The organism is Kribbella sp. NBC_01484, assembly GCF_036227145.1.
Lineage (GTDB): Bacteria > Actinomycetota > Actinomycetes > Propionibacteriales > Kribbellaceae > Kribbella.
The window spans coordinates 802,087-857,302 of record NZ_CP109437.1 but is presented as its reverse complement, the minus strand read 5'-3'; the positions used below and the strand labels follow the sequence as shown (position 1 = coordinate 857,302).

Below are 55,216 nucleotides of genomic sequence, written 5' to 3'. Positions count from 1 at the left end.
CAGCGGGCCCGGGCGGAAGTGCGGCGACTCCGCGCCGCGCTGGACGGACTCGCAAGCAGCCCAGTCCTCGCGATTCGTGACGTCCCAGAAGTCGACGGCGTACGACGGATCCGTCACCTCGGCGGGGAAGTACCAGGAGCACTCGATCGCGGTCAGTCCCGGCGCGCGCGGTTCGAGGCGGTGCGTCATCACGTAGTCCGGGTGCAGCGAGATCAGCAGGTTGGGGAACAGCCCGAGGTAGTTCACCCGCCGCGGGTCCACGCCCGGCAACGGGATCCCGCGCGACCGCCCGTCGAGCGACATCGTCTCGGCATCCGGGCGCAGGTCCATCAGCCCACCGATCCACGCGCCGGGCAGGTTCCAGTTGTCGCCCGAGGTCGGCGGCGAGACCTTGCACAGCTCCGGGTGAATCAGCGGACAGTGGTAGCACTCGTGGTAGTTCTCGGCGATCGTCTTCCAGTTCGACGCCACGTCGTACTCGTGCCGCGCCTTCAGGACCAGGCTTTCCGGCGCGTACGGCGCGACCAGGTCGGTGATCCCGCCGAGATGCTCGGCGAACGACGCCGCCGTACCGGTCGCATTGACGAACAGCCAGCCGTGCCACGCCTCGGCGGGCAACTCGACCAAGTTGTACGGCGTGGGGTCGAAGTCCTCGCCCATCCGGGGTGCCGCCTTCACCGCGCCGTCGAGCTCGTACGACCAGCCGTGATACGGGCAGACCAAGGCGCGCCGGTCGCTGGTCTCGTCCCGCTGGAGCAGTTCGTGCCCGCGATGCCTGCAGGTGTTGGCGAACGCGCGCGGCCGATCCCCGAACGTCAACACCACGGCGATGTCGCCGACGGTCACCTGGCGATGCGTCGTGCCGGCCGACAACTCGTCGAGTCGGCCGAGACACGTCCAGCTTCCGGCGAAGAAGTGCCGGCGTTCCCACGCCAGTACGGCGGGATCGGTGTACGCCTCGCGCGGCAGCATGACCGACTCGCCATGCGGCCGCAGCGAGGCCTCCAGGGCGCGAGCATCAACGGGAGCGTTCGCCATCTGCCAACTATCAGGCGTGTACTGCGACCAAGTCGAGGCCTACTGCCAGGAGGTCACGTACCGACCCAGGACGTAGTCCCAGCCGGTGTCGTAGCCAGCGCGAGCGCGGACGCCGTCGGGACGGCGCTCCCAGCCGCTGTGCACGAGTTCGACCTCGGTGTCGTCGCCGACCGGCGAGAACGTGACGGTCACTTGCCCTGCCTGCCGCGGATCGCTGCCCGGGTGCCAGGTGAAACTGACCGACTTCGGCGGATCCCAGTCCGACACCGTGCCCCAGGTTGCGATCTCGCCGTCGTCGCCGTACTCGACGATCCGCCCACCCACGGCTCCCTCGACCCGCACCTCGCGCGCCTGGTCGTCCCCGACCGAGTGCGACGGCAACGGCCACCATGCGGATATCTCCGCCGTGAACGCCTCGAATGCCCGCTCCGCACCCACTGGCACGACAACCTTCTTCACCAACGGCGCAAGCCCCTGCTCCACAGTCATCCCCGCTCCTCCTTGGTACGGCGCCCAGCCGTGGGCGGCTCGTCCGCACGGATCTCGGTCCGCCGGATGTGGTCGGCGTACGCATCCAGTGCGTCACCCCAGAACTGGTCGAGCCACTCGCGCAGTTCGTCGAGCCCGGCGCGGTCGACGCGGTAGATGTTCCGCGTCCCGCGCGACTCGTGGTCGACCAGTCCGACGGCTCCCAGCACCTTCAGATGCTGGGAGATCGCCGGCCTGCTGACGGGCACCCGCTCGGCCAACGCAGTGACCGAGCTGGGCCCGCCCCGCCGCAAAGTCTCCAGAATCACCCGCCGCGTCGGATCTCCCAATGCGTCCAGCACCGGGCCCGCCGCCTCCAGCAATCCGTAAGTTCCCACGAACGGTAAGCTGCCACTAACCAAGTCCGGAGTCAAGCCCTCAGTTGAACGGATCGAGGGTGAGGTTGGCCTGCTGAGGGTTGCCGTCGTGGACGAGGGACTCGTGGTTGCCGACGTCGTCGAAGGCGAACGCGTACGCGTTGCCGTCAGCCATCTGTGCGTGGATCTTGCGGGCGTAGTGGTTGGTGACCGTGTCCTGGTAGAAGTTGCTGCTGTTCGGATCGGGCTGGTTCGGGTTCACGAGCAGGGTGGAGCGGTTGTAGCCGGCGCACAGGGTGCGCGAGATCGGCCCGCGGACCTGGTCGTTGGGTGCGTCGAGCAACTTGAAGCAGCCGAAGATGCTGGCCGCGTCCGGCTTCTGGAACGAGGTGACGACGGCTCCCGAGCTGTTGGTGAAATTCAGGACGTTGCCGGAGACGCGACCGAAGTACTTGGTGTTCGGCTGGTCGCCGAAGGGAGTGACCGTGAGGGTCTCGTTGCTGTACTTCGTCCAGACCCGGTTCACGTAGTCGTCCATCACGTTCGCCGGGAGCGCACCCGTGTCCACGCCGTACGTCGGCGAGAGCGCGCGCAGTACCGAACCATCCGGTGCCGTCTGGATCAGGTTGGCCCAGCCGCCCGGCTGACCGCGCAGCGCGTTGTAGAAGTTGTTGTAGCCGCCGGCAACGAGGTGACCGGTAGTCTTCGTGCTCCCGTCAGCGAGCCGCACTCCGACGGCGTACGGGGCGGAGAACATGTCGACCTGAGTGCTGTTGATCCACAGTCCCGAGTCGTTGAGCGTGTACTCCGACCAGTTGAACAGGATGTTGTGGTTCGGATCGGTCGGATTCTGTACGGCGGGTTGGACCAAGCCGCCTGTGGTCAGCTTGAAGACCAGCTTCTGTCCGTAGGAGAAGTACACGCGGCCGGAGAACTTCGGCATCCGGATCGTGACCGACTGCCCATTGGCAGGCCCGGCGATGGACGCGTCCGGGGCGGGAGTCGGCGGGTTGCCGCCGGCCGGCCAGGTGTGGAAGTTGCCTGCGGCATCGGCCCACCCTTGCTGTCCGGTGGCCAGGTTGGTGCCCAGGTTGTAGACGTAGAGCGCGTCGCCGCGGCCGGAGTTGTTGGTGATCTGCAAGGGAATGGTCGCCGGCACAGCCGCCTCTGCCGACCGGTCGACGCTTGCGGTGATGACGCCGGCAACGCTCGCCGCAACCGCGACGATCGCCAGTACGCGAATTCTGATCCGCACAGTTCCTCCTCAGGTCAGTCCCGTACGAGAAGGCGACGCGCCGGCCGACCTGCCGCACCCACCAGGCGGCAGCAGGATCCGAACCGGCGCTCAGGTCCGAACGGCGAGGGACGGTAGACCGCCGAACGACCGAGAGAGCGCTCTCATCGTTCCGCAACCCGGCCCCCCACTGTCAACACCCCACACCTGTCGGCTTTCCGACAGGCGTGGGGTGCGCGCAGCGGTGGTCAGGCCGGCGCGTCTCCGCGCGGGGCGCCCTCGCCGACGAGGCCGTCGATCGACTCGCGGATGAGGTCGGCGTGGCCGGTATGCCGCGCGTACTCCTCGATCATGTCGACCAGGATGAAGCGCAGGCTCGGTGCCCGCCCGTCCCGCGAGACCCGCTTGGCGAGCTGATCCACGCCGCCGGTGGTCAGCGCTTCGGCGACTGCACTGCGCGAGCGCTCGACGGACGCCTGCCAGAGCGCCACGAGTTGCTCGGGGGAGTCGTCCGCTGCGCTTTCCCAGTCCCAGCCGGGGTTCGCGTCCCAGTCGACGGCGTCCCACGGCGCGCCGAGCTCGCGGTCGTGCAGTCGCCCGGTGAAGTAGTCGTCCTCCACGAGCGCCAGATGCTTGAGCAGACCGCCCAGTGTCACGGTCGACGGCGGGTGCTGCCTGGTGAGACCGGCCGCGTCGAGACCACCACACTTCCAGGCGAAGGTACGGCGGTTGCGCTCGAGTGCACCGAGCAGAGTGTCGACTTCGGTGCCGGCGATTGGCGGTTCCTCGAGAGGCTTGGTGTCCATGCGGAGCACGCTATCGGCGGTTCCGGACGGTCGACCGCCGGAATGCCGAGCCCTGCCCTTCTCTCTCAACCCCTCGACCCCTCTCAGCCGCTCGCTCTCCCTCAGCCGCTCGCTCTCCCTCAGCCGCTCGCTCTCCCTCAGCCGCTCGGTCTCGCGGCCTCGGTCAGCCGGTCTGGGTCGGGGGCCAGCGTCGGGTGGAGTGGGGGTCTTCCAGGGCGACGAATTCGGGCGCGGTGAGTGGTCGGACGGAGGCTTCGATGGATTCCATCGCGGTGAGTTCGGCTTCGGTGACGTGGAGGTCGCGGAGTTTGCGGGCGGTGATGAAGACGCGTCGCTCGAACGAGCCGACGGTGCCGTTGTAGGCCTCGACAGCGGCGGTCAGCGAGCGACCGACCCGGCCGAGGTGATCGCCCATGGTGCCAAGACGTTCGTACAGCTCGCGGCCGAGCTCGAAGACCTGCTGGGCGGACTCGGTCAGCGCCGACTGGTTCCACGCGTACGCCGCCGCGCGCAGGGTGGCGATCAGCGTCGTCGGCGTCGCCAGGATCACCCGGCGCTCAGCGGCGTACTCGAGCAGGGACGGCTCGACGTCGAGCGCCGCGGACAGGAACGACTCGCCCGGCACGAACAGGATGACGAACTCCGGTGAAGGCGACAGTCTCGTCCAGTACGCCTTCGCCGACAGTTGATCGACGTGGATCCGCAGATGCCGGGCGTGGGCCCGCAATCGGTCCTCGCGGAAGTCGGCGTCGTCCGACTCGGTCGCCTCCAGGAATGCTGCCAGCGGCACCTTCGAGTCGACGACGAGATTCTTGCCCTCGGCAAGCCTCACGACAAGGTCCGGCCGCAGCAGCCCGTCCTCGCCGACCGTCGTCGTCTGCTCGGTGAAGTCGCAGTGCGCGACCATCCCGGCCAGCTCGACAGTCCGGCGCAGATGCAGCTCACCCCAACGCCCGCGCACCTGAGGCTTGCGCAGCGCGGTCGACAGCGACGCCGTCTCGCGCCGCAGCGCCTCGCCGCTGATCCGCACTTCGTTGACTTGTTGGTGGAGTTGGCTCTGCCAGGCCGCGCGACCTTGCTCGAGCTGATTCAGCTGTGCGTGCAGGCGATCCAGCGCGTCCTTCACCACCGCCTGTCCGGACATCTGCTGTCCGACCGCGGTCCGCTCGCCGGTCAGCTCCACCACTCGATCCTCGGCCGCATCCCGCTCAGCCGTCACCCGAGCCAGCTGAGCCCCGTCGCGCCCGCGCACCCAGAGCACACCGAACACCGCCCCGAGCAGCAACCCCACCACGAGGAAAAGCAGCACCAACAACACCGTCGTACCGGTCATGTCACAGATAGTGCCGAACTCCACCGACAGTTTCGGCGCATCACGCCGGAGGGCCGGGAAAGTGCCGGAAGAATGCCGCCTCGGTGCCGGGTGTGGACGGGGTTCGATCGGCAAGCTGAAAGTCAGCAGTCCATGGCTGGGAACGAGTAGCCCTGGGCCTTGAGGAGGGGCAGGACCCTGTCCAGGGCGGCGACCGTCTCCGAGCGGTCTCCGCCGCCGTCGTGAAGGAGGATGATGTTGTGGTTCTGCGCGTGAGTCAGGATGTTGTGCACGATCGCCCGGGTGCCGGGGCGGGCCCAGTCGCGGGGGTCGACGTCCCACAGGACCTGGACCATGCCGGCGGCCTTGATGTCGGCGCGGACCTTCGGGTTCGAGGCGCCGTACGGCGGGCGGAAGCAGGTCGACCGCGGTCCGTCGAAGATCTCGTGGTGCCGCCTGGCCGGCGAGATCGCGGTCAGCTGCGGGTGCGTGATCGAGTGGCTGCCGATCGTGTTGCCGGCGGCAAGCACCTGCTCGCGCAGACCCGGGTGCGCGGTCTGGATACCGCCGAGCTCGAAGAAGGTCGCGTGGGCGCCGTGCTTCGCCAGCGTCTGGAGGACCTTCGGTGTCCACAGCGGGTCCGGACCGTCGTCGAAGCTCAGGAACAGGACCCTTTTGTTGCCTGTGGCAAGCGCTGCGGTCGGGTTCGGGGCGGGCCGGTGCGGCGTCGACGGCGGAGCGTTGACGCTGGGGGTCTCGGTCGGTGTCGCGGACGGGGAGATGGGCGAGGTCTGCGTGGTCGCGGCGGCCGGCTTCGGCGGCCGCGAATGTCCGAGCGCCAGGACCAGCAGCGATCCGACGACGACGGTCAGCGCCACCCCGGTCGCGACGAACGCGGCGAACTTTCGGGACATGATGCTCCCTTGCAGATCGGGCGGATGTTCCCCAGTCGCTCCCGCTCAGGAGCCTTACATGGAAGGAGACGCCCTACTGTCCGCTCCGGTTGGCGCCGTCATGTTGCGGTGAGGTCTCAGCCACCGTCGCAGTCTCCGCCGGGCTCTTCGCCGCGCGCTCTGCCGTGGTCTCTGCAGCGCTCTCCGCCGGGCTCCCTGGCGCGCTTTCCGCCGCGCCTTCCGCCGGGCTCCGCGTCGCTCTTTCGGCCGCGCCGAGGTCGGCGGGCGTGATGGTGGTGGCCTGCGGGGTCGCGACCGTCGCGGGTGTGCCGCGGTGGTAGAAGCGGCCTTCGAGGGACTTGATACTGGCGACCAGGACGAAGCTCATGCTGACCAGCAACGCCCACGCGCCGAACTTGGCCGGGTGGACGAGGTGCCAGACGTTGACCTGGTCGGGGTAGTTCCACGCGTCCAGGAAGGTGCCGAAGTTCTCCGCGATCCACAGGAAGAAGCCGATCAGTCCGAACGCCACCGCGAGCGGCATGCGATGTCGCCGTACGCCGACCGTGTAGAAGACCCACGTACGGCGGAGCGCGATCAGGAGGCCGAGTGCGATCGGGATGCGCAGGTCGGGCAGCCAATGGTGGGTGAAGAAGTTCGTGTAGATCAGCACGGCGAGGATCGTGGTCAGCACTGGGCGGTAGCCGCTCACCCGCAGGTCGAACCGTCGCCAGGCCTGGCAGAGGTAGCTGCCGACCGCGGCATACATGAAGCCGGCGAACAGCGGCACCCCGGCGAACTTGGTGACCGCGTCGCCCGGGTACTGCCATGACCCGATCTGCACCTTGAACAGTTCCAGCCCGAGGCCGATCAGGTGGAACGCGAAGATCACCGCGACCTCGCGCCATGTCTCCAGCCCGACCACCCAGAAGAGGAGTGTCAGACCGAGGCAGTAGAGCAGCAGAGCGTCGTAGCGGGCAATCGGGAGATCGACGTACTTCGAGATCGCGAGGCCGGCGAACAGGCACGCGGGGAACAGGCACGACACCAGTTCGAGCCACCCGAACCGCAGGAATTGGAGGCAACCGAACACGAAGCGTGAGAGGACTCGGCCGGTGATCTTCCAACTGGTCACAGAGTGGAGACGTCGCTTGCCCTCGACTGGTTGGGACGGATAGATGATTCGGCAAGCGATGGGGAGGTGCCGCGATGGATCCCAAGGTGGTTTACGAGACAGACCGGCTCGTCGTGCGGGACTGGGTGGACACCGATGAAGACCGGGTGTTCGACATCTACCGCCGCTGGGAGGTGTCGCGCTGGCTCGGCGCCGAGCCGCGAGTGATGGCCGATCGCGGCGCCGCCGCGAAGGTGATCGAACGCTGGAATGCGCGCAACCAGGACCCGACGTACGGCGTCTGGGCCGTGGAGGAACGGTCGACGGGCACGGTCGCGGGGACCGTCCTCCTCGTGCCACTGCCCCAGCCGTCCGACGGGACCGCAAGCAAGGGCGAGATCGAAGTCGGCTGGCACTTTCACCCGGACGCGTGGGGCCGGGGCCTGGCGACGGAGGCGGCGCGCGGCGCGATCGCACACGGCTTCAAGGCCGGACTCGGCGAGATCTACGCGGTGGTCCGCCCGGACAACGCCGCCTCGCTCGCCGTCTGCCGCCGCCTCGGCATGCGCTCGATCGGCCGCACCAACCGCTGGTACGGCGCCGAACTGGAGGCCTTCCTGCTCTGAAAGCCTCCGGATTGGGGTGCGAGGGCCCCGGCCGCGTAACCTTGACGCCCGTGGCACTCACCATTGGAATCGTCGGGCTCCCCAACGCGGGCAAGTCCACCCTGTTCAACGCGCTGACCAAGAACAACGTGCTCGCCGCGAACTACCCGTTCGCGACCATCGAGCCGAATGTCGGTGTGGTCGGCGTGCCGGACGCACGGCTGGGCAAGCTGGCCGAGCTCTACAACTCCGCGAAGGTGATCCCCGCCACCGTGCAGTTCGTCGACATCGCCGGGATCGTCCGCGGCGCGTCCGAGGGTGAGGGGCTAGGCAACAAGTTCCTCAGCCACATCCGCGAATCGGACGCGATCTGCCAGGTCACCCGGGTGTTCCGCGACGACGATGTGACCCACGTCGACGGCAAGGTCTCGCCGGCCGACGACATCTCCACGATCCAGACCGAGCTGATCCTGGCCGACCTGCAGACCGTCGAGAAGGCGATCCCGCGGCTGGAGAAGGAAGCCCGGCTGAAGAAGGAGAGCGCCGTCGTACTGGAGGCGGTGCGGGCCGCGCAGAAGCACCTCGAGGCCGGTACGCCGATCATCGCGACCGACGTGGATCGCGACGCGATCCGCGAACTCATGCTGATGACGGCCAAGCCGTACCTGTTCGTCTTCAACTGCGACGCCGACGAACTCACCGACGAGCCGCTCAAGCAGCAGATGCGGGATCTGGTCGCGCCGGCCGAGGCGATCTTCCTGGACGCGAAGTTCGAGGCCGAGCTGGTCGAGCTCGGCGACGAGGACGAGGCACGCGAGATGCTCGCCGAGATGGGCATCGACGAGCCCGGCCTCGACGTACTGGCCCGGGTCGGCTTCGACACCCTCGGCCTGCAGACCTACCTCACCGCCGGTCCGAAGGAATCCCGCGCCTGGACGATCAAGCGCGGCGCCACCGCCCCCGAGGCCGCCGGCGTCATCCACACCGACTTCCAGCGCGGCTTCATCAAGGCCGAGATCGTCTCCTACGCTGACCTGATGGACGCCGGCACCATGACCGCCGCCCGCTCCGCCGGCAAGGTCCGCATGGAGGGCAAGGACTACGTGATGCAAGACGGGGACGTCGTCGAGTTCCGCTTCAACGTCTGACGGGAAGAAGCGACGATGCTTGACGCGCTGCCCTGTACCGAAGGTCAGATCCGCGTCCGCACTCTCGAGTATGGCGATGCCGCCCTCTTCGCTCGGGGATCCAGCGATGAGTCAGTCAAGCGGAACGGGCACCTACCGCTCTCCGACTACACGGAGGACGTCGTTCGGGAGCAGATTGACGGTGACATCGCGGACGGGCTCGCTGACGGTTCTTTGGCTGTGCTCGCAATCGCCGACGCCGGCTCTGACGAATTCCTCGGCAGCATCGTCCTGTTCAACGTGAGGGCGGACAGTGCGGAGGTCGGATTCTGGTTGGCTCCTTGGGGCAGGGGGAGAGGCGCGGCCCGGGACGCTCTTTCGGCGGCCGCGCGCATTGCGGCTCACCAGGGGCTGACCTTCCTGGAAGCCAGGACCGCCCCAGACAATCAAGCGTCGCGACGGACCCTGCTCAGCGCCGGCTACCGTCAGGTGGGCGAGCCCCAGACCGTGACCGCACCGTCCGGAGCGGCGTTCACCGCCCTGACGTTCGAACGCTCGGTGGCGGAGTTCCGCTGCAACGTCTGAACCTTTCCCGAACGCTTACCGCCTTGCGCGGCGGCTTTGAGTGGCGGCCACCAGATAATGGCATCCCTGCTGCGCATTAGCGGCTATAATGGCCAGCGTGCTTGCCCTTACCGGCGATTGGAGAGGTAATAGCCATGGCGCCATCGGCTGTGCCGGTGCGAACGCGCCTCGCCGCCCAGCGGATCGGCGCGCACCTGACCGCGTGGCGCAAACTTCAGAGCCTCACAGCCGAGCAGGTCGCGGACCGGGCCGGCATCTCGCGGACCACCCTGCGTCACCTCGAGCGCGGTGAGACGACCGTCGGTCTCGAGGCGTTCCTCAACGTCGCCCGGGTGCTCGGCACTCTGGATCGGCTCGTCGATGCGCTCGACCCGTATGAGACCGACCTGGGTCGCGCCCGCGCCGATCAGGTTCTGCCGAAGCGGGTTCGGCGATGAGTGATGCTGTACTGGTGTCGGTCGAGCTGGCCGGTCGACCCGTCGACGCCGGCGTCGCGTACTTCAGCCGCCGTCATAACGTGCTGTCGACGACGCTCCGCTACGCCGAGCTGTACCTCGCACGGCCGGATGCGTATGCCATCGACCCCGCGGCCCCGCTGGCACAGGGCAATCACGTCTTCGCCGGTCTGCCGGGGTCGTTCAGCGAGACCGCTGGGGGACGAATCTGATCGCCAAGCTGATGCGGCTTAGAGCGCTTCGAGAACGGTCGGCGCATCGGGTACATGAGCGCGATGACGTTGGTCCAGGGCCGGGACGGTAGCCCGGGCGACTACCTCGAGGTGGCCGAGACTTTGACCGAGTTCGGGTCGCGGGTCAGCGTCGATCTACGGCAGCTATGGCGGCGGATCGCTTTCTCGGTCGCTATCCATAACACGGACGACCATCTGCGCAACCATGGCTTTCTCCGGGACGGGGCCTCAGGCTGGCGGTTGGCGCCGGCGTTCGACATCAACCCGAACCCGGATGCCGGAGCCCAGCGACTGACCGGGATTGGCGGCGCCCACGGTCGTGGCGACGAGCTGACTGGGCTGATGGCCTACGCGGAGTCCTTCCGATTGACGGCGGAGGAATCCCGGCAGGTCCTGCACGAGGTCCTGGCCGGTGTTGCAGGGTGGCAAGAAGTTGCTCTCAGCAACGGTGTGCCGGCGACAGAACTGCCGCGATTCGAGGAGGCCATGGAAGGTCTCCGATCCGCGATGGCCGAACTGGCCGACTGAAAGTCCATGTCATGCAAGAAGGCGCTGCAGTGACTCGGGAACCGCCATGGCGGGGATTTCCGCTTGCTTGTCCGAGATTGCGCGGCGGAGGAGTTGTGCGTTGACTGCCGTTCCGGCCATGGCGGCGATGGTTGCGTCGATCCGGGTGTGTTGCTGCCGGGCGGCCATGGTGGCGAGTTGCACCTCGATGGGGACGGTCGGGACGGGGTGTCCGTGGCATTCCAGAGTTTCGCGCTCTCGCCAGACCAGCGGTGCTCGGGTCTCGATCATCAGCAGGGCGACGGCGGGCGCGTCGATGTGGGCCAGTTCGACTTTGACGCCGTCGATGATCCATCGGCCGAAGGTCCAGCGTTCGCCGGCGTCACCGAAGTGAAGCGCGGGCTCTGCTGCTGTGCTGATCCAGACATGTGGATCATCAAGCTGCGGCGCGGCGGGTGTCGGTAGGAGGGCCGCCGCCCGGGTGATGTCGCCGGCTGTGCTGACGGCGATGTCGATGTCACCCGGAACGATCGCAGCACCGCGGAGGGCTGTGGCTGCGCTGCCGAGGAGCATCCACTCGATGCGGCCACCGTTCAGTTGCTCGGCGACGGCGGCCAACACCATGGTCCATGAGGCGCTCATGCCTGTTGAAGCTAGTTGTCGCCATGGACAGTTGGGCGAGTCGCCGGAGTATGGAGGACGGAGATCGCGTTTGAGGCGTCGCGGACTAGATCTGTTAGTTCTGGTGGGGCTAGCACTTGGGCGTTGCCGGCTTGGGCGAGCACGGCGGCGCAGGCTTCGTGGGGGTTTTCCAGGTCGGTGTGGATGATCCACCAGCCGTCGGTTTCCGGGTGCATCGGGGCGGTGGGGCGGAAGCGGCGTACGGCGTGGTCGCGGACGCGGAGGACGATGGGGTACGACGGGCGGGTGGCGCGGAACTCGCGTTGGGAGGCGGCCCAGTGGCCGGCGAGGTCGAAGTCGGGTGGTCTGGTGAAGGTGTCGTCGGTGAGAGTTGCCGAGGTCAGGCGGCCTAGGCGGTAGGTGCGGAGTTGGCCGTCGGTGCGGGCGGCGACCAGGTACCAGGTGCGAGCTTTGGCGACGAGGCCGAGGGGCGCGACGGTGAAGGGGTCGGTCCAGTCGGCGTAGGTGATCGTGATGCGGCGTTCCTCCCAGACCGCCTCGCGGCACAGGTCGAGCCAGCGCGGCACCTCGCGCCGGTCGTCCCAGCCGGCGTGATCGATCAGCAGTCGCTGGCGGGCGAACTCGGCCTCCCGTCGCGTGCCCTCGGGCAACGAGGCGATCAGCTTCGACACCGCCTGATCGCTCGACGCGTCGAGACCCAGATCGGCCAGCACATGGGCGGTCGCACCGACGAAGACCGACATCACCTCGGACGGCGTGAGCCCGGTGAGCCGGCTTCGGTAGTCGGGGAGCAGTGCCCACCCACCACCGCGGCCGCGGATCGAGTAGACGGGAACGCCGGCCAAGCTGAGCGCGTCGAGGTCGCGCTGCACGGTCCGCGGCGAGACTTCCAAAGACTGCGCGAGCCGGTCCACTGTCGACTGACCGCGGGTCTGCAGGTGCAGCAGCAGTCGGAGGAGCCGTTCGGCGCGCATGGTTCGACTATGTCAGGAAAACAAGCCATCAACTGACGTGTTTTCTCTCTACGGTCGGCGCATGACTGTTGTCGAGGTCGACCAACTGTCCATGTCCTACAAAGCCCCGGTCCGCAAAGGCGGCCTCCGCGCGGCGCTGGGTTCCCTGGTACGGCGTGAGTATCGCGAAGTCCAGGCACTCGACCAGGTGTCGTTCACGATCGAGCCAGGTGAGGTCGTCGGGTTCATCGGTCCGAACGGAGCCGGCAAGACCACCACGATGAAGATCCTGTCGGGCATCCTGCATCCGACCGGCGGCCGGGTTCGCGTCCTCGAGTCCGTCCCGTGGCAGCGTCGTTCAGCCTTCCTGAAGCGGATCGCATTCGTCCGTGGCAGTCAGCCGGTCGGCGGTTCCCAGGAACTGACCGCGATGGACTCGCTCGAGTACCAGCGCCTCCTCTACGACATCCCGCACCCGGACTTCCGCCGTACGCTCGGCGACCTGGAAGAACTCCTGAAACTCGGGCCCCTGCTCGAGCGGCAGTTGCGCGCGCTGAGCCTCGGTGAGCGGATGCGGATCGGGCTCGCGATGGCGCTGGTCTACCGGCCCGAGGTGCTGTTCCTCGACGAACCGACCATCGGGCTCGACGTCACCGCGGCGAGTCAGATCCGCGAGTTCGTCGCCGGCTACGTGCGGCAGACGCGCGCCACGGTGTTGCTGACCAGCCACTACATGGCCGATGTCGCGTCGTTGTGCCCGCGCCTGATCCTGATCGATCGAGGCCGGGTCGAGTACGACGGTCCACTCGCGGAGCTGTCCGCGCGACTGTCGCCGTACAAGCTGATCCGGATCGCGGCGCGCGGTGACGGCGACCCGGACGAGTTCGGCGAAGTGGTCGAGTCATCGGAGGGCCAATGGGTGCTCCGGGTCCCACGGGATGAGGTCGCGCAGACGACTTCTCGACTGCTCCAAGCTCTCGACGTCGTGGATCTGTCGATCGAGGAACCACCGCTGGAGAAGGTCATCGACCGGGCCTATCGGGAAGGCCTGCGATGAGAACCGGGCACTTGCTCGGGTTCCGCATCCGTCAACAGGTGCTGGATTGGTCCGGCGCCTGGTGGTTCCTGCTGACTCTCGTCGTCCAAGCGGTCGTCGCGCCGTTGATCGGGCTGTTCGTCTGGTCGGCGGTGTACCCGGACGATCCGGGGATCGCGCGGTACTACGTCGCCATCATCCCCGTCACGCTGATGACCGAGTCGTTCGAGCAGCACACCTTCTCCGAACGGATCTACGACGGGACACTCAGCCACGAACTCCTCCGCCCGCAGCCGGTCGTGATCGGCGTACTCGGCGAGAATCTCGCCATCCGTGCCTGGCTCACCCTGCTCGGTGCGCCCATCGTGCTGTTGACCGGGATCTCGCTCCAGGCCGGCTTCGACTGGCGGTCGGTGCTGCAGAGCGTCCCGTGCGTGGCACTCGCCGCGGTGCTTGTCTTCTTGTGGACATTCCTCTTGTCGACGACCGCGTTCTGGACCGATCGCGTCCATGCGGTCGTGGGCTTCGGCAGTCAGTTGATCTTCCTGTTCGGTGGTACTGCGGCGCCGATCGACCTCCTGCCCGACCTCTGGCGCCGGATCGCCCAGGCGTCGCCGTTCTACGGCATGAACGGTCTCCCGGCCGAGATCGCGGCTGGTACGCCGTACGACGGATCGCTGACGGCCGCCCTCGGATATCAGCTCTTCTGGGTGGTGGTGTTGATCGTCGTTGTCTCGGCGGTCTGGCGAGCCGGCGTACGGCGGTACACGGCGGTGGGATCGTGAAGCTGCTTCGCCTGCTGGGTGCGGGCTTCTCCATGTCGTTGCGGCGCAGCGTCGCGTTCCGGATCAACCTGGTCTTCGACGTGTTGCTGGCGTTCACCGGTCTCGGTACGGCGATCGCCGCCGTACTGATCGTGTTCACCCGGGCCGACAGTCTGGCGGGCTGGTCGAAGGCGGAGTTCCTGGTGCTGATCGGGACGTATCAGTTGATCACCGGGTTGCGGGGGACGTTCATCGATCCGAATCTGTCCTGGTTCCCGGAGACCGGGATCCGCAACGGCCGGCTCGACGGGTATTTGTTGCAGCCGGCATCCACTTTGTTCCTGGCGAGTCTGTCGCTGTCGTCGCCGTTGGCGTTGATCCAGTTCCTGCTGGGGCTCGGGGTGCTCGGGTGGGGAATCGGTGCGGCCGAGGTGTCGCCCAGCCCGGGCGGTGTGGTGAGCTGGGTTGTGCTGGTCGTGGCGGCACTGGTCGTGACGTGGGCGCTCGGCGTGCTGCTGGCCTGCTTGGCGTTCTGGGCGCCGAAGTTGCAGCTCGACGTGTTCTACCACTCCGCTTGGCAGCTCGGGCGGTATCCGATGGATGTGTTCGCCCGACCGATCCGCGTGCTGCTGACGTATGTGTTCCCGATGGCGCTGATCGCGTCGATTCCAACCGCCACCTTGCTGGGCGGTCCTCAACTTGGTGTGCTGATAGGCGGGGTAGCGGCGGCCGCAGGTGCTGCTGCACTGGCCGCGCTGGCCTGGCGCGCGGGCCTCCGCCGCTACACCGGTGCCACCTCATAGGTGTGCAGATCGACAGGAGGTAGAGGGTTCGCAGCGGTTCCCCGGCCACTGGACAGGCGGGACGGAGCATATGCGTAGACCTCTATGTCCTGTCGAACGGCACAACCTGTCGACGTGGTGCTTCGGAATTCGGTCGCCGGGAAGTGGATGTTGGGGTTAGCGTCGCGGGATGGTTGATGCGTTGTTCGGGGTGCCTCGGTTGGTGGCGGTGTATGACGCGCTGGATCCGGATCGCGGCGATCTGGAGCATTACGCCGCGATGGTGACGGAGTTCGGCGCGCGGCAGGTGCTGGATGTCGGCTGCGGGACGGGTGAGCTGGCTTGTCTCCTGGCCAAGGACGGCATCGAGGTGGTCGGGGTCGATCCCGCGGCGGCGTCACTGGAGGTTGCTCGGGGCAAGGAGTTCGCCGATCGGGTGCGCTGGATTCACGGCGACGCGACGAGGTTGCCGCCGTTGCAGGTCGATCTCGCGGTGATGACGGGGAACGTGGCGCAGGTGTTCCTGACCGATGAGGAGTGGTCGGCGACGGTGAGCGGCGTCCGGGACGCACTTCGGCCCGGCGGGCGGTTCGTGTTCGAGACCCGCGATCCGGCGCGGCGGGGGTGGGAGGAGTGGACGCGCGAGAACACGTACCAGCAGAAGTCGGTCGCTGGCGGCGAGACGGTGGAGAGTTGGTCCGACCTGATCGGCGTGGAGTTGCCGTTCGTGTCCTTCCGGGGCACGTACGTCTTCGGGTCGGATGGCGCCGTACTCACGTCGGACTCGACGCTGCGATTCCGCGAACGGGGTGAGCTGGAGAAGTCGTTGGCCGGGTTCAGCATCGACGAGGTGCGGGAGGCTCCGGATCGGCCGGGCAAGGAGTTCGTGTTCGTGGCTACGCGGCAGTGAGGAGCGCGGTCAAGGTGTGGTGGGCGGTGCGGGACATGACCGGGTTGGTCTCGACGTAGTACCAGAGGCAGTTGACAGCCTGGGCGAAGGCCCACCCCATGCCGCGATGCCACTCGTCGTCGTCACTGCCGAGCGCGGCACGGAAGGTCGAGCGGGCCCGCGCGTCCAGGAGGTTCCAGGCGGCCTGGAGATCGATCGCCGGGTCCGCGACGGTGAGCGTGCCCACGTCGATGACGCCGGCTAGGCGGCCGTCCGCGACCAGGAGGTTGCCCGGCATCAGGTCGCGATGCGCCCAGGCATCCGGCTCGGTGCGCGGGGTGGTGCGCAGCTCGGCCCACAGGCGGGCGAGCGCGTCGACGTCGATCATCCCGCGATTGCGCTCGAGTCCGTCGGCGACAGCCTCGTCCTGCGATGTCAGTAGGCCGCCCCGCCATGGGCCGGTGAACACGCGGCCCTCGGTCGGCGCCGCTCGCAGCGCCAGCACGAACCGGGCCAGATCCTCGGCGAAAGCGGTCGATCCGGCGACATCCGCGTCGTACGCGATGGTCCCGTCCAGCCACCTGTAGACGGCCCAGGGCAGCGGGTACCCATCACCGGGCTCGCCGATCGCGATCGGTTCCGGCGTCGGGTACGGCGACATGGCGCGGAGCCGGCGTGCGGCGTCGGCCTCGTCCTCGAGCTCCTTGCGCGTCGCAGCCTGGTCGCCGGGCATGATCGGCAGCCGCGCGACCAGTTCGTCGCCGATCCGGAACAACGCGTTGACGGTGCCGTGCGAACGAACGGCGCGGATCGCGAGAGCGCTCCACTCCGGGAACTGCTCGCGGATCAGCCCTTCCACCAGCTCGGTCGGCACGTCCAGCTGCCCAGCATGCATCGCCACGCCCTGCAGTATCCGTGAGCCCTCAAACTGCCGCACGTCAATTAGCCTGCGGTCAGATGAGGGGAGTCGGGGTGATCCGTGCTGATCCGATGCCGTGATGCTGAGCCGAAGTGGCGGGTCGGTGCCTGCGTTGCTTCCTCGAGGCACGCTGCCATTCGTCAGGGGAGAACTCGGAGAGCAGGTACTCGCGGGTGATCGCCGGCAGACCGCGGTCGCGGACGAGCGCGGCGATGGGCGCGCACGACCTCCAGCCGCTGGCGGCGAGCCGGTCGACCTCGGAGGCGACGAAGGCGTTCATCCTGCGCCACGCTAGTGAGCCCCGCCGACAGTCCTCAGTGGGTGGCGAGGGGGCGGGTTCGGTCGGTGGCCAGGCGGATGGCGAAGACAGCAAGGGCGGTGCCGGTAACGTACCGATGGATGTACATCCAGGTCGGGCGGCGGGCGAGGAACACGGCGATCGTGCCGGCGGTGATGACGAAGACCGCGTTCATCACGACTCCGACCGTGAGCTGGGTCAGGCCGAGGACCAGACTCTGCGCGCCGAGGTGACCGCGGCTCGGGTCGAGGAACTGGGGGAGCAGCGAGATGTAGAGGATCGCGATCTTCGGGTTCAGCAGGCAGGTGAGCAGGCCCATACCGAACAGCTTCCGCGGACGGTCAGGCTCGAGCTCCTGGGTCGCGAAGACGGAGCTCCCGCCGGGGCGCAGCGCGTTCCAGGCGAGCCAGAGCAGGTAGGCGGCGCCGGCGAGCTTCAGAGTCAGGTAGATCTCCGGGACCAGCGCGAACAGCGTCGCCAGACCGACACTTGCCGCCAGGAGGTACACCAGGAAGCCGATCCCCACGCCCGCCAGTGAGATCAGCCCGGCCCGGCGACCCTGGGCGATCGACCGCGACACCAGATAGATCATGTTCGGCCCCGGGACGATCACTAGACCCAGCTCGACCAGCGCGATCCCGAGCATCGCCTCACCACTGACCAGCACCCTCGTCCCCTTTCCTCGATTCCGTCACGAACCTAACAGCGGGCGGCGACCGTCCGAGGGGGTTTTCCCCAGGCTGAGATACCTTGCCCGGATGAGCGACCAGACGTGCATGCGTTGCGGTGAGCAGGTGGAGTCCAGCCGCGAGGATTACGAGGTGTTCGAGCGCATGCACTGGGACTGCTTCCACTACGCGTATGAGCACGATCTCAACGGCGAGGTGGCCGAATCCGAGGACTGTGGCCAGCCTGGCTGTCCGTCCGGTGAGCCTGGGTGACGGTATTCCAGTCGCGGTCTGTCCTTACACTCAACTAGCGTGGTGTCCGTACGCCTGACGGTTTGTGAAGGAGACGGTATGAGCGACAAGTCCAGCGAGCCGGCGGACGATCTGCAGAAGAAGTTCCGTGAAGCACTCGAGAAGAAGAACGCCCACCACAACGCGCACCCGGGATCGGGGACGCGGCGTGAGGGCGTCGGCGAGGCGCACAACGACAAGCAGAAGCGCCAATTCCGGCGCAAGTCCGGCAGCTGATCCGCCAACTGTCCATCCATCCGCCTGAGCCCTGGGTTACCGCCCAGGGCTCGATCTTTTCCACCCCGACCTCCACCCAGCGGCCACCCACTCCCAGCCGCGGACCCCACCTGCCGGCCCGCCACTTCCCGGGACCTTGAACCCCATCTGGGGACCTGGGACAAGGTATTTCCTGTCCGAAGGTCCCAGATCCTGTCCGAGCTCCCGGGACCGGGCTCGCTGAGGCAGCCGACGGTTCCTGTCCTGGCCCGCCAGTTCCCGGGGGCCTCGGACCCCGTCTGGGGACCTGGGACAAGGTATTTCCTGTGCGAAGGTCCCAGATCCTGTCCGCGCTCCCGGTACCGGGCTCGCTGAGGCAGCCGACGGTTCCTGTCCTGGCCGCCCACTTGCCGGGGGCTCGGACCTCGTCTGGGGACCTGGGACAAGGTATTTCCTGTGCGAGGTCCCGAGATCCTGTCCGCGCTCCCGACTCCCCGCCGCGGCCGAGGCGGGGGAGCTGGTGGGAACCGTCGTGCTGGTGGTCAGCCTCGGTCGGGTGTGGGGTCGGGGTGGTGAGCGGTGAGCAGGCCGGCCAGCCGGCCGATCTCGGGCTCCCAGCCCATCAGGTGGTTTGCGGCGTCTTCGGCGGTCGCGAAGCCGGTGTGGGTGAGCAGCATCCGGGTGCCGCCCTCGGCCTCGGACAGTTCGACGTCGACCCGGGTCGGCTCGTCGTCGGTGCCGTCCCACTTCCAGCTGAACGCGAGCCGGTACGGCGGCTCGACCTCGAGATACGTGCCGCGGACGACATGCGGCCCCATCTCGACCACGTAGTCCCCGCCGACCCGGACGTCGGCGCTGACCTTCAGCTCCCAGGCCGGGTTCGGGCAGTACCACCGGGTGAGCAGGTCGGCCCGCGTCCAGGCGTCGTACACCTGCCCGATGGTTGCCGGCAGCACCCTGTCGATCCGCACCTCAGTGTCCATGCCCGTCCCCTCGCAACAGTTCTTCCAACCGTTCCACCGTGCTGTTCCAGTACGCCGACATGTCCCCGAGCCACTGCTCGACCTCCGCGAACGCCTCCGGGCGGATCGTGCACACCATGGTCCGGCCGACCTTCCGCCGGGTCACCAGCCCGGCGTCGACCAGTACGCCCACGTGTTTGGTCATCGCCGGCAGCGTGATCCGGTGCGGCCCGGCCAACTCGCCCATGGTCGCGTCGCCCCGGCTCAGCCGGCTCACGATCGCCAGCCGGGTCGGGTCCGCGAGCGCGCCGAAGGTCGTTGTCAGCACCCGCAACACTTCACCAAATGGTGAAGTGTCTGTCAAGACCGCCGGCGAACGTAGGCTGGCCGGTATGAGGCAGCCGTTCACCGAAACGAGTGGGATCGCCCGGCACTGGGGCTTCGAGGACCTCGCGGAGAATGGACCGCTGCAGTACCTCACGCTCTTCACCGGTGTCCCGGTCTGGCTGGTCACCGGGTACGCCGAGACCCGCGAGCTGCTCGCCCACCCAGACGTGGTCCGGTCACCGATGGACGGCCCGCACCGGGACACGGTCGAGGACGAGCTGATCAACCGCACCGAGCGGCACATGCTCGGCGCCAACCCGCCCGACCACACCCGCCTGCGCAAGCTGGTCACGGCCGCCTTCACCCGCCGCCGGATCGAGGCGCTCGAGCCGCGGATCCGCGAGATCGCCGCCGGACTGCTGGACGAGATGGCCGCCGCGGGCAGCCCCGTCGACCTGGTGAACGCCTACAGCTACCCGCTGCCGATCACCGTGATCTGCGAGCTGATCGGCATCCCGCCGGTCCGCCGGGAGGACTTCCGCCGCTGGTCCTCGGTGTTCGTGAACGCGACCATGCACACCGCCGAGGAGTACGTCGAGGCGACCACGCTGATGCTCGGCTTCGTCCACGAGCTGATCGAGCAGAAGCGCACCGCCCCGGCCGACGACCTGCTGTCCGGTCTGATCGCGGCCCGCGACGGCGGCGACCGGCTCAGCGAGGACGAGCTGACCTCGATGATCTTCCTGCTGCTGGCCGCCGGCCACGAGACCACCGTCAGCCTGATCACGAACGGCGTCCTCGCGCTCCTTCGGCATCCGGACCAGCTCGCCCTGCTGCGGGCCGAGCCGGATCGCCTCCCGGCCACCGTCGAGGAACTCCTGCGGTACGACGGCCCACTCCAGGCGGCGATCCCGTACATCGCCCAGGCGCCGATCGACATCGCCGGCTCCCGGATCGGGGCCGGTGAGGTGATCGTCTTCGCGTTGCTGCCGGCCAACCGGGACGCGCGCAAGATCGACCGGCCGAACGAGCTGGATATCACCCGCACGGAGAACGCCCACCTCGCGTTCGGACACGGGATCCACCACTGCCTCGGTGCGCCGCTGGCCCGGCTGGAAGGCCGGATCGCGCTCGGCATGCTGTTCGAGCGGTTCCCCGAGCTGCGGCTGGCCGAACCCGACCGCGATCCGGACCGCACCCCGGGCCTGCTGATGAACGCGATCCGGGAACTGCCCGTACTGCTCTGACCACAGCCCGGCGTGCGGGCTGAACGTCCGATGAACCCCTGCTGAATCACAATGGTGGGATTGCGGCCCTGTTGGCGCGGGATGGCATCCTTGGCCGAGTGACAGACCTGATGGAGATCGCGCGACACCTGCTAGGCGTTGCGATGGCCTCGCACTGGTTGCTGCTCATCCTGTTCGCGGCCGCCGCGATCGACGCCGTCTTCCCGGTGGTGCCGAGTGAGGGCATGGTCGTCACCGCGGGCATGGCCGCGGCCGCCGGCCACCAGAACCTGCTGCTCGTGATCACGGTCGCGATGGTCGGTTCCGTCATCGGCGAGTCCACCTGCTACTTCATGGGCCGCGGCTCCGGCCCGGCGCTGCACCGCTGGATGAAGCGGCAGGAGCGCCGGCAGCAGATGTACGACAAGGTGTCGGCCGCGCTGCACTCCCGCGGCGGGCTGATCCTGATGACCGTGCGCTACATCCCCGGCGCGCGGATGGTCGCGACGTTGACCGCGGGCGCGACCCGGTACTCGTTCAAGAAGTTCATCGTCTTCACGTTCTTCGGTGTCACGGTCGCCTACACGTACGTCGCCCTGCTCGGCTACCTGGGTGGCGACGCGTTCGCGCACGACTCTCTGAAGGCGCTGGCGTTCAGCCTCAGCCTGGCGGCGCTGATCGGTCTGCTGGTCGAGACATCCCGCCGGATCGCGGTGAAGCGCCGCGCGGCCAAGGTCACGAGCGCCTAACGATCCACCCCCGGGTTTCCACCCGGCTGCGTGTCCCGGACCGACCTGAGCAGGTCCGCATGCGTCAGTAGTCACGTGGTGAGGCCTGGGGCGAACCTCTTGGGCGCCGCGCTCGTACTGGCGGCGCTGCTGGCCGGATGCGCCGACGTACCTCTGGAAGGCGCTCCAAGCCCGAGCAGTACGCCGACCAAGCCGACACCGACCCGCAGCCCGACTCACGGGCCGGGTCCGACGAACAGCCTGAGCACACCGCCACCGGTCACGCCGACACCACCGCCGGGGCCGCACCTGGCGGCCGCGGCCCCGGTCACCCGTTCGTTTCCTGGCCGGCTGCCGAGTGGCAAGCCACCCCTGTTCGTCGTCGTCTCGTTCGACGGCGCGGGTGATCTCGCGCTCTGGGCGCGCTGGCGGGCCGTGGCCAAGCGGGTCAACGCCCGGATGACGTTCTTCCTCTCCGGCCCCTACCTGTACCCCGGAGACCATCGCGCCGACTACAAGCCGCCGTACCATCGGCCCGGCGCCTCAGACATCGGCTGGGGCGACGCGAGCAACGTGCTGGCGCGGACGACGGTGCTGCGGCAGGCGATCGCCGAAGGCCACGAGATCGGCACGCACGCGAACGGTCACTTCTGCGGCACGACCGGTATCGGCCGCTGGACGACGGCGCAGTGGACCGCGGAGTTGAGCGCGTTCGACCAGATGGTGCGGACCGGTCCGACCCTGGCCGCGGGCAAGGCGGTCGCACCGCCCTTCGACCCGGCGACGGTGAAGGGGATGCGGACGCCGTGCCTCGAGGGCAATCGACCGGCGTACCGGCAGGCGATGGTCCAGCGGGGCATGCTGTACGACGCCTCCGCGCCCGGGTACATCGCCTGGCCGAAGAAGGTCAACGGCCTGTGGAACTTCCCGCTGCAGTCGGTCACCCTGGCCGGCACCACCAAGCCCACGCTGACGATGGACTACAACCTGTGGTTCAGCCAGACCGGTGCGCGGGTGGCTCCGGTCGCACAGGCGCCCGCACTGAAGGCGCAGGTACTCGCGACCTACCGGCAGGCGCTCGCGAAGTCCCGCGCCAATGGCAACCCGCCGCTGTTCCTCGGCAACCACTTCAACAGCTGGAACAACAGCGTGTACTCGGACGCGCTGACCACCTTCGTCGAGGAGACCTGCACCCAGCCCGACGTCCGCTGCGTCAGCAATATGGAGCTCGTCAGCTGGCTCGCCAAGTACGGCGAACCATCCGGGCGGAACCGCCCGACCTAGAGCCGTAGGTACCCGTACGCGCTCTGCCAGGTGCCGCCGTCCTTGATCCGGCCGACCACGAGACGTTGCAGCGTGGTGTCCTGCGGCAGCTCGTCCAGGTGGTCGGTGCCGTGGGTGCGGAAGGTGAAGAAGATCGCGCCGTCCTGGCTGTCGGTCGGTTCGCCGTACGGCGTGAAGCGGCGGCCGAACCGGACCATGTTCGAGTCCTGCGGCAGGTTGTCGAGCAGGTACGGATCGATCAGCCAGGACCACAGGTTCGCGGTCTTCACCGGGTACTCGGGGAAGTACCGCGGGAAGAACTCGCGGGCCTGCGCGAAGCTGTCGTCGACCGCCTCGGGGGTCAGCGGACCGGTCTCCGGGATGTGGACACCGATGATCCATTCACCCGGCTCGGTCCCCGGCACCGGCTTGTCCGCCGGGACCTGGTGCAGCAGGAACTGCAGCCGGCCGAGCGCGTAGATCTGGCCGGTCCACGCGATCGTCAGCCACCAGTGCGTCTCCAGGGAGTACTCGCCGTGCGTCCGGCGACTCACCTTCAGTTGCTGACCGAGGTCCGCAAGCGAGGCCCAGCTGATCTCGTCCGGGATCCCGCGCTCGGAGTGGAACCGGCGGATGTCGGGAACGGTGTCCAGGAACGCCTGCACCGAGTTGCGCGGATCCTCGGGCATCCGCAGCTCCGGCTCACTGCCGAACTTCCCGATCTCGGCCCGGATCTGATCGGCCAGGTCCTTGACGATCGCGGGATCCGCGGCGAACGCCTCGGCCGCGTCCCGGTCGGCATCGTCGAAACCCAGCAGGCGGTATTCATCGGCAGTCGTCACTCGTCAACCGTAGCCGATTCGGACGCGCCAGAGACTTACGATCTACCTCGTGGGCTACCAGCGCTTTTCGCCGCCCGAGCACCTGCGCGACCTGGTCGAGCATGTCTGGCTCGTAGAGTCTCCGCCGCTGCCGTCACTGCGCCGGGACATCCTCATCCCGAACGGGCGCCCCGGCCTGGCCGTCGCACTCGCCGACCCGGGGACGCGGCACGATTCGGTGACGAGGACCGAGTGGCCGAACGCGGCGTCGGTGTTCGGGATCATGACCCGCCCGCAGGTGATCGGCCAGACCGGTGCGTCCAGCTACGCCGGCGTGGAGTTCAAGCCGTGGGGGATCGCAGCGCTTGGTCTCTCCACCCTGCTCGTCGACGAGGTGCTGCAGTTCGCCGACTGGGTCGGTGAGGGTACGACGGCCGCACTCGTCGACGACCTGCGCGCGGAACCGTTCGGCCAGTCCCGCGCGGACCGGCTGGCCGCCTTCCTGTCGCCGCGACTGGATCCGGCCCGGGCTGTGCCGGTGGTCGCGGCCGCGGTACGCGTGATCGACGACGCGTTCGGCGGTACGGCGGTCGCCGAGGTGGCCGAGCAGACGGGGACGTCGTACAGCACGCTCTATCGGTTGTTCCGGCTGAGCCTGGGGATCGGGCCGAAGCAGTACGCCGAGATCATCCGCTACTACCACTTCGTCGGCGGGCTGCTCGGTGGTCCCGCGGATGCTCAGGCGACGTTGTCCGCGTTGCACGGGTACTACGACCAGGCGCATGCGGCCCGGGACTTCAAGCGGTACACCGGTGTCAGCGCGACGTCGTTCCTCGCCGTACAGAACGGGATCGCGGCGTTGATGCATGGAAGATCCGTCCAAGACGACGCGGCCGCCGACGGGTGAGGATCGGTCGCATGGGACGAATCATCCACATCGAAATCGTTGCCGCGGACCACGACCGGGCGGCGGAGTTCTACAGCAAAGTCTTCGGCTGGCAGGTCACGCCGGCGCCGGTGCCGGAGGGGTACCTGCTCGCCCACACCGGTGAAGCTGAAGGCATCGACGGCGCGATCATGAGCAGCCGGTACCAGACGCAGCCCACGATCGCCTGGATCGACGTCGACGACATCGAGACGACCCTGGACACGGCGCGGGGTGCCGGTGGCGAGCCGGTCGGTGAAGTGCAGGAGCTGCCAGGTGTCGGGCGGACCTGCTATCTGCGCGACACCGAGGGCGTGCTGATCGGCCTGCGTCAGCGCTCCTCGTAGACGACCTTGGGTCAGCCGGCCGCGGTGTCGATGTGGCGGGCCAGGACCAGGTCGTCGTCGGTGATGCCGCCGGCGTCGTGGCTGCTGATCCGGAACGTGATGGTCGTGTAGCGGATGTCCATGTCCGGGTGGTGGTTCATCGACTCGGCCAACTGGGCGACCGTGGCGACCAGGCGGATGCCGTCCAGGAACGTGTCCTTCTTGACGCTGCGGACCAGTTCCTTGTCCACGACCTTCCACTCGGGCAGGTGGTCACGGATCGCGAGATCGATCTGGTCGTCGGTCAGCAGCTCAGCCATGAGCTCACTCTAGACCCCAATCTGTGTCCAGAAAGCCAGCCGGTGCTCCTGTGCGTAATCGACCGGGTGGATAGCGTCCGGCGCCAGTGACAGAACGGTGTCAGGGGTGGTGAACCTCGACCATTCCGGCAGTCCGGCGCCATTGGGATCTCCGTGACGGGCGAACGTGGCCCAGTAGCGGATCATCGTGTCGGACAGGGCGACCTGCGCTTCTGTCATGGCGTTCTCGTCCGTGCGGAACACGTATTGCACATCGCCGGCGTGCCAGGCGCCGGGCCGGAATCCCGGCGGGAACGGGATGTCCAACGGTGCGCCGCGGTCCGCGAACTCGTAGAACCAGAGCGGGTTCTTTGCCGAGAGCAACTGATTCTGCCGTAGTTGCGCGCGGGCCCACATCCGGTCGGTGACCACGGACGCCCAGGCCAGCGCCGGTGTCGGGTAGTCCTGCAACGGATACTCCGCGCCGATCCGTGCGGCCTCGTCGCCGAAGGCGGTCTGTAGCAGCTCGGGGTAGTTCGTGGCGGTCACCGGACTGCCGGCCAGTTCCCGGAAGAAGGCGACGAACGTGGTGTGCTCGTCCCGCGTCGTACCGGAGAGCACCGGGACGTCGGCGAACTCGCCGGCCCCGAGTGCCTCCGCCGGATCCGCGGGAAGCTGATCGTTGCCGAGGGCGTACGGCTGGAAGATGTTCATCACCTGCGGTACGGCGAGGAGCTCGTCGACCGGGATCGCGCGCAGGCTCGCGAGATCCTTGCAGCCGAGTTGCTCCGCGAGCGCGGCGCCTTGGGCCTCGGCGGCCGAGGTGGTGGTCCAGCCGTACCAGGGGAGGGCTGGGATGCCTGGGTAGACGACACCGGCCGGCATGTCCATCAGGGTGAAGCCGCTCTGCATGATCACCTTGTGGAACAGGCCACGCGACTCCTTCGACATCAGGTGTGCGCTGGTCGCGGTGGCGCCGTACGAGACGCCGAAGAGGGTGACGTTGCCGGGGTCGCCGCCGAACGCGGCCGCGTTGCGCTGGACCCACTGCAGGACGGCCCGCTGGTCCTGCAGGCCGATCGTGCCGGAGTCCCGCAGACCGGGGTAGCCGAAGGCGCCGAAGACGCCCAGGCGGAAGTTGAACGTGATGACCACGACGTCGCCGTCGACCGCGAGCCGGGTCGGGTCGAACTGGTCGCCGGAACCGATCGCGCCGTCGCCGTGGATCCACACCATCACGGGCTTGCGATGCTCGGGTGACGCGGTGGCCGGGGTGGTCACGTTGAGGAACAGGCAGTCCTCGTTCGTGCCGGCGAGATCGGCGATGGCGTTCTTCAGCTGAGGGGCCGGGCTGCCGGGTTTGGTCGCATCGCGGTCGCCGGCCCACGGCCGGGCGGGTTGTGGGGGCGCCCAACGGAGATCGCCGACCGGGGGAGCGGCGTACGGGATGCCCTGGAAGACGCGGCGATCGGGGTGGACGATGCCGCGGACTGTGCCGGTGTCGGTCTGGACTGTCGCGTTCACGTCATGCCTTCCTGGTGGCGTGCTCGACGAGCGCAGCGAACTCACGGGCGGCTGCGTCGAGGTCGAGCTCGGGGTCGAGTTCCAACTGGCGGATGATGCCGTCGCGGACGGACAGGACGAACACGGCCATCAGCTGCGGGTCGAACGTCCGCAGTACGCCGCTGGCCTGACCGCGCCGGAGTACGTCGGCGAGCTGAGCCTGGTCGGATCGCGCGATCTCAGCGGTGTCCTGCTGGATCCGAACCAGGGCCGCCGCGTGGGCGCGATGGGTCTGCAGGAACGCGATGTTGGCTGTGACGAAGGCCTGCAGGACCTCGGCCGGCTCGTCGACGCCGGCGGTCCGCTCGCGCACGAACGCGCTGAACGCCTCGAGGATCTGTCGTCCGACCTCGTCGATCAGCTCCTGCCGGTTCGCGAAGTGGTACGAGATCAGACCGGTGCTGCTCAGCGCGGCCCGCTCCGCAATCACCTTGAAGCTGGCCTGCGCCCCACTCTCGGCGATCACCTCGATCGCCGCGGCGACGATCTGACCCCGACGCGCCTGCTCGGTAAGCGTTCGTTTTGCTCGCACAAGCAAACTCTAGCTCATCCAAGCAAATCGGCTGGCTTTCGCACCCGGCCGGCGGTCAGCAGGCCCAGGAGAGCGACGAACGCGCCGGTGGTGATGATGACGCCGAAGACCCACGGCCGCGGATCGTCGGAGTTGAAGGCGAGCAGCGTGCCGCTGATCGCCAGGGCGGTCGAGATGCTCATGGTCCCGGCCATCTGCGCCGCGCCGCTGTTCCGCCCGGAGTTGTTGTGGTCGGACAGATCCAGCGTCAGCACGGACAGGCTCGACGAACTCAACCCCATCCCGATCCCGGCGATGGCCCAGCCGATCAGCCCGAACCACGTGGTCGCACCCGTCCACGCCAGCAGCGACGTGACCAGCAGCCCACCCGTCATGAACGCGAGCCCGGCCCGCAGGACGTTGACCCGCTGGATCCCGTGTTCACGCCCCTGCAGCCAGGACCCGTAGGCCCAGCACACGCCCGTGATCGACAGCGTCACGCCGGCTCGCGACGGGCTGAAGTCGTGTTGCAACGTCAGCAGCAGCGGCAGGTACGCACCCACCCCGGCGAACGCGGCGCCACCAAGCCCGCGTACGGCGACCACCGCCGGGAAGCCGCGTCGGGCCACGAACGTCCCCTTCGGCATCACCCGTACGGCGGCCAGCCCGAGCGTCACCAATGCCACCGGAATCGCGATGCCGCCGATCACCGGGTGTGCCTCGAGCTGACCACCGGCCAGCGTCATCGAGAACAGTGCGACCGATGCGGCGAACGCCCACGGAAGCGCGGCCCGCCAGGCCTCCAACTCGGCCGCGTCCTCGGCGCTGCGCACAGGCGCTGGGGTGTTCAGCGACTGGCGCATTGCGGGCCCGAGCAGCATCCAGCTCGGCACCAGCAGGATGACCGCACCGAGGAACACCCATCGCCATCCGAACTGCTCGGTCACCAGACCGGTCAGCACCGGACCGATCACCGACGGCAGGATCCACATCGCCGCGAACAACGAGAACATCCGCGGCCGTAGTACTGCGGGCAGCGCCCGGGCGACCAGCACCATCAGCGAAACGTCGAGCAGCCCTTCGGCCAAACCGCTCAGCAACCGCCCGGCCACGACCATCGGCATCCCCGTGGCGGTCCCGACCAGCAACTGCGCGAGGGTGAACGCGATCGCACCGACCCGCAGCGTCGGGATCGGGCCGCGCCGGTCGGACCACAGTCCGGCGATCGCGAGCGAGATGAGGTAGCTCGCGTTCGGGGCCGCGCTCGCCAGGCCGAAGCTGCCCAGCGCGTCGAACTCGCGCACCATCGTCGGCAACGCCGTACCCACGGCCCGATTCTCGAACGCGCTGAGCGTGACGAGACCGATCACGCCCAGCACGAGCGGCAGATGCGGACCACTGAACAGGCGAGGGCGTGTCACGCGCTCAGCGGTCGAGGTCATGGGGCCTCCCGGCCTGGACTGAGGAGCGGAGGGAGCGCAGCGACTGGAGCGACGAGGGAAGGCCGGGAGCCGAGGCCCCATGACCCGCCGGCGCCGAAGGCCCGGCCAAAAGTTCAGTCATGCCCGCTATGGTCGAAGTTCAAGTGAGGTTGAAGTCAAGACGATCTGTGGTCGGGTAGCCGGAAGACCAGGACGAGGACGCGGAGCACGAGGACCGTGGAGATCACCAGCAGGTTGTAGCCGAACAGCTGGAACAGGCTCATCGATTCGGTGACCTTCGGGCCGCCCGGCGTACCGAGCAGCAGGACGGCCATGATGCCGGCCGTCGCGCCGAGGACGGCCAGCAACGCCTGGTGGAGCAGGCCGGTGAAGTGCCGGCGATCGCGTTCGTCGGCGAACAACCGCACGTTCAGGCCGAGCCGGCCGCTCTCCGCCGCGGCCGCGATCCGGTCGATCCGCCGCGGCAGCCGGCGCAACATCGGCAACAACGTCGCCAGTTCTTCAGTCGCCGTACGGCGTAACGCGTCGGGGGCGAGCCGGTCGGTGACATGCGCCGCGGCGAACTGGCGTGACGCGGCGACCAGGTCGAACCCAGGCGAGATCCGCGTGATCGTGCCTTCGATTGTCGCCAGTGCACGGAAGACCGCGGCCACCTCCGGAGGTACGCCGAGGTCGTGCGAGGTGATGATCCTGAACAGGTCGTTGAACATCGCCGGTCCCAGCGTCACGCCGACGGCCAGATGGCGGGTCATGAACTGGCCGACGGCACGCTCCAGGGCGCGTTCGTCGATCACGTCAGGGCGGTAGACGATCTCCAGCAGCGCGTCGGTCGCCGCGACCGGGTCGCCGTGGTCGATCGCGAGCAGGAAGCGCTGCAACGCCTCCCGGGTGGCCGGGTCGAGCCGGCCGACCGAGCCGAGGTCGAGCATGCCGATCCGGCCGTCGGCCAGCAGCAGGAAGTTGCCGGGGTGCGGGTCGGCGTGGAAGACGCCGTCGATCGCGACCTGGCCGAGCAGGCAGTCGAACAGCGCCCGGCCGAGGCGGCCCGCGTCCAGGCCGCGGTCGGCGATCGCCTGCGCGGCGCCACCGAGGCCGATGCCGTCCAGTCGCTGCATGGTCAGCACCCGGCGGGTCGACTGGCCCGGGTACAGCTCGGGCACCACCAGATCATTGCTCGCAGCAACGGATCGGCCGGCCGCGACAGTGGTCATGTTGCCGGCCTCGACGGTGAAGTCGAGCTCTTCCCGCATCGCGTCCGCGAATCCGTCGGCGAGGGCGCGGACACCCATCGAGCGGCCCCAGTCGGTGTTGCGCTCGAGCAGCCGGGCGAGCCGGCTGACGATGTCGAGATCCCGGTCGACCACGCCGGCGATGCCGGGCCGCTGCACCTTGACCACGACTCTCGGACCATCAGGCAGGCGGGCGGTGTAGACCTGCGCGACCGAGGCGGCTGCGAGCGGTTCGGTGTCGAAGTCGGCGTACAGGTGGTGTGCTGATGCGCCGAGCTCCTCGGTGAGGACGTACTCGATCTCGGGCCAGGGCGCCGGGGAGACCTGGTCGTGCAGGCGACTCAGCTCCTCGGCGACGGACGCCGGGATGATGTCGCTGCGGGTGGACAGTACCTGGCCGAGCTTCACGAACGTGACGCCGGCCTCGTCGAGCGCGAGGCGCAGTGATCGGGCCAGTTCGGCCTGGCCGGCGGCGTTCTCGCGGCTGGGTCGGCGGCGGCCGCGCAGGTACGGGCCGAGGCCGTGCCTGATCGCGATCCGGAGGATCTGCAGGTAGCGCCGGGTGCGCGCGATCCGGCCGCTCAGGTCGCGGCGGAGATCGCGGGCCCGGGGCAACGATCCGGTCGGCACCAGGGCTTCGGACAGCACCAGGAAGACCAGGCCGGCCAGCATCGAACAGACCGCGGTCAACGCCAGGAAGGCGACAGCGGCGGCGTTGGACCCTTCGAACGGCAGCTTGCCGACCAGTGCGTTGGCGATCGGACTGAACACCGTGAGGGTGAGCGCGGCGCCCAGGGCCAGCCGGATCAGGCCGAAACGCACGCCCAGCAGGCGCTGCGAGAAGGGGACGAAGATCGCCATGAAGACCGCGATACTGAACAGCCCGGCGATGAAGATGGCCATGACGGGAAACCCTAGGCGTTTCATCAGCCCAACCGGCTCACCCATGCGAGTGACCACCCCCGGGCCCGACCCCACCCACAACCCTCCAACTCAGGGGTGAACCCCGGAGTTGGAGGGTTGCCCTCTCGGATTCTCAGGGGGCAACCCACCGGGTGAGGGGTGGACCGCGGAGTTGGAGGGTTGTGCGGGAAGGGGTGGGCTGGGCAGCCAGGAGCCCCTGGCTCCGGGGTGGGGCCAGGGGCTCGTGGTAGTGGGATCAGGCGGGGCGGCGGCGGATCTTGTTGCCGAGCCAGACGATCGGGTCGTACTTGCGGTCCGCGACGCGCTCCTTCATCGGGATCAGCGCGTTGTCGGTGATCTTGATGTGCTCGGGGCACACCTCGGTGCAGCACTTGGTGATGTTGCAGAAGCCCAGGCCGTGCTGCTCCTGGGCCGCGTGCTGACGGTCGGCGGCGTCGAGCGGGTGCATGTCCAGCTCGGCGATCCGCATCAGGAAGCGCGGGCCCGAGAAGGACTCCTTGTTCTCCTCGTGATCGCGGATCACGTGGCAGGTGTCCTGGCACAGGAAGCACTCGATGCACTTGCGGAACTCCTGCGAGCGCTCCACGTCGACCTGCTGCATCCGGTACTCGCCCGGCTTCAGGTCGGCCGGCGGCGTGAACGCGGGGATCTCGCGGGCCTTCTGGTAGTTGAAGGACACGTCGGTGACGAGGTCGCGGATCACCGGGAAGGTGCGCATCGGCGTGACCGTGACGACCTCGTCCTCGGCGAACGTGTTCATCCGGCACATGCACATCAGCTTCGGCATGCCGTTGATCTCGGCGCTGCAGGAGCCGCACTTGCCGGCCTTGCAGTTCCACCGGACCGCCATGTCCGGCGTCTGCGTCGCCTGCAACCGGTGGATGACGTCGAGGACGACCTCGCCCTCGTTCACCTCGACCTCGTAGTCCTTGAGCTCACCGCCCTCGGAGTCACCGCGCCAAACCCGGAACTTGCCCTTGTAACTCATCGACGTCCTCGCTTCGCTCCGGGCGCCGATGAGGCACGAGACGCCCTGCGCTCTCTGATGCCCTCGCTTCGCTCGGTCATGTGGCCGGCAACTCCTCTTCGGTCAGGTACTTCTTCAGCTCGTCGAGTTCGAACAGTTCCAGCAGGTCCTCGCGCATCGGGATCTGGTCCTTCTGGACCACGTTCACCCCGCCGTCGGCGTCGAGCGAGCAGACCAGGAGCAGCTTGCGCCAGTCGGCGTTCATGCCGGGGAAGTCGTCGCGGGTGTGACCGCCGCGGGACTCCTGCCGCTGCAGGGCCGCCTTCGCCACGCACTCCGACACGGTCAGCATGTTGCGCAGGTCGAGCGCCAGGTGCCAGCCCGGGTTGAACTGCCGGTGACCCTCCACCGTCATCTTCGCGATCCGGCCGCGGTAGTCGGCCAGCCGGCCGAGCGCCTGCTCCATCTCGTCCGCCTTGCGGATGATGCCGACCAGGTCGTTCATCGACTGCTGCAGTTCCTGGTGGATCGAGTACGGGTTCTCGCCCCCCTCGAGCTCGAACGGCGCCAGCGCCTCCGCGGCCGCCGCGTCGACGTCGTCCTCGGAGATCTTCGGCCGGCTGCCACCGAGCCGGTCGATGTACGTCGCCGCGCCCATGCCGGCCCGCCGCCCGAAGACGAGCAGGTCGGACAGCGAGTTGCCGCCCAGCCGGTTCGAACCGTGCATGCCGCCGGCGACCTCACCGGCCGCGAACAGACCGGGTACGACGGACTGCGCGGTGTCCGGGTCGACCTCGACGCCACCCATCACGTAGTGACAGGTCGGACCGACCTCCATCGGCTCGGCCGTGATGTCGACGTCGGCCAGCTCCTTGAACTGGTGGTGCATCGACGGCAGCCGGCGCTTGATCTCCTCGGCCGGGAGCCGCGACGACACGTCCAGGAACACACCGCCGTGCGGCGTACCCCGGCCGGCCTTCACCTCGGAGTTGATCGCCCGGGCGACCTCGTCCCGCGGCAGCAGCTCCGGTGGGCGCCGGTTGTTGTCGGCGTCCTTGTACCAGCGGTCGGCCTCTTCCTCGGTCTCCGCGTACTGCGCCCGGAACACATCGGGCACGTACTCGAACATGAACCGCTTGCCCTCGGAGTTCTTCAGGACGCCGCCGTCACCGCGGACCGACTCGGTGACCAGGATGCCCTTCACCGATGGCGGCCAGACCATGCCGGTCGGGTGGAACTGGATGAACTCCATGTTGATCAGCGTCGCGCCGGCCCGCATCGCGAGGGCGTGACCGTCACCGGTGTACTCCCACGAGTTCGAGGTGACCTTGAACGACTTGCCGACGCCGCCGGTGGCCAGGATGACCGCGGGCGCGTCGAACAGGATGAACCGGCCGGACTCGCGCCAGTACCCGAAGGCGCCGGAGATCGCCTCGCCGTCCTTCAGGAGCTCGGTGACCGTGCACTCGGCGTACACCTTGAGGTTGGCCTCGTAGTCGCCGGTCGCCTGGAAGTCCTCCTGCTGCAGCGAGACGATCTTCTGCTGCAGGGTGCGGATCAGTTCCAGACCCGTCCGGTCGCCGACGTGCGCGAGCCGCGGGTAGGTGTGGCCGCCGAAGTTGCGCTGGCTGATCCGGCCGTCGGGCGTCCGGTCGAACAGCGCGCCGTACGACTCCAGCTCCCAGACCCGGTCGGGGGCTTCCTGCGCGTGCAGTTCGGCCATCCGCCAGTTGTTCAGGAACTTGCCGCCGCGCATGGTGTCGCGGTAGTGGACCTGCCAGCTGTCGTTGGAGTTCGCGTTGCCCATCGCGGCCGCGCAGCCACCCTCGGCCATCACGGTGTGCGCCTTGCCGAACAGGGACTTGCAGATGATCGCGGTGCGCTTGCCCTGCTCGCGAGCCTCGATCGCCGCGCGTAGGCCGGCGCCGCCGGCCCCGATCACGACGACGTCGTAGGAGTGTCGTTCCAGCTCAGTCATGTGAGAAGAGATCCTGTATCAGTTGAAGAAGCGCAGATCGGAGAACCAGTCGGCCGACAGTCCCATGATGTAGGCATCGGTGAGGATCACGGTGAACAGCGACGTCATCGCGAACGTGCCGTGCTTGGGGTTCAGCTTGGACACGAAGGTCCAGTACCGGTAGCGCAGCGGGTGCTTGGAGAAGTTCTTCAGCCGGCCGCCGACGATGTGCCGGCAGGCGTGGCAGGACAGCGTGTAGAGCCAGAGCATCACCAGGTTGACCCAGATGATCACCGTGCCCAGGCCGATACCGAAGCCACCGTCTTTGCCGTGGAAGGCCTGGATGCCGTCGTACACGTTGAGCAGGCCGAAGACCAGCGCGCCGTAGAAGAAGTACCGGTGCAGGTTCAGGGTGATCAGCGGGAACTTGGTCTCACCGGTGTACTTCTTGTGCGGCTCCGGGACCGCGCACGCGGCCGGCGCGAAGAACAGCGACCGGTAGCCCGCTTTGCGGTAGTAGTAGCAGGTGCCGCGGAAGCCGGCCAGCACCACGAAGGTGATGAGGCTCAACGGCAGCCAGCGCGGGAATCCGCCGAACCAGGTGCCGAGGTGGCTGGAGCCTTCGACACACGAGCTGCTCAGGCAGGGCGAGTACAGCGGGGTGAGGTAGTGGAAATCGTCGACCCAGTACCACTTGCCCATGAAGATCCGGATCGTCGCGTAGACGATGAAGAAGAGCAGGATCACCCCGATCCGCAGTGGCGCCAGCCACCAGCGGTCGGTTCGTAATGTCTTCTGCCCGATCTGTGCGCGACCGGGAGCGCTTACACCGGTGGCCATCAGAATCGTCCTCGCTTCGCTGCGGGCGATTCTGCTGTCCGAAGGCCGCTCTGTTTATTGGTTCTCTCGCTGCGCTCACTCACGGGGCGTGCCTGTCAGGCGCGCCGAAGCCTTCATGCTCCGCGTCGGTCCACATGGACGCGTCATACTCCACGTCGGGAATCTCCTCGAGTTCCTCCGGAACGGGTCCGGGTCTGTGCCGGGGGTCGGGCGGGCCGAGCTCAGCCAGATCGTCGTTCAGCCGAGCCACATCGGACACCAGGCGGCGGATGCCGAGGGTGTCACCGTACTCCTGGCTGAGTTTGCCCACGGCATCATGTAGGCCCTCGAGCGCGCGGACGACTGCGGCAACGCCGCTGTTGCCTTCACCCATGCCGACTCCAGTGATGGTCATGTAGCTGTCAGTATGGGCACACTTTGCCTCTGCCAGGCGTCCAACGGAAGACCCCTCGGTACGGCGTGTTTCCAGTTAGGGTCACCTCAGTTGCGACCGTGCCGACGGGTGGAGTAGTGGAACGAATCCGGCCTGCAGCACAACGAGATTCGCCGGTGGGGTGAGCACCTCGACCTCGCGCAGTCCGGGTGGCCGGCGAGGTTCGCCGTACCCGCCCCAGGACCAGGGCAGGACCTGGTGGTCGAGGACGAGGGCGGGGCGGCCGTCGAGCCGGATCATCGCTCCGTCCGGGAGGCCGGCGAGGTCCTGGACGGTGGTGCGTTGCTGCCGGGTGCGTGGGACGACGCGCTCGCTGTGGAGCTGGACATCCATCGCGGGGGCGCGGGGCCGTTCGTCGAGACCGCGGCCCTTGGCCCAGGCGCCGGCGTACAGCAGGAAATCCCTGCGGCGGCAGTAATGGCAGGGTCGATGACCGGCGGCGAGGGCAACGGCCTCGTCGAAGAAGAACAGCGCGGTCCAGCGCCCGGGCGGCATCGGATCGCGCTGAACACCCTTCCAGTCAAGGACGCAGCAGATCCACGCCTTCGAGCGCCAGCGGGCGGTGCCCAGGCGGCGATCCGCGCCGTGCAGGCTGCCGCGGTTGCCCATCAGCAGGCCGCGGCCGGGGTCGGCCACGATCTCCTGCGTGGGGAGAACCCTGTTCTGCAACGGCATGCGGCTCATCCTGCCAACGGTGACCGACAATGTCTGGCAGAGTCGCGACAGTGCAGATTGTGGTGGGAGTGGCCGTCGTGCGCGATGGTCTGGTGCTGGCGGCGTACCGGCCGGGGCCCGACGGGGGCTGGGAGTTCCCGGGCGGGAAGGTCGAGCCGGGGGAGACCGAGGAGCAGGCGGCGGTGCGGGAGATCCGCGAGGAACTCGACCTGGAGATCAAGGTCGGAGCGTCGCTCGGGCCGGCCGTCGACATCTCCGCGGCCTATCGGCTGCACGTCTACCTGGCGTCGATCGTCGACGGTGAACCGGTACTGCGGGAGCACGCCGAGCTCCGGTGGTTCGGCGCGGCGGAGCTGGACGAAGTGGACTGGCTGGTGCCGGATCGGCCGTTCGTCCGGGAACTTCGGACCCGGCTCTGAGTGGCGGAAGTCACATCGATGGAGGAGCTCACTCCGGGGAACTGTATGGGTGGTTTGTATGGGTTGTACCTGGTAACTGGATTAGACCACCGAGACAATCCTTCCCTGAAGCTCTTGGGGAGGAGTGAAGTATGTCGGTGTTTCCGGCCGTTACCGCGGTGCGAAGAGAAGACTTCGCACCGGAGGTGGTGTGCGAGGTCTACGAACTGGGGTCGCGGCGCCGGACCCCGGTCGCGGTCGGCGAGCTGACCAGCCGTCAGGTGGCGATCGGCCGGATGATGTCGACGGGGGCCAAGGACGCCGCGATCGCGCGCGACCTCGGGTTGTCGCTGCGCACCGTGCGCTCGGAGATCAGCGCCCTGATCGCAGGCCTCGGTGCCAAGTCCCGCTTCCAGGCCGGCTGCCTCCTGGTCCGCCGCTTCGGCTGACCGGGAGGCTCGTCGCGGGTGAGCCCGGAGAACTGTCCGAGGCCCGACGTAGGCTTTCGCCATGGTTGAGCTTGCTGAGCGCCGGCTGCTGCTGGTGCACGCCCACCCGGACGACGAGACGATCAACAACGGCGTGACGATGGCGCGCTATGTGGCCGAGGGAGCCCAGGTCACGCTCATCACCTGCACGCTCGGCGAGGAAGGTGAGGTGCTCGTCCCCGAGCTCACCCACCTGGCCGCCGACCAGACCGACCAGCTCGGCGAGCACCGGATCGGCGAGCTCGCCGCCGCGATGGCCGAGCTCGGGGTCACCGACCACCGCTTCCTCGGTGGCGCGGGCAAGTACCGCGACACGGGGATGATCTATAACGACGACGGCAATGCGGACGTCCCACCGGAGACCCGGAAGGACAGCTTCTGGCAGGCCGACCTGCTGACCGCGGCCGACGACCTGATCCCGGTCATCCGTGAGGTCCGGCCGCAGGTGCTGGTGACCTACGACCAGTACGGCAACTACGGCCATCCCGACCACATCAAGGCTCACCGCGTCGCGACGTACGCCGCTGCCCTGGCGGGTGCCCGGTCGTATCGCGAAGACCTCGGCGAGGCCTGGGACATCCCGAAGATCTACTGGACGGCGATGGCGGAGTCCCGGATGCGGTCGCAGCTGCGCGAGTTGCGCGACTCCGGCGACCTGACGACGTTCGAGGGGATGGACCCGGACGGTCCGCTCGGCCCGTTCGTCACGCCGGACCGGTTCATCGACTGTGTGATCGAGGGCGACGACCACCTGGATCGCAAGATGAACGCGATGAAGGCGCACGCCACCCAGATCACCGTCGACGGACCGTTCTTCGCCCTGTCGAACAACAACGGCAACCAGATCTGGGGCTCGGAGCCGTATCGCCTGGTCAAGGGCACGGCTGCGCCCGGTCCGGACGGTCTGGAGCACGATCTGTTCGCCGGTCTGTAGCCAGAGGTGACCGTTCCCACATGCTCGGTTGAGGCATCAACCTTGCAGCGGGCATAACCTGCTGGAGTGTCCTCGACCGAGCCGAGCGGGAGTGTGGCGCCCGCGGAGTTCCGTGCGGCGCTGGGACGGTTCGCGTCCGGGATCACGATCATGAGCACGCTGCAGGACGGTGTGGCGCACGCGATGACCGCGAACGCGTTCACCTCGTTGTCGCTGGATCCGCCGCTGGTGCTCGTCTGCGTCGACAAGGGTGTCCGGATGCACGCCGCCGTACTGGACTGTGGCTACTGGGCGATCTCGGTCCTGGCCGGGGACCAGCGGTCGATCGCGGACCGCTTCGCCCGGTCGGGGCGCGACCTCTACAGCCAGTTCGACGGCATCGGTACGGCGGCCGGCCCGAAGACCGGGTGTTCGCTGATCGCCGGCGCACTGTCGTGGCTCGAGTGCCGGACCTGGGCGACGTACGACGGGGGCGACCACACGATCGTGGTCGGCGAGGTGCTCAGCCTGGGGCTGGGCGAGCCGACCGATCCCAGCGCGCTGATCTACTACTCCAGTCACTACCGGGATTTGCCCAACGCCTGAGCGTGATCGTTGGGCCATATCGGAGCAACCCGGGCCTGCCCCATCGGCGAGAGGGGCCTGCCCCGTCCCGTAGGATGTGCCCTTGTGCCCCGGGCCGTGCCCGTCTGGTGCAGCCTGTCCATGGCTTCGAGCAGGAGGACTCTTTCCGGTGGGGAGAAAGCAGCTCGCGGGGATCATTGCCGCCGCGGCGCTTGGTGTGCTCGTAGTGGGATACGGCGCGGCGTTCGCGTTCGCCGGCGACAAGATCCCCGGTGACACCACCGTTCTCGGAGTACCGGTCGGTGGTCTGTCCCAGAAGGACGCCAAGGCGAAGCTCGAGGCCGGTCTCAAGGACCAGATCGCGCAGCCGATCGCGCTGAAGGCGGGCGAGTCCAAGTTCGAGGTCAACCCGGCCGACGCCGGCCTGTCCGTGGACCTGGACGCCACCGTGGCCGCCGCGGGCGCGGGCCGCAGCCTGGCCCCGGGCCGGATCTGGCACGGCCTGACCGGCGGCGACGCGATCAAGCCCGTCGTCACCAGGGACGACGCGAAGCTGAAGACGGCCGTCGAGAAGCTCGCCACCCAGGTGAACCGGTCGGCGACCGAAGGCACCATCACGTTCGACGGCACGAAGCCGGTCACCCACGCGCCGGCCGACGGTCTGCAGCTGGACAACGCGAAGGCCGTGGACGCGGTGGCCAAGGCCTACCCGGCCGATGGCGAACCCAAGGACCTCCCGGTCGGCGTGACCAAGCCGAAGGCCGGTTCCGAGGCCATCGACAAGGCGCTGAAGGACTACGCCGAGCCGGCGATGTCCGGTCCGGTCCGGCTCACCGTCGGATCCAAGGCGGTCGAGCTGCTTCCGGCCGAGATCGCGCCGGCGCTGACGCTGACCGCGAAGGACGGCGACGTCACCCCGACGCTGGACGCGAAGAAGCTGGAGCCGTTGTTCCAGAAGCGGTTCAAGGCACTGGAGACGTTGCCGAAGGACGCGACCGTGCAGATCGTCGGCAACGGGCCGAAGGTCATCCCGGCCGTCGACGGCATGGTGGTCGACCGCACCAAGGTGGTGCCGGCGATCCTGGCGATCCTGCCCAAGCCGACCGGCGAGCGCCGGGCCGTGGTGGGTCTCGCGCACACCCCGGCGAAGCTGACCACCGAGCAGGCGGCCGCGCTGGGGATCACGGAGAAGATGGGCGATTTCACCACCCAGTTCCCGCACGCGCCGTACCGCAACACCAACATCGGCACCGCGGCGGCCAAGATCAACGGCACGCTGCTGAAGCCGGGCGAGACGTTCAGCCTGAACAAGATCGTCGGCGAGCGGACCAAGGAGAACGGCTTCACCGAGGGCAACATCATCAGCGGCGGGAAGTTCGTACTGGACCTCGGCGGCGGGGTCTCGCAGTCGGCGACGACCACCTTCAACGCGGCCTTCTTCGCCGGGCTGAAGATCCTCGAGCACAAGGCGCACAGCGTCTACATCAGCCGCTACCCGGTCGGCCGTGAGGCGACCGTGGCGTGGCCGTCGGTGGACCTGAAGTTCCTCAACGACTCGGGCAAGGGCGTCCTGGTCCAGACGATCTTCAAGGCGTCGACGCCGGGCCACCAGGGCAGTATCCGGGTGGTCATCTGGGGCACCAAGACCTGGGACATCACCGCGGGGCAGTCGGCGAAGAGCAATCCCCGTCAGCCGGCGGTCGTCTACAACACCGCGGCGGACTGCCGGGTCCAGGCGCCGACTCCTGGCTTCGACATCACCGTCTACCGCTACTTCGCGAAGAACGGCACCCGGGTGAAGACCGAGTCCTTCACCACGAAGTACAACGCCGCCGACGACATCCGCTGCGGCCCCAAGCCCGGCACCACCCCGCCCCCGCCGCCCGGCAACACGCCACCCGGCCTCGGCAAACCCAGCACCAGCACCACCACCCGCCCACCCAGCTGACCGGCCCCGCCGAACCAGCTGACCGCGGTCCGCCCACCCAGCTGACCGGCCCCGCCAAACCAGCTGACCGCGGTCCGCCCACCCAGCTGACCGGCCGCGCCTCAGCTAATCGCCGCCCGCCCCCCAGCTGACCACCATCCGCCGAGCCAGCCCGGCGCCAGGGCATTTGAGCCGGGGATAACCCCTCAAGGTGTCCCTTCTCCCCTCGAATCACGAGGGGAGAAGGGACCATCTGAGGGGTTATCCGGCTCTCTTGTCGTTGCCGTGAGTCGCCGGACCCGCCACTTTGTGCGCCGAGGAGACACCGAGCCGCCGCCGCTGTGACGCTTCGCTGGTGCACAGAGTCGGGCGGTACGACACCCACCACCGTCCGGCGCCGTATCGCGGCCGGGGACGACTGGCGGCGTACGGCGGCCGAAGACTGTGGACAGGAGTGGTGCCGGGGACAAGGTGTCGGGGCCTGGGACAGGTTGTGAGGTGTTGCAAGTCCCGAGATGGTGTCCACGGCCCCGCCCGCCGGTCGGGGGTACGGCGGCCGGGGGACTTCAGGCAGGAGCGGGGACCTGGGACAAGGTGTCGGGACCTGGGACACGCTGGGAGGCGTTGGAGGTCCCGAGGGGGTGTCCGCGCCCCCGCCAGCCAGCCAGGCGGCAGTTGAAGGGTGGACCGGATGCCGTGTGCGTGCTGGGGTTGTCTGGTTCTGTGCGACGGGGAGGGCGCCAGTCGTGGGGATGTCCGCTGAAATGGCCGAGGGTCAGCTGCGGTGGATCTGGTGGAGCTCGGCGGCTACCTGGTTGAAGAGGTCTTCGCCGATGGCGGCGCCCTCGCGGCGGACGTGACCTGGGTCGATCCGGAGGACCCGGTCGAGCCGGACCTCGCTGCGGCGGCCTTCCTTGTCCCAGGCGCCGCTGCCGATGTCCATCCAGATCCGCCCCCAGCGTGCCTCGTCGGCGGCGTCGCGGTCGTGGTCCTTGCTGGTCAGGATCAGCGCCAGCAACCACGGTCCGTCCGATCCGACCACCAGCACGGGCCGGTCCTTCCCGCGGGCGAAGTCCTCCTCGAACGGCACCCACGTCCAGACGATCTCGCCCGGATCCGCCACCCCGTCATCCGGGTGCGGCGTGTACTCGACGTGCACCGTCCCCTCGAAGTCCCCGGCGTACTCCGGCCGCTCCACCACGTGATCCGCCATGCCACCCGAGGTTAGCGCCCTCACATCTCGGCGCCCTCACACCGTTCCAACTCCGTGGAAAACACCGTGCACGTGGAAACCCGACCAGCCAACCGGGCCGCGATCCTGACCGTCCTGCTCACCGGGCAGTTCATGGCGAACATCGACACCGCGGTTGCGAACATCGCCGGCCCGTCGATCGGCGCGGATCTGCACGCCTCCGCGGGCGCGGTGGGTCTGGTCGTCTCCGGGTACGTCGTCGCCTTCGCCGTACTGCTGATCACCGGCGCCCGCCTCGGCTCGTCGCTCGGCTACCGGACGACGTTCCTGCTCGGCCTGACCGTGTTCACCGCGGCCTCGCTGGCGTGCGGCCTCGCTCCGAACATCGTCACCCTCGTCGTCGCCCGCTTCGTCCAGGGCGCCGGGGCCGCGCTGATGGTCCCGCAGGTACTCAGCGGCATCCAGTTGCACTTCCAGGGCCGGGACCGGCTGAAGGCTCTCGGCTACTTCTCGATCGCCCTCTCCGGTGGCGCGGTCGCCGGGCAGGTGCTCGGCGGTGTCCTGATCGCAGCCGACCTCTTCGGTACCGGCTGGCGCCCGATCTTCCTGGTCAACGTCCCGATCGGCATCGCACTCGCCGTCGCCGCCCGCCGGGTGCTTCCCGCCGACCCCGACGGCCATCGCGATCGCCTGGACCTTCTCGGCGTACTGACCTTGTCCACAACGGTTCTGCTCGTGATCGTCCCGCTCCTGTTGGGCTCCGAGCGCGGCTGGCCGACCTGGTCCTGGCTTTGCCTCATCCTGAGCCTCCCGGCCCTGGCGCTCTTCGAGTACGGCGAACGCCGTACAGCGGCACGTGGTGGTCGCCCACTGATCGCCCGACAGGTCCTCCGCAACTCGTCCGTCCGGGCCGGCCTGCTCGCTCACGGCTGCACGTCGGGCACGTACTTCGCCCTGCTCTTCGTGCTCGCCCTCTACCTGCAGGATGGCCTCCACAAGGGCCCTGCGTACTCAGGCTTCGCCATGGTCGTCTGGGTCGCCGCCTTCGGTCTGGCCGGGCCTATCCTCCCCAGACTGCGCAGGGGAGTGCGGTGGATGCCGGTCATCGGCTGCCTCCTCCTGGCGGTCGGCTATCTGTCCGTGCTGGCCTATCTGCTGCTGGGCGGCCGTAGTGGGCCACTCCTCTTCGCACTGCTCGGCGTCGGCGGCCTGGGCCTGGGGATCAGCTCCAACACCCTCATCGGTGCGATCACCTCGAGCACGACCCCGCAGTACGCCGCTGACCTGTCCGGGGTGGTCGCCACCAACGCACAGCTCGCCGGCACACTTGGCGTCGCTCTCGCCGGCTCCACGTACGCCGCGTTGGCTACTGACCCCGGTCGCGCGTTGGGCGTCGTACTGGCTGGGTTGATCGTGCTGACGCTTGTAGGGGCCGGTGCGGCTCAGCGGCTCGTCAGATAGCGGTAGCGATACGCCTCGCGGTAGCCCAAGCGGGTGTAGGTGGCCAGGGCGGGTGCGTTCTCATCCAGCACCTCCAGATAGGTACGGCGACCGCCCAGCGGGCCGGACCAGCGGGCCAAGGCCTGCAGGATCGCGGTGCCCAGGCCTCGGCGGCGGTACGCGGCGTCGACGCGGATCGCGTCGGCACCCAGCCAGTGGCCAGTCATCGATCCGCGTCCCACCGCGACCGTCGTGCCGTCCAGCGTGATGGAGGCGAACACGGCCTTCGGAGCGCCCTCCAAGACGGCCGGTGCCGACTCGGGCACCGGCCCGTCGAACGCGGCCGCGTACCACGCGTGACCCGGGTGCTCCGCGACCAGTACGTCGTACGGCGGCGCAGCGTTCACGTGGTCGAGCGTGGTGTGCATGACGAGTACGTCGGACTGCTGCGGGCGGGCGTCGATCCACCCGCACGCACGGAGCTCCTCCGCCTCGGGACTGCCGAGCCGGACCAGGGCCTGTGGGGGCAGGCCCCGCTCGTCGTAGAAGGCCTCAGCGTGCTTGAGCGCCTCGGTCACGGGCATCCCGGGACTCCCGGCCGGCAGCAGCGAGTTGCCCCGGCCGGTCCAGCCTGAGGAGGCCCGGAGCAACCAGTGCCCGACGTACGACGTCTCGACCGAGGGGCGACCCAGTGCGGTGGTGAGGAACAACTGTTCGACGTCCACCGGCCGCAGCGGCATCTCGGGGATTGTTTTGGCCGCTGTCACGTCACCGGCCTGGATCTGGTGCAGACTGGCATCGGCGTGGCGAACAACCAGGCCGGCGGGCTCCCAGGACTCCAGAACGCCGATCACATCGGTCAGGCCGCCCGGAATCCGGTGCCGGACCACTACACGGTGGCCGATATCACGGGCGCTCAGGCCTGACACGATGCGGACTCCTGGCAGAGTGGGCGAAGTACTACCGTGATACTAGAGACCTTGCACCACCGCATCGCAGCACCCCAAGTCGAACGCTGCGCTTGCCTGCCATAGGAGGAGTAGCAGTGACCTACGTCATCGCGCAGCCGTGTGTTGACCTGAAGGACCTCGCGTGTGTCGAGGAGTGCCCCGTCGACTGCATCTACGAGGGCAACAGGATGCTGTACATCCACCCCGACGAGTGCGTCGACTGCGGAGCGTGCGAGCCGGTCTGCCCGGTGGAGGCGATCTACTACGAGGACGACACTCCGGAGCAGTGGAAGGACTACTACACCGCGAACGTCGACTTCTTCAACGACCTGGGCTCGCCCGGCGGCGCGTCGAAGATGGGCAAGATCGACAAGGATCACCCCTTCATCGCCGCCCTGCCCCCGCAGGAACACGACGAGTAACCACCTGACTCCACACTGAGGCGGGGCGTCCACACGGACGCCCCGCCTCAGTGTGCACAGGCGGATTACTGGGCCAGGACGTCGACATGGACGTGGTCGAGGTGGCGGAGGATGGCTGAGTCGCCAGACCGCTCGGGTGGGGTGTAGTCGCGCCAGCCGCTGTCCGAGCGGCCCCCGGCGGTCCAGATCTTGTCGCTGAAGATGACCGTCTGGATGTTGAGCATCTTGGCCCGGGCCACCAGGTACTGCGCCATCGCCCAGCCCTTGGTCGTGTTGGGCGCGGAGATCGGCCGCACGAACACGTCGACCGCCCGGCCGTCGTAGTGCGCCGAACCCTCCATGTGTCCGCTCCGCACACCACCCGCGGCGTACCCGCCGGTCGGCAACGTGCCGAAGGTCCGGATCAGGTCCTTCCGTACGGCGTCCGCCCGCGGTGTCAGCCCGTTCCGGCCGATCGTCTCGGCCGGCACGGAGTCTGTGTTCACCGTGCAACTGAAGACACTCTTCGACTGCCCGGTCAACGCCGACGCCAGGACGCGCGCGTCCGCCTCGTGATCGGCGTACGCGTTCGGGAACGCGCTGCGCTGGACCCGGTCGGCCGCGACCGTGACGGAGAGCTTCTGGTAGTTCTTGATCTTCACCAGCGCGTCGTAGAACTTCCCGGCCGCGTAGTGCGGATCCCGCACCTGCGCCACGGTGCCCCAGCCCTGCGACGGCCGCTGCTGGAACAGCCCCAGCGAGTCCCGGTCCCCGTGCGCCAGGTTCCGTAGTCCGGACTCCTGATACGCCGTCGCCAGTGCGATCGTCGCCGCCCGCGCCGGCAGCCCCCGCCGTACGGCGACACCCGCGATGATGGCCGCCGACTCGGCCTGCTCCAGATCCAGTACGACGGTCTGCCCGTCGACCGTGGCCTCGCACTGCTCCTGCGGAGGCAGGATCGACGCGATGTTCTTGCCGCCGAGCCACGCGATCCCGACGCCGATGGCCAGGCTGAGCGCGCCTATCGCGCCCAGGGCAACCACGACGCCCCGCTTCATCGGCATACCGCTCCCAACGTCCGGGGGCGGTGGGCGGGTTCCGATCTGTCGGTCACGAAGTGATTGACGTGCACAACCTCACATTGGTTGGCGCCGATCACGCGTTGGCGTGCAGGGCTTCGTTCAGCGTGATGCCCTCACCCTTGCGTGGCCGCGCCTCGACCGCTCCGGTGACCGAGTTGCGGATGTACAGCAGACCGGGCTGCCCTGACAGGTCGCGGGCCTTCACCACGCCGCCGTCCGGGAGGGTGACCTTGGTGCCGGCGGTCACGTACAGCCCCGCCTCCACCACGCAGTCGTCGCCGAGCGAGATGCCGGTGCCGCCGTTCGCGCCGAGCAGGCAACGCTCGCCGATCGAGACGACCTGCGTGCCGCCGCCGGACAGGGTGCCCATGATCGACGCGCCCGCGCCGATGTCGCTGCCGTCGCCGACCACCACGCCGGCCACGATCCGGCCCTCGACCATCGACGTCCCGAGCGTGCCGGCGTTGAAGTTCACGAAGCCCTCGTGCATGACCGTTGTCCCCGCGGCCAGGTGCGCGCCCAGCCGGACCCGGTCGGCGTCACCGATCCGGACCCCGCTCGGTACGACGTAGTCCGTCATCCGGGGGAACTTGTCGACACTCGTCACCGACAAGTGCTGACCGGCCGCGCGGGCCCGGAGCCGGACCTGCTCGATCTCTTCGACCGGGACCGGACCGACCGACGTCCACGCGTTGTTCGGAAGGGCGGCGAAGATGCCGTCCAGGTTGAGGCCGTGCGGGCGGACCAGCCGGTGTGACAGCAGGTGCAGCCGCAGGTAGGCGTCCGCGGTGCCGGCCGGCGCCTGATCCAGAGTGATCTCGGCCGCCACGACCTCACGCCGTACCTGCCGCAGTTCGTCGTTGCCCTCGGCGGCGATCAGCTCGGCAGGCGCCTTCGCGCCGGCCGGCTGCGAGCCGAGCTCGGGCGCCGGGTACCAGACGTCGAGGACGGTGCCGGCGGCGGTGACGGTGGCGAGGCCGAAGCCCCAGGCGTGCGTGGCGTTCTCGGTCATACCCACAGCCTGCCAGACTGCTGTCCGGGCCATCGAACCCGACCGCTGTCCGAGCGGCCGGCACGCTCGGTGACCGGCGCCACCGACCGGAAGGACGCCGATGACGACCGCTCTGACCCTGGACACCGACATCGGCTCCGACGTCGACGATGTCCTGGCCCTGGCCACGATCTTCGGCTCACCCGAGCTCGACCTGGCCGCCGTGACCACGGTGTACGGCGATACGTTGCTCAGGGCAAGGATGGTCGCGCGGGTGACCGGCGTGGCCGGCCGGGAACCGGGGCTCGTGGTAGCCGGACGCGCCGAGACCCGCTCCGGCCGGGCGGTCTGGTGGGCGGGCCACGAGGGCGCGCTGCTGCCCGACCTCGAGCGGGAGAAGGTCGACCTCGAGGCCGACCCGATCGACGTACTCGCGACCTCGCCGACGGTCGTCGCGGTCGGTCCGCTCACCAACGTGGCCGAAGCCGTGGAGCAACCCGGCCGGGTTGTCGGGCAGTTGTTCCTGATGGGCGGCGACTTCTCGCTGAGCAAGGTCGAGCACAACATCAAGTGTGATGTCGACGCGGCCGCGGTGGTGTTCGCCAGCGGGGTCCCGGCGACTGTGATCGGGCTGGATCAGACGACCCGGATCCGGCTCGGCGGCGCGGTGGTCGCGGAGATCGAGGCCGCCGGGCCGCTCGGCCAGTTGCTCGCCGCGGAGATGCGGCAGTTCTGGAAGTTCACCGCCGAGGACTCCAACGTGCCGCACGACCCGGCCGCCGTACTGATGCTCACGGACCCGGAGTTGTTCACCTTCGCGACCGGCCGGATCGAGGTCGACCCGACCGGTCTCACCCGCTTCACCCCCGGCGACGGGCCGCACCGGATCGTCGCCGATCTCGACACCGGCCGGGTCGGGCGACGCATCGTGGACCGCATCCTCACGGCTTGCCGGGCGACCGGCTAATTCGGCGGCGCGCGTACGGGCGGTTGTGATCTACTCGTCGAATGCTTCCCGCCTGGCTCCCGAGCGTTCCAGTTCTCCGGGCGACCGAGGCACCGTCGGTCGATGCGTTGAGCGGTGAGCTGTTGCGGCAGTGGGGATCGTCGGAGGTGTGGCGGCTGTCGTACGGGTTGCGCAGTGTGATCGTGAAGCGCGGGACGGACGCGCAGTCCGGTGAAGGTACGGCGTACGAGCGGTACGTGATCCCGTTGGGCCTGCCGGCTCCAGAGTTGATCGCGTCGGCGGACGGCGTACTGGTGCTGGCGGATGTGGGACGGGTGACGCTCGAACAGGAGCCGTCGGCGGACGGGTTCCTGGCCGCGGCCGACGTGCTGGCCGCTATCCGGCGTACGCCCGTCGAGGGAACGAGTGGGTTTCCACCTGAGCACGTGAAGGAGCTGGCCGGCCGGATCGGCCGGATCTTCTTCGATGTCGGCCCGTTGACGGAGGCGCTGGCCGCGCTCCACCGCGATGTCGCGTTGCGCGTGGTCCATGGTGACTTCGTGCCGAAGAATCTGGTCACGAACGGCACGCGATGGACCGCGGTCGACTGGCCGCTCGTGTACCTCGCGCCGCACCTCAGCGATCTCTACACGCTGGTCCGCGATGCCGTTGCCCTCGGCCACGACCGCGAACCGATCGTGGCCCGGTACGTCGAGTCCGCCGGGGCGGATCCGTTCCTGGTCGACCGTCAGGTGACCGTCGGCGGCGCGTGCTTCTGCCTGCGGGCGCTGGACTTCGTGGTTACTGAAGGTGTCAGGACGATTCCTGGTTCCGAGGACTGGATCGACCCGCTGCTGGCCGAGCTCGAAGGTCTCGTGGAGCAACTCCCGTGAAACTCCTCGTCCTCGGCGGCACCAAGAACCTCGGCCGCCATGTCGTCGAAGCCGCCCTCCGCGACGACCACGAGGTGACGCTGTTCAACCGCGGCGTCACGAATCCCGGGCTGTTTCCTTCGGTACGCCGCTTGACGGGTGAGCGCGCGGATCCCGGCGTACTGGCCGCGGGGGAGTGGGACGGTGTCATCGACATGTCCGGCTTCCTGGTCCGCGACGTACGCCTGAGCGCGGAGGTGTTGCGGGACCGCGTCGGCCACTACACCTACATGTCGTCGATCGCCGTCTACGCCAGCAAGATCACGCCGGGTATGACCGAGTTCGCACCTCTCCTGCCGTGGCCGGACGGTGCCCCCGAAGACCACTTCACCATGGACCTCTACGGTCCGTCCAAGGTCCGCTGCGAGTCGTTGCTATCAGCCACTTTCGGCGACCGCACCGCCGCCGTACGCTCCGGCTTCGTCGTCGGCCCCTACAACCCGGACTTCGGCAACTGGGGCTGGGCACTGGCGCACGACACCCCGATGGAATGCGCGGCCCGCCCGACCCAACCCATCCAGTACGTCGACGCCCGCGACCTGGCCGCCTTCCTTCTCCACCTCACCGTCTGCGGTCTCCCCGGTCCTTTCAACGCCGTCGGCCCCACCCGCACGATGGCGGACCTGGCCGATTCCTGGCGCTCCGTCGTACCCGACCCACCGCCCATGAACTGGTCCCCCACCGTCGACCGCTTCCATCTCCCCCACGACGGCACCAACGACGGCACCTTCCAACTGGACAACACCCGCGCCCTCACCGCGGGCCTCCGCCTACGCGCCAACGAGGAAGCCGCCCGCGACTACGTGGCTTGGGTCCAAGCGGGCAACACCCCACCACCCCCACCCCACTGAGCTCGGGGCAACCTGGGGCATGACGGGGCAGATATCCACAGGCGCAGGTCGATCGCGCCGCCAGGTGGCTGTCGGCTCGTAGGGTTTCCCTCCATGTACTTCGAACGGCCGCTGGTGCGTGCGTACGTCGACGAGACCGGCGACCGGGGCTTGTCTATCCGAGCGTCGAGGTACTTCGGCATGGTCGCGGTCGTCATCGCCGACGAGGACGACGCCGGCCTTCGGCGTGCTGTCGCTCACTGCCGACACCGGCTGTCGGTCCCGCCGAGTAAGCCGCTGCACTGGACTGAGCACGTGAAGAGGTTTCCCCGCCGGCAGTTCGTGGCGACTCAACTGGCTGCGGTGCCGGGCGTTGTGCTCAATCTCGTGTTGGTAGAGAAAGCTGCGGTCGGGCTACTCAACCCGGCGATCTCCGATCAGGTCGCGTTCTACAACTCCGTGGCCGGGCTGGTGCTCGAGCAGGTGCTGCACACGGCAGACGAATGGCCGGGCGGGCGGCGGGATGTGGTGGTCACCTTCGGGCATGTGCGTGGCTTCCGGCATGAGGAGACACTCGCCTGGTTCGAGAAGTTGCGGGTGCGCACTGCCGACCGTTCGCCGTGGGAGCTGTTGCGTGGGCGGCCGGGATTCCTCGGCCCCGGGCAACTGGACGGGCTCCAGGCTGCGGACCAGTACGCCGGCATGCTGAGGGCAGCGCTCGAACCCGACGAGTTCGGTGGCTTCGAGGCGCACCACCTGCTGACTGTCCGGCATCAGATCCGGCGCTCTGACGACGGCCCGGGTGGATTCGAGGTCGTCGCGCTGCCTGGCACGCTGGAGGCCTACCCATGGTGGCCGCGGAATGGGTTGTGAACGGCACGAGGCCTTCGATGGTCCGGAGCGCCGCACCTGAGCAGGCGGGTCTGGCAGCAGACCTGGCGTTCTCTCCGCGGCCATCGAAGGCCTCGTGAGTACGAGTTTATCAGTTGGCAAGCGGCCGTTAGAAGAACAACGGTCCAGGATGGAAACATGCCGCCGACGTCCCGGCCGTGGTACGTAACATTGCGCCCGTGATCATTGAGGTAGGTGGAGGTCCGGGTGGGCCGACCAGTCCGGAGGCCGGGTTCAGCAGCGTGGAGGGGACCCGGTATGCGGGGACCAGCGGTGGGCGGCAGGAGGGTGGGGTGCCGGTTGCTGGTGGTGTGGTCCGGGCCGGTGATCGGTTGCGGTACATGGTCTATCCGGAGCTTGATGAGCGGCTGAGTTACGCGGCGACGTACGTCGTGGTGGATCTCGTCTTCGCGGACGGGAGCAGGCTGTCTGAGCTCGGGGTCGTGGATCAGTACGGGATGGCGTTTGACGCGGCTGGGCAGGGGGCCGCGAAGGTTCTGTACGCGAATCAGTGGAATGACGTGCAGGTGGACCTGACCGCGGCTGTCGGGAAGACCGTTGAGCGGGCGCTGGTGGTGGTCGAGGCGCCTGGCTCCGGGGTGGAGTTCCAGGGGTGGGTTGATGACGTCGAGGTTGGTCCGGCGCCTGAGGTGCCGGATGGGAGCGACCTGCTGGCGTACGTCGACACGCGGCGCGGGACCAACGCGAGTCATGACTTCTCACGCGGGAACACGCTGCCGATCACAGCCTGGCCGAACGGGTTCAACTTCCTGACGCCGGTGACGGACGCGTCGACCCATCGATGGCCGTACGAGTATCACCGGGCCAACAACGCGGACAACCGCCCGGAGCTTCAGGGGCTGGCGTTCTCGCATCAGCCGAGTCCGTGGATGGGTGATCGCGACCAGTTGACGATCATGCCGGTCGCCGCCGCGGAGCCGCTCGGGGATCCGGCCGAACGCGCCGCCGCGTTCAGCCACGACGACGAGATCGCCCGGCCCGATGTCTACTCGGTCGACCTGACCACTGGCGTCCGCGCCGAGCTCGCACCGACCGACCACGGCGCGATCTTCCGGTTCACCTTCCCGGCCGACGCACCTGGCCGGCACCTGGTGTTCGACACCATCGACGAGAACGGCGCCTTCGCGTACGACGGGACCGCGCTGACCGGCTGGGTCGAGAACGGCTCGGAGTTCGGCCGGACCCGGATGTACTGCTACGGCGTCTTCTCCTCAGCCCCGACCGACTTCGGACCAACCACCGGCGGCCGGGACAACGCCCGGGCGGCGACGTTCGACGTACCGGAGGTGACGCTGCGGATCGCGACCTCGTTCATCGGCGTCGACCAGGCCCGGCACAACGTGGAGCTCGAGCTCGACGGCCGTAGCTTCGACGACGTCCGGCACGCCGCGAACCTGGCCTGGAATGAACGCCTCCAGGTGATCCGGCCCGAGGGCGCGACCCAGCCGCAACTGCGCACGGTCTACGGCAACCTCTACCGCCTCAACCTCTACCCGAACTCGCACTTCGAGAACGCCGGAACCCACGACCAGCCCGACCACCGCTACGCGAGCCCGGTGCTGCCGACCGAAGGAACGGCGACCGATCGCGAGACCAATGCGGTCGTCAAGCCGGGCAAGATGTACGTCAACAGCGGCTTCTGGGACACGTATCGCACCGCTTGGCCGGCGTACGCGTTCCTCTACCCGGAGCTGACCGCCGAACTGGTGGACGGCTTCGTGCAGCAGTACCGCGACGGCGGCTGGATCGCCCGCTGGTCGTCGCCGGGCTACGCGGACTGCATGACCGGGACGAGCTCGGACGTGTCGTTCGCGGATGCCTATCTCAAGGGCGTTGCGCTGTCCGACCCGTTGGCGACGTACGACGCCGGTCTGCGCAACGCGACCGTCGCACCGACCGAGACCGAGGTCGGCCGGAAGGGTTTCGCGAGGGGGTTGTTCGCGGGCTATGTGAGCACGGACACCGAGGAGAGTGTGTCGTGGTCGTTGGAGGCGTACCTCAACGACCTCGGGCTCGCGGCGATGGCCGAGCGGCTGTCTCTCGATCCGACGGTTCCCGAGGAGCGACGGGCCCGGTTGCGTGAGGAAGCGTCGTACCTGCGACGGCGGTCGTTGAACTACGTGCTGCTGTTCGACCCGGACATCAACTTCTTCCAGGGCCGGCGGCCGGACGGGCGGTTCGCGAGGACGCCGGCCGAGTTTGACCCGTGCGAGTGGGGCGGCGACCTCACCGAGACCGACGGGTGGAACTTCGCCTTCCACGTCGCCCACGACGGCCGCGGTCTCGCCAATCTGTACGGCGGTACTCGCGGTCTGGAGGCGAAGCTCGACGAGTTCTTCGCGACGCCGGAACTGGCGACGAAGAAGGGCACCTACTCGATCGTCATCCACGAGATGCTCGAGGCCCAGGCCGTCCGGATGGGCCAGTTCGGCTTCAGCAACCAGCCGGCGCACCACATCGCCTGGATGTACAACTACGCCGGCGCGCCTCACAAGACCCAGGCCATCGTCCGCGAGGTCCTGCAGCGTCTGTACGTCGGCGAGCAGATCGGCCAGGGCTACCCCGGCGACGAGGACAACGGCGAGATGTCCGCGTGGTACCTCTTCAGCGCCCTCGGCCTCTACCCGCTCCGCGTCGGCGCACCGGAGTACGCCATCGGCTCACCCCTCTTCTCCCGCGTCGTGGTCACGCCACTGGGCGCCGACCCGATCGTCATCACAGCGACCAACCCCGAGCACCCCTACGTCCACGAACTCCACGTCGACGGCAAACCATTGCCCACAGCATCGATCACCGACGCCGAACTGCGCGGAGCTCGCCAGATCGACTTCGTCCTCGGGCCGAATCCTTCCGACTGGGGCACCCTGGACACCCCACCGGCCGTCACGACGGACGACGCGATCCCGACCCCCTTGATCGACCTGATCCCACGCCGGTCCGATCCGCTCTTCGACGACGACTCCGCAACCGAAACCCACTTCGACACGGGCACTCCGACCATCACCTGGTCCCTGCCCGAGCCCGCCACCGGCGCCTTCTACACCCTTACTTCGGGCCACTCCGAAGGCGACCCCACGGCCTGGCGCCTCGAAGGTTCCACCGACGGCACGGCGTGGTCGGTCCTCGACGAGCGCACCGACCAGTCCTTCGTATGGCGCCGCCAAACCCGCCCGTTCACGATCGCCGCACCAGATTCGTACGTGCACTACCGCTTGGTGATCACGGCGTCGACCTCCGTCGTCAGCCTCAGCGAGATCGAGCTACTCACCTGACCATCGGCACCGGCACCCAAGGCACTGATTACGCGCACTAGCATCACCGCATGCCTCTGCTCGTTGATCCGGCCTTGCCACCAGGAACACTGCGGGACGCCGCGCAGCCGCGGCTGACGACCAACGACGGACTAGTACTGCGCCCGTGGCGGGGGAGTGATGCCGCCACGGTGCGGACCGCGTTCGCCTGTTCCGACATCCAGCGTTGGCACGTCCGGCGATTCGACACTCTCGAGGAGGCGGGTGAGTGGGTCGGGCAGTGGGCCGATGGCTGGGACAGCGAGACAGCGGCGAGCTGGGCGGCCGTCGATGGCTACGACCAGCCGCTCGGCCAGGTCGGACTGCGCAACATCTCTCTGGCCGAGGGCTCGGCCAGCCTGTCCTACTGGGTGACCCCGGCGGCCCGGGGCCGAGCCATCGCCGCGAGATCAGTGGAAGCCTTGTCTGCCTGGGCTTTCGGGCAGATCGGGTTCAACCGGCTGAACATCCACCACTCCACCGGCAACACCGCGTCCTGCGGGGTCGCCGAGCGCACCGGATACAGGCTCGAGGGCACGCTGCGGCAGGCGATCAAGCACACCGACGGCTGGCACGACTGGCACCTCCACGGCCGCCTACGCACCGACAGCTGAGCCAACGCGCTACGGCCGGCCAGCTCCCGGAGGATGGGATACGTCCTGGTGGGTTCGGACAAGAAATAGCGCGTCTCCTGCTCAATGTGTGGATGGTGGCCGACGTGCCGCGGCGGACTCGCTGCGACCTCGGACAGGTATCAGGGGCCGCGGACACGGCAGAGCCTGTCCGACGGCCTCAGCTGGTGTCCCAGGTCCCGTAGATCCGCACCGATCCCACCGTCGACCCCACGAACCCGCCCGGCTCCCGCTCCGCCCGGCCCCGCAGTGCGGTCGGTTCGGTCGGTTCGGTTCGGTGCGGTCGGTTGGGTGCGGGCGGAGGCTGATGGGGGCAACTGGAGGCTGGGACGTGCAAGGTCGACAGGAGGTGTCGGCCCCAGCTCGGCCGGGCCAGCCGATCTCAGGCGTGAATGCCTCGCCCGAGCGGCACTCCTGCACCGGCACCTCCTGTCGACCTTGCACATCCCAACCGACGCACACTCGCATCACCCACACATCCAGCAGAAGAGCCGAAGTAACGTGTGCCAACCCACGTGCTCCTGTCCCAGGCCCGCCACTTTGCCCAGTTCGTCCCATCACCGGCACTCCTCGGTTCGGCTTCGGATAGGACAGGTCGGCCGACCCTGTCGGTCACCAGCCTCACGACGGAGTACAGCCAGCGGTCACCTGGCGCCGACCGCCTTGTTGCGTGACGCCGCTGCCGCAGAGACAGGCGCCGTGGAGCGGTGTCGTTCTTACTTCTTGCGTGGGGCTGAGGTGGCTCGGATGTGGAGCTCGGTGCGGAGGGTGACCGTCGAAGCCGGCCGGCCGGGGGAGGCGGTCCGGTCCTTCAGCAGCAGGCCGGCGGTGCGGCCCAGTTCGTACGTCGGCTGTGCCACCGTCGTGAGGCTGGGTACGACGAGGTCCGCCCATGGGATGTCGTCGAAGCCGACGATGGCGATGTCGTCGGGGGCGCGGAGGCCCTTCTTCGCCAGGCACTCCAACGCGCCGACCGTCATCAGGTTGTTGGTGGCGAACAGCGCTTCCGGCGGTTCGGGCAACTCCAGCAGGCTTTCCATCGCGGCGTACCCGCCGGCCTCGCGGAAGTCGGCATGCCGGACCAGGTCCTTGTCGTAGCGGATGCCGCCGGCCCGGAGCGCCGACCTGTATCCGGCGAGTCGGTCCATCGCGGTGCTGACCTTGCGCGGACCCGTGATGCAGGCGATTCGCTGGTAGCCGCCGTCGATCAAGTGTTTGACGCCCTCGCGCGCGCCGTGCTCGTTGTCGACCAGCACGGTGTCCGCCTCGATGCCGTCGACGCGACGGTCGATCAGGACGAGCGGGATCTTCGCGTCCGCGAGCAGTTGCACGCCTTCCGCCGTGCTGGTTGGAGAGATCACCACACCGGCCATCTGGTCGGTCAGCACGGCCGACGCGTACGCCGCTTCCTTCGCCGGGTCCTCGTCGGAGTTGCACAGGACTACGTGGTAGCCCTCGGTCCGGGCGACGTCCTCCAGGCCACGGACGAGGGAGGTGAAGAATGGGTTCTCGATGTCGGAGATGACCACTGCCCACAGGTTCGTGCTGGACTTCCGCAGGTTGCGGGCCACGCCGTTCGGGCGGTAGCCGAGCTCGGCAACCACGGCGCGGACCTTCTCGGACAGCTCCGGATCCACGTTGCGCCGACCGCTCAGCACCCGCGAGACGGTCGCCGGA

At 68.3% G+C, this 55,216-nt stretch carries 61 protein-coding genes (2 of these 61 running past the window's edge); 30 read left to right on the top strand and 31 right to left on the bottom strand.

Features of this window, described 5'->3' with window-relative positions:
• From OG555_RS04125 to OG555_RS04090, 8 genes are all read right to left on the bottom strand, one after another.
• On the bottom strand, positions 1–1,038 hold the 5' portion of the coding sequence (locus OG555_RS04125) for an aromatic ring-hydroxylating oxygenase subunit alpha (protein WP_329481331.1). The gene continues 75 nt to the left of window position 1, outside the view; 1,038 of the gene's 1,113 nt are visible here — the first part of the coding sequence; its start codon is at positions 1,036–1,038; its stop codon lies beyond the left edge, outside the window.
• 39 nt (positions 1,039–1,077) lie between these two features.
• On the bottom strand, positions 1,078–1,527 hold the full coding sequence (locus OG555_RS04120; protein WP_329481330.1) for an SRPBCC domain-containing protein: 450 nt from the start codon (positions 1,525–1,527) through the stop codon (positions 1,078–1,080).
• Positions 1,524–1,904 (bottom strand): ArsR/SmtB family transcription factor, encoded by a 381-nt coding sequence (locus OG555_RS04115; protein ID WP_329481329.1) that lies wholly within the window; start codon positions 1,902–1,904, stop codon positions 1,524–1,526. Before OG555_RS04115 ends, OG555_RS04120 begins: the two co-directional genes overlap by 4 nt.
• A gap of 40 nt (positions 1,905–1,944) precedes the next feature.
• Positions 1,945–3,138 (bottom strand): glycoside hydrolase family 64 protein, encoded by a 1,194-nt coding sequence (locus OG555_RS04110; RefSeq protein ID WP_329481328.1) that lies wholly within the window; start codon positions 3,136–3,138, stop codon positions 1,945–1,947.
• 227 nt (positions 3,139–3,365) lie between these two features.
• Positions 3,366–3,923, bottom strand: a complete 558-nt coding sequence (locus OG555_RS04105; protein WP_329481327.1) for a DinB family protein — start codon at positions 3,921–3,923, stop codon at positions 3,366–3,368.
• A gap of 163 nt (positions 3,924–4,086) precedes the next feature.
• Positions 4,087–5,256 (bottom strand): DNA recombination protein RmuC, encoded by a 1,170-nt coding sequence (locus OG555_RS04100; protein ID WP_329481326.1) that lies wholly within the window; start codon positions 5,254–5,256, stop codon positions 4,087–4,089.
• A gap of 122 nt (positions 5,257–5,378) precedes the next feature.
• Complete coding sequence (locus tag OG555_RS04095) at positions 5,379–6,149, bottom strand: polysaccharide deacetylase family protein (protein WP_329481325.1); 771 nt, start codon at positions 6,147–6,149, stop codon at positions 5,379–5,381.
• 73 nt (positions 6,150–6,222) lie between these two features.
• Positions 6,223–7,263 carry a DUF817 domain-containing protein gene (locus OG555_RS04090; protein ID WP_329481324.1) on the bottom strand — a complete coding sequence of 347 codons (1,041 nt, stop codon included), beginning with the start codon at positions 7,261–7,263 and terminating at the stop codon, positions 6,223–6,225.
• A gap of 74 nt (positions 7,264–7,337) precedes the next feature.
• Between OG555_RS04090 and OG555_RS04085 the strand changes: the two genes are divergently transcribed.
• The 6 genes from OG555_RS04085 (at position 7,338) to OG555_RS04060 (ending at position 10,775) form a co-directional block, all read left to right on the top strand.
• Entirely contained in the window at positions 7,338–7,868 is a 531-nt protein-coding gene (locus OG555_RS04085; RefSeq protein ID WP_328526789.1) for a GNAT family N-acetyltransferase, read from the top strand.
• A gap of 50 nt (positions 7,869–7,918) precedes the next feature.
• Positions 7,919–8,995 (top strand): redox-regulated ATPase YchF, encoded by a 1,077-nt coding sequence (ychF, locus tag OG555_RS04080; protein ID WP_329481322.1) that lies wholly within the window; start codon positions 7,919–7,921, stop codon positions 8,993–8,995.
• 15 nt (positions 8,996–9,010) lie between these two features.
• Positions 9,011–9,559: a GNAT family N-acetyltransferase gene (locus tag OG555_RS04075; RefSeq protein ID WP_329481320.1), complete on the top strand. Its 549-nt coding sequence runs from the start codon at positions 9,011–9,013 to the stop codon at positions 9,557–9,559.
• A 155-nt stretch (positions 9,560–9,714) separates the two neighbouring features.
• Positions 9,715–9,996, top strand: a complete 282-nt coding sequence (locus tag OG555_RS04070; protein WP_329481317.1) for a helix-turn-helix domain-containing protein — start codon at positions 9,715–9,717, stop codon at positions 9,994–9,996.
• Positions 9,993–10,226, top strand: coding sequence for a hypothetical protein (locus OG555_RS04065; protein WP_329481315.1), 234 nt, complete (start codon positions 9,993–9,995; stop codon positions 10,224–10,226). The genes OG555_RS04070 and OG555_RS04065 overlap by 4 nt, the downstream gene beginning before the upstream one ends.
• Before the next feature lie 63 nt (positions 10,227–10,289).
• Entirely contained in the window at positions 10,290–10,775 is a 486-nt protein-coding gene (locus OG555_RS04060) for a HipA domain-containing protein (RefSeq protein ID WP_329481313.1), read from the top strand.
• A gap of 9 nt (positions 10,776–10,784) precedes the next feature.
• Here the strand turns inward: OG555_RS04060 and OG555_RS04055 are convergent, their stop codons facing one another.
• Positions 10,785–11,372 (bottom strand): hypothetical protein, encoded by a 588-nt coding sequence (locus tag OG555_RS04055; RefSeq protein WP_329481311.1) that lies wholly within the window; start codon positions 11,370–11,372, stop codon positions 10,785–10,787.
• A 35-nt stretch (positions 11,373–11,407) separates the two neighbouring features.
• Positions 11,408–12,370 (bottom strand): helix-turn-helix transcriptional regulator, encoded by a 963-nt coding sequence (locus tag OG555_RS04050; protein WP_329481308.1) that lies wholly within the window; start codon positions 12,368–12,370, stop codon positions 11,408–11,410.
• A gap of 61 nt (positions 12,371–12,431) precedes the next feature.
• On the opposite strand from OG555_RS04050, the gene OG555_RS04045 reads away from it, so the two are divergent.
• The 4 genes from OG555_RS04045 (at position 12,432) to OG555_RS04030 (ending at position 15,841) form a co-directional block, all read left to right on the top strand.
• Positions 12,432–13,406: an ABC transporter ATP-binding protein gene (locus OG555_RS04045; RefSeq protein WP_329481306.1), complete on the top strand. Its 975-nt coding sequence runs from the start codon at positions 12,432–12,434 to the stop codon at positions 13,404–13,406.
• Positions 13,403–14,170, top strand: coding sequence for an ABC-2 family transporter protein (locus OG555_RS04040; RefSeq protein WP_329481304.1), 768 nt, complete (start codon positions 13,403–13,405; stop codon positions 14,168–14,170). Before OG555_RS04045 ends, OG555_RS04040 begins: the two co-directional genes overlap by 4 nt.
• Entirely contained in the window at positions 14,167–14,952 is a 786-nt protein-coding gene (locus tag OG555_RS04035; RefSeq protein WP_329481302.1) for an ABC-2 family transporter protein, read from the top strand. Before OG555_RS04040 ends, OG555_RS04035 begins: the two co-directional genes overlap by 4 nt.
• A 169-nt stretch (positions 14,953–15,121) precedes the next feature.
• Entirely contained in the window at positions 15,122–15,841 is a 720-nt protein-coding gene (locus tag OG555_RS04030) for a class I SAM-dependent methyltransferase (protein WP_329481300.1), read from the top strand.
• Here the strand turns inward: OG555_RS04030 and OG555_RS04025 are convergent.
• The 3 genes from OG555_RS04025 to OG555_RS04015 are packed head-to-tail and all read right to left on the bottom strand — an operon-like array spanning position 15,828 to position 17,704.
• Positions 15,828–16,715 carry an aminoglycoside phosphotransferase family protein gene (locus OG555_RS04025; RefSeq protein WP_329484765.1) on the bottom strand — a complete coding sequence of 296 codons (888 nt, stop codon included), beginning with the start codon at positions 16,713–16,715 and terminating at the stop codon, positions 15,828–15,830. The two genes, OG555_RS04030 and OG555_RS04025, sit on opposite strands and share 14 nt — an antisense overlap.
• A gap of 58 nt (positions 16,716–16,773) precedes the next feature.
• Entirely contained in the window at positions 16,774–17,019 is a 246-nt protein-coding gene (locus OG555_RS04020; protein ID WP_329481298.1) for a hypothetical protein, read from the bottom strand.
• Between the two features lie 34 nt (positions 17,020–17,053).
• Positions 17,054–17,704: a LysE family translocator gene (locus OG555_RS04015; protein ID WP_329481296.1), complete on the bottom strand. Its 651-nt coding sequence runs from the start codon at positions 17,702–17,704 to the stop codon at positions 17,054–17,056.
• 91 nt (positions 17,705–17,795) lie between these two features.
• Here OG555_RS04015 and OG555_RS04010 point away from each other — a divergent pair, with 91 nt between their 5' ends.
• Positions 17,796–17,978: a hypothetical protein gene (locus OG555_RS04010; RefSeq protein WP_329481294.1), complete on the top strand. Its 183-nt coding sequence runs from the start codon at positions 17,796–17,798 to the stop codon at positions 17,976–17,978.
• A gap of 78 nt (positions 17,979–18,056) precedes the next feature.
• Positions 18,057–18,233, top strand: a complete 177-nt coding sequence (locus tag OG555_RS04005; RefSeq protein ID WP_158441106.1) for a DUF5302 domain-containing protein — start codon at positions 18,057–18,059, stop codon at positions 18,231–18,233.
• 521 nt (positions 18,234–18,754) lie between these two features.
• Here OG555_RS04005 and OG555_RS04000 read toward each other — a convergent pair.
• On the bottom strand, positions 18,755–19,195 hold the full coding sequence (locus OG555_RS04000) for an SRPBCC family protein (RefSeq protein WP_329481293.1): 441 nt from the start codon (positions 19,193–19,195) through the stop codon (positions 18,755–18,757).
• Positions 19,185–19,502 carry an ArsR/SmtB family transcription factor gene (locus OG555_RS03995; RefSeq protein ID WP_329481291.1) on the bottom strand — a complete coding sequence of 106 codons (318 nt, stop codon included), beginning with the start codon at positions 19,500–19,502 and terminating at the stop codon, positions 19,185–19,187. The genes OG555_RS04000 and OG555_RS03995 overlap by 11 nt, the downstream gene beginning before the upstream one ends.
• Positions 19,503–19,566: 64 nt before the next feature.
• Between OG555_RS03995 and OG555_RS03990 the strand changes: the two genes are divergently transcribed.
• The 3 genes from OG555_RS03990 (at position 19,567) to OG555_RS03980 (ending at position 22,739) form a co-directional block, all read left to right on the top strand.
• Complete coding sequence (locus OG555_RS03990) at positions 19,567–20,748, top strand: cytochrome P450 family protein (protein WP_329481289.1); 1,182 nt, start codon at positions 19,567–19,569, stop codon at positions 20,746–20,748.
• 98 nt (positions 20,749–20,846) lie between these two features.
• The gene (locus OG555_RS03985) at positions 20,847–21,476 is read left to right on the top strand and encodes a DedA family protein (RefSeq protein ID WP_329481287.1); all 630 of its coding nucleotides are present in this window, start codon (positions 20,847–20,849) and stop codon (positions 21,474–21,476) included.
• A gap of 75 nt (positions 21,477–21,551) precedes the next feature.
• The gene (locus tag OG555_RS03980; protein ID WP_329481285.1) at positions 21,552–22,739 is read left to right on the top strand and encodes a hypothetical protein; all 1,188 of its coding nucleotides are present in this window, start codon (positions 21,552–21,554) and stop codon (positions 22,737–22,739) included.
• Here the strand turns inward: OG555_RS03980 and OG555_RS03975 are convergent.
• On the bottom strand, positions 22,736–23,560 hold the full coding sequence (locus OG555_RS03975) for an acyltransferase domain-containing protein (protein ID WP_329481283.1): 825 nt from the start codon (positions 23,558–23,560) through the stop codon (positions 22,736–22,738). The two genes, OG555_RS03980 and OG555_RS03975, sit on opposite strands and share 4 nt — an antisense overlap.
• A 49-nt stretch (positions 23,561–23,609) precedes the next feature.
• On the opposite strand from OG555_RS03975, the gene OG555_RS03970 reads away from it, so the two are divergent.
• Both OG555_RS03970 and OG555_RS03965 read left to right on the top strand, forming a co-directional pair.
• Positions 23,610–24,446: an AraC family transcriptional regulator gene (locus tag OG555_RS03970; protein WP_329481281.1), complete on the top strand. Its 837-nt coding sequence runs from the start codon at positions 23,610–23,612 to the stop codon at positions 24,444–24,446.
• 11 nt (positions 24,447–24,457) lie between these two features.
• Positions 24,458–24,811, top strand: coding sequence for a VOC family protein (locus tag OG555_RS03965; protein ID WP_329481279.1), 354 nt, complete (start codon positions 24,458–24,460; stop codon positions 24,809–24,811).
• An 11-nt stretch (positions 24,812–24,822) separates the two neighbouring features.
• On the opposite strand, the gene OG555_RS03960 is transcribed toward OG555_RS03965, so the two are convergent.
• The 10 genes from OG555_RS03960 to OG555_RS03915 all read right to left on the bottom strand — a co-directional run bounded on the left by OG555_RS03960 (position 24,823) and on the right by OG555_RS03915 (position 35,630).
• Positions 24,823–25,110, bottom strand: a complete 288-nt coding sequence (locus OG555_RS03960) for a 4a-hydroxytetrahydrobiopterin dehydratase (protein WP_328526809.1) — start codon at positions 25,108–25,110, stop codon at positions 24,823–24,825.
• A gap of 9 nt (positions 25,111–25,119) precedes the next feature.
• Positions 25,120–26,613 (bottom strand): carboxylesterase/lipase family protein, encoded by a 1,494-nt coding sequence (locus OG555_RS03955; protein WP_329481276.1) that lies wholly within the window; start codon positions 26,611–26,613, stop codon positions 25,120–25,122.
• Position 26,614: 1 nt separating this feature from the next.
• Positions 26,615–27,184, bottom strand: coding sequence for a TetR family transcriptional regulator (locus OG555_RS03950; protein WP_329481274.1), 570 nt, complete (start codon positions 27,182–27,184; stop codon positions 26,615–26,617).
• A 14-nt stretch (positions 27,185–27,198) separates the two neighbouring features.
• Positions 27,199–28,605 carry an MFS transporter gene (locus OG555_RS03945; protein WP_329481272.1) on the bottom strand — a complete coding sequence of 469 codons (1,407 nt, stop codon included), beginning with the start codon at positions 28,603–28,605 and terminating at the stop codon, positions 27,199–27,201.
• 155 nt (positions 28,606–28,760) lie between these two features.
• A complete protein-coding gene (locus OG555_RS03940; protein WP_329481269.1) occupies positions 28,761–30,737 on the bottom strand; it encodes an ABC1 kinase family protein in 1,977 nt (658 codons plus the stop codon).
• Positions 30,738–30,993: 256 nt separating this feature from the next.
• Complete coding sequence (locus tag OG555_RS03935) at positions 30,994–31,746, bottom strand: succinate dehydrogenase/fumarate reductase iron-sulfur subunit (RefSeq protein ID WP_328526814.1); 753 nt, start codon at positions 31,744–31,746, stop codon at positions 30,994–30,996.
• A 76-nt stretch (positions 31,747–31,822) separates the two neighbouring features.
• Positions 31,823–33,703 carry a fumarate reductase/succinate dehydrogenase flavoprotein subunit gene (locus OG555_RS03930; RefSeq protein WP_329481267.1) on the bottom strand — a complete coding sequence of 627 codons (1,881 nt, stop codon included), beginning with the start codon at positions 33,701–33,703 and terminating at the stop codon, positions 31,823–31,825.
• An 18-nt stretch (positions 33,704–33,721) separates the two neighbouring features.
• The gene (locus OG555_RS03925; RefSeq protein ID WP_329481265.1) at positions 33,722–34,522 is read right to left on the bottom strand and encodes a hypothetical protein; all 801 of its coding nucleotides are present in this window, start codon (positions 34,520–34,522) and stop codon (positions 33,722–33,724) included.
• 79 nt (positions 34,523–34,601) lie between these two features.
• Entirely contained in the window at positions 34,602–34,916 is a 315-nt protein-coding gene (locus tag OG555_RS03920) for a hypothetical protein (protein ID WP_328526817.1), read from the bottom strand.
• Positions 34,917–34,997: 81 nt separating this feature from the next.
• Positions 34,998–35,630: a hypothetical protein gene (locus tag OG555_RS03915; RefSeq protein ID WP_329481263.1), complete on the bottom strand. Its 633-nt coding sequence runs from the start codon at positions 35,628–35,630 to the stop codon at positions 34,998–35,000.
• Positions 35,631–35,680: 50 nt separating this feature from the next.
• Between OG555_RS03915 and OG555_RS03910 the strand changes: the two genes are divergently transcribed.
• The 5 genes from OG555_RS03910 to OG555_RS03890 all read left to right on the top strand — a co-directional run bounded on the left by OG555_RS03910 (position 35,681) and on the right by OG555_RS03890 (position 39,962).
• Complete coding sequence (locus OG555_RS03910) at positions 35,681–36,049, top strand: (deoxy)nucleoside triphosphate pyrophosphohydrolase (RefSeq protein WP_329481260.1); 369 nt, start codon at positions 35,681–35,683, stop codon at positions 36,047–36,049.
• A 131-nt stretch (positions 36,050–36,180) separates the two neighbouring features.
• Positions 36,181–36,477: a LuxR C-terminal-related transcriptional regulator gene (locus OG555_RS03905; RefSeq protein ID WP_329481258.1), complete on the top strand. Its 297-nt coding sequence runs from the start codon at positions 36,181–36,183 to the stop codon at positions 36,475–36,477.
• Between the two features lie 61 nt (positions 36,478–36,538).
• Positions 36,539–37,450 (top strand): N-acetyl-1-D-myo-inositol-2-amino-2-deoxy-alpha-D-glucopyranoside deacetylase, encoded by a 912-nt coding sequence (mshB, locus tag OG555_RS03900; RefSeq protein ID WP_329481256.1) that lies wholly within the window; start codon positions 36,539–36,541, stop codon positions 37,448–37,450.
• A gap of 66 nt (positions 37,451–37,516) precedes the next feature.
• Positions 37,517–38,035, top strand: coding sequence for a flavin reductase family protein (locus OG555_RS03895; protein ID WP_329481254.1), 519 nt, complete (start codon positions 37,517–37,519; stop codon positions 38,033–38,035).
• Positions 38,036–38,183: 148 nt separating this feature from the next.
• Positions 38,184–39,962, top strand: a complete 1,779-nt coding sequence (locus OG555_RS03890; protein WP_329481252.1) for a VanW family protein — start codon at positions 38,184–38,186, stop codon at positions 39,960–39,962.
• Between the two features lie 754 nt (positions 39,963–40,716).
• Here the strand turns inward: OG555_RS03890 and OG555_RS03885 are convergent.
• Positions 40,717–41,154, bottom strand: coding sequence for a type II toxin-antitoxin system PemK/MazF family toxin (locus OG555_RS03885; protein ID WP_329481250.1), 438 nt, complete (start codon positions 41,152–41,154; stop codon positions 40,717–40,719).
• 72 nt (positions 41,155–41,226) lie between these two features.
• On the opposite strand from OG555_RS03885, the gene OG555_RS03880 reads away from it, so the two are divergent.
• Positions 41,227–42,594 (top strand): MFS transporter, encoded by a 1,368-nt coding sequence (locus OG555_RS03880; RefSeq protein WP_329481248.1) that lies wholly within the window; start codon positions 41,227–41,229, stop codon positions 42,592–42,594.
• Here OG555_RS03880 and OG555_RS03875 read toward each other — a convergent pair.
• Positions 42,576–43,502, bottom strand: a complete 927-nt coding sequence (locus OG555_RS03875; protein WP_329481246.1) for a GNAT family N-acetyltransferase — start codon at positions 43,500–43,502, stop codon at positions 42,576–42,578. The two genes, OG555_RS03880 and OG555_RS03875, sit on opposite strands and share 19 nt — an antisense overlap.
• Positions 43,503–43,618: 116 nt before the next feature.
• Between OG555_RS03875 and fdxA the strand changes: the two genes are divergently transcribed.
• Entirely contained in the window at positions 43,619–43,945 is a 327-nt protein-coding gene (fdxA, locus tag OG555_RS03870) for a ferredoxin (RefSeq protein WP_131285641.1), read from the top strand.
• 65 nt (positions 43,946–44,010) lie between these two features.
• Here fdxA and OG555_RS03865 read toward each other — a convergent pair whose 3' ends face one another.
• Together OG555_RS03865 and dapD are read right to left on the bottom strand one after the other, a co-directional pair.
• On the bottom strand, positions 44,011–44,988 hold the full coding sequence (locus tag OG555_RS03865) for a hypothetical protein (RefSeq protein WP_329481244.1): 978 nt from the start codon (positions 44,986–44,988) through the stop codon (positions 44,011–44,013).
• Positions 44,989–45,079: 91 nt separating this feature from the next.
• Positions 45,080–46,018 carry a 2,3,4,5-tetrahydropyridine-2,6-dicarboxylate N-succinyltransferase gene (gene dapD, locus OG555_RS03860; RefSeq protein ID WP_329481242.1) on the bottom strand — a complete coding sequence of 313 codons (939 nt, stop codon included), beginning with the start codon at positions 46,016–46,018 and terminating at the stop codon, positions 45,080–45,082.
• Between the two features lie 100 nt (positions 46,019–46,118).
• Here dapD and OG555_RS03855 point away from each other — a divergent pair, with 100 nt between their 5' ends.
• The 6 genes from OG555_RS03855 (at position 46,119) to OG555_RS03830 (ending at position 53,521) form a co-directional block, all read left to right on the top strand.
• On the top strand, positions 46,119–46,964 hold the full coding sequence (locus tag OG555_RS03855; protein WP_329481240.1) for a nucleoside hydrolase: 846 nt from the start codon (positions 46,119–46,121) through the stop codon (positions 46,962–46,964).
• A 41-nt stretch (positions 46,965–47,005) separates the two neighbouring features.
• Complete coding sequence (locus OG555_RS03850; RefSeq protein ID WP_329481238.1) at positions 47,006–47,836, top strand: phosphotransferase family protein; 831 nt, start codon at positions 47,006–47,008, stop codon at positions 47,834–47,836.
• Positions 47,833–48,726, top strand: a complete 894-nt coding sequence (locus tag OG555_RS03845) for an NAD-dependent dehydratase (protein WP_329481236.1) — start codon at positions 47,833–47,835, stop codon at positions 48,724–48,726. The genes OG555_RS03850 and OG555_RS03845 overlap by 4 nt, the downstream gene beginning before the upstream one ends.
• Before the next feature lie 93 nt (positions 48,727–48,819).
• A complete protein-coding gene (locus OG555_RS03840; RefSeq protein WP_329481234.1) occupies positions 48,820–49,578 on the top strand; it encodes a hypothetical protein in 759 nt (252 codons plus the stop codon).
• A gap of 197 nt (positions 49,579–49,775) precedes the next feature.
• Positions 49,776–52,889: a GH92 family glycosyl hydrolase gene (locus tag OG555_RS03835; protein ID WP_329481232.1), complete on the top strand. Its 3,114-nt coding sequence runs from the start codon at positions 49,776–49,778 to the stop codon at positions 52,887–52,889.
• Positions 52,890–52,939: 50 nt separating this feature from the next.
• A complete protein-coding gene (locus tag OG555_RS03830) occupies positions 52,940–53,521 on the top strand; it encodes a GNAT family N-acetyltransferase (protein WP_329481230.1) in 582 nt (193 codons plus the stop codon).
• 734 nt (positions 53,522–54,255) lie between these two features.
• On the opposite strand, the gene OG555_RS03825 is transcribed toward OG555_RS03830, so the two are convergent.
• Positions 54,256–55,216: the 3' portion of a LacI family DNA-binding transcriptional regulator gene (locus tag OG555_RS03825; RefSeq protein WP_329481228.1), read on the bottom strand. Its footprint extends 41 nt past the window's final position; 961 of the gene's 1,002 nt are visible here — the last part of the coding sequence; its start codon lies beyond the right edge, outside the window; the stop codon is at positions 54,256–54,258.

What these genes read in the sequence shown, in the direction of transcription:
- OG555_RS04120 (WP_329481330.1), bottom strand. Translation starts at nt 1,527, where the DNA reads ATGACTGTGGAGCAGGGGCTTGCGCCGTTGGTGAAGAAGGTTGTCGTG.
- OG555_RS04105 (WP_329481327.1), bottom strand. Translation starts at nt 3,923, where the DNA reads ATGGACACCAAGCCTCTCGAGGAACCGCCAATCGCCGGCACCGAAGTC.
- OG555_RS04100 (WP_329481326.1), bottom strand. Translation starts at nt 5,256, where the DNA reads ATGACCGGTACGACGGTGTTGTTGGTGCTGCTTTTCCTCGTGGTGGGG.
- OG555_RS04095 (WP_329481325.1), bottom strand. Translation starts at nt 6,149, where the DNA reads ATGTCCCGAAAGTTCGCCGCGTTCGTCGCGACCGGGGTGGCGCTGACC.
- OG555_RS04085 (WP_328526789.1), top strand. Translation starts at nt 7,338, where the DNA reads ATGGATCCCAAGGTGGTTTACGAGACAGACCGGCTCGTCGTGCGGGAC.
- OG555_RS04075 (WP_329481320.1), top strand. Translation starts at nt 9,011, where the DNA reads ATGCTTGACGCGCTGCCCTGTACCGAAGGTCAGATCCGCGTCCGCACT.
- OG555_RS04065 (WP_329481315.1), top strand. Translation starts at nt 9,993, where the DNA reads ATGAGTGATGCTGTACTGGTGTCGGTCGAGCTGGCCGGTCGACCCGTC.
- OG555_RS04060 (WP_329481313.1), top strand. Translation starts at nt 10,290, where the DNA reads ATGACGTTGGTCCAGGGCCGGGACGGTAGCCCGGGCGACTACCTCGAG.
- OG555_RS04050 (WP_329481308.1), bottom strand. Translation starts at nt 12,370, where the DNA reads ATGCGCGCCGAACGGCTCCTCCGACTGCTGCTGCACCTGCAGACCCGC.
- OG555_RS04045 (WP_329481306.1), top strand. Translation starts at nt 12,432, where the DNA reads ATGACTGTTGTCGAGGTCGACCAACTGTCCATGTCCTACAAAGCCCCG.
- OG555_RS04040 (WP_329481304.1), top strand. Translation starts at nt 13,403, where the DNA reads ATGAGAACCGGGCACTTGCTCGGGTTCCGCATCCGTCAACAGGTGCTG.
- OG555_RS04030 (WP_329481300.1), top strand. Translation starts at nt 15,122, where the DNA reads ATGGTTGATGCGTTGTTCGGGGTGCCTCGGTTGGTGGCGGTGTATGAC.
- OG555_RS04025 (WP_329484765.1), bottom strand. Translation starts at nt 16,715, where the DNA reads ATGCATGCTGGGCAGCTGGACGTGCCGACCGAGCTGGTGGAAGGGCTG.
- OG555_RS04020 (WP_329481298.1), bottom strand. Translation starts at nt 17,019, where the DNA reads ATGAACGCCTTCGTCGCCTCCGAGGTCGACCGGCTCGCCGCCAGCGGC.
- OG555_RS04010 (WP_329481294.1), top strand. Translation starts at nt 17,796, where the DNA reads ATGAGCGACCAGACGTGCATGCGTTGCGGTGAGCAGGTGGAGTCCAGC.
- OG555_RS04005 (WP_158441106.1), top strand. Translation starts at nt 18,057, where the DNA reads ATGAGCGACAAGTCCAGCGAGCCGGCGGACGATCTGCAGAAGAAGTTC.
- OG555_RS04000 (WP_329481293.1), bottom strand. Translation starts at nt 19,195, where the DNA reads ATGGACACTGAGGTGCGGATCGACAGGGTGCTGCCGGCAACCATCGGG.
- OG555_RS03990 (WP_329481289.1), top strand. Translation starts at nt 19,567, where the DNA reads ATGAGGCAGCCGTTCACCGAAACGAGTGGGATCGCCCGGCACTGGGGC.
- OG555_RS03965 (WP_329481279.1), top strand. Translation starts at nt 24,458, where the DNA reads ATGGGACGAATCATCCACATCGAAATCGTTGCCGCGGACCACGACCGG.
- OG555_RS03960 (WP_328526809.1), bottom strand. Translation starts at nt 25,110, where the DNA reads ATGGCTGAGCTGCTGACCGACGACCAGATCGATCTCGCGATCCGTGAC.
- OG555_RS03945 (WP_329481272.1), bottom strand. Translation starts at nt 28,605, where the DNA reads ATGACCTCGACCGCTGAGCGCGTGACACGCCCTCGCCTGTTCAGTGGT.
- OG555_RS03940 (WP_329481269.1), bottom strand. Translation starts at nt 30,737, where the DNA reads ATGGCCATCTTCATCGCCGGGCTGTTCAGTATCGCGGTCTTCATGGCG.
- OG555_RS03935 (WP_328526814.1), bottom strand. Translation starts at nt 31,746, where the DNA reads ATGAGTTACAAGGGCAAGTTCCGGGTTTGGCGCGGTGACTCCGAGGGC.
- OG555_RS03930 (WP_329481267.1), bottom strand. Translation starts at nt 33,703, where the DNA reads ATGACTGAGCTGGAACGACACTCCTACGACGTCGTCGTGATCGGGGCC.
- OG555_RS03925 (WP_329481265.1), bottom strand. Translation starts at nt 34,522, where the DNA reads ATGGCCACCGGTGTAAGCGCTCCCGGTCGCGCACAGATCGGGCAGAAG.
- OG555_RS03920 (WP_328526817.1), bottom strand. Translation starts at nt 34,916, where the DNA reads ATGACCATCACTGGAGTCGGCATGGGTGAAGGCAACAGCGGCGTTGCC.
- OG555_RS03915 (WP_329481263.1), bottom strand. Translation starts at nt 35,630, where the DNA reads ATGCCGTTGCAGAACAGGGTTCTCCCCACGCAGGAGATCGTGGCCGAC.
- OG555_RS03905 (WP_329481258.1), top strand. Translation starts at nt 36,181, where the DNA reads ATGTCGGTGTTTCCGGCCGTTACCGCGGTGCGAAGAGAAGACTTCGCA.
- mshB (WP_329481256.1), top strand. Translation starts at nt 36,539, where the DNA reads ATGGTTGAGCTTGCTGAGCGCCGGCTGCTGCTGGTGCACGCCCACCCG.
- OG555_RS03885 (WP_329481250.1), bottom strand. Translation starts at nt 41,154, where the DNA reads ATGGCGGATCACGTGGTGGAGCGGCCGGAGTACGCCGGGGACTTCGAG.
- OG555_RS03865 (WP_329481244.1), bottom strand. Translation starts at nt 44,988, where the DNA reads ATGCCGATGAAGCGGGGCGTCGTGGTTGCCCTGGGCGCGATAGGCGCG.
- dapD (WP_329481242.1), bottom strand. Translation starts at nt 46,018, where the DNA reads ATGACCGAGAACGCCACGCACGCCTGGGGCTTCGGCCTCGCCACCGTC.
- OG555_RS03855 (WP_329481240.1), top strand. Translation starts at nt 46,119, where the DNA reads ATGACGACCGCTCTGACCCTGGACACCGACATCGGCTCCGACGTCGAC.
- OG555_RS03850 (WP_329481238.1), top strand. Translation starts at nt 47,006, where the DNA reads ATGCTTCCCGCCTGGCTCCCGAGCGTTCCAGTTCTCCGGGCGACCGAG.
- OG555_RS03840 (WP_329481234.1), top strand. Translation starts at nt 48,820, where the DNA reads ATGTACTTCGAACGGCCGCTGGTGCGTGCGTACGTCGACGAGACCGGC.
- OG555_RS03830 (WP_329481230.1), top strand. Translation starts at nt 52,940, where the DNA reads ATGCCTCTGCTCGTTGATCCGGCCTTGCCACCAGGAACACTGCGGGAC.